At 68.3% G+C, this 57,492-nt stretch carries 49 protein-coding genes and 1 tRNA gene (1 of these 50 only partly in view); 31 read left to right on the plus strand and 19 right to left on the minus strand.

The window, feature by feature from the left end; all coding sequences use genetic code 11:
• Both WS91_RS04835 and WS91_RS04840 read left to right on the plus strand, forming a co-directional pair.
• Positions 1–77, plus strand: a tRNA-Asp gene (locus tag WS91_RS04835).
• Positions 78–236: 159 nt separating this feature from the next.
• On the plus strand, positions 237–707 hold the full coding sequence (locus WS91_RS04840) for a GNAT family N-acetyltransferase (protein WP_059669864.1): 471 nt from the start codon (positions 237–239) through the stop codon (positions 705–707).
• Positions 708–1,112: 405 nt separating this feature from the next.
• On the opposite strand, the gene WS91_RS04845 is transcribed toward WS91_RS04840, so the two are convergent.
• A complete protein-coding gene (locus WS91_RS04845) occupies positions 1,113–1,976 on the minus strand; it encodes an AraC family transcriptional regulator (protein ID WP_038753493.1) in 864 nt (287 codons plus the stop codon).
• A 129-nt stretch (positions 1,977–2,105) separates the two neighbouring features.
• Here WS91_RS04845 and rraA point away from each other — a divergent pair, with 129 nt between their 5' ends.
• Positions 2,106–2,603: a ribonuclease E activity regulator RraA gene (gene rraA / locus WS91_RS04850; protein ID WP_059574493.1), complete on the plus strand. Its 498-nt coding sequence runs from the start codon at positions 2,106–2,108 to the stop codon at positions 2,601–2,603.
• Positions 2,604–2,655: 52 nt separating this feature from the next.
• Positions 2,656–3,063, plus strand: coding sequence for a gamma-glutamylcyclotransferase family protein (locus WS91_RS04855; protein WP_038753487.1), 408 nt, complete (start codon positions 2,656–2,658; stop codon positions 3,061–3,063).
• Positions 3,064–3,610: 547 nt separating this feature from the next.
• Here WS91_RS04855 and aceB read toward each other — a convergent pair.
• Complete coding sequence (aceB, locus tag WS91_RS04865) at positions 3,611–5,203, minus strand: malate synthase A (RefSeq protein WP_059669865.1); 1,593 nt, start codon at positions 5,201–5,203, stop codon at positions 3,611–3,613.
• Between the two features lie 66 nt (positions 5,204–5,269).
• Entirely contained in the window at positions 5,270–6,049 is a 780-nt protein-coding gene (locus WS91_RS04870) for a haloacid dehalogenase type II (protein ID WP_197419408.1), read from the minus strand.
• 138 nt (positions 6,050–6,187) lie between these two features.
• On the opposite strand from WS91_RS04870, the gene WS91_RS04875 reads away from it, so the two are divergent.
• A complete protein-coding gene (locus WS91_RS04875; RefSeq protein ID WP_059669866.1) occupies positions 6,188–7,090 on the plus strand; it encodes a LysR family transcriptional regulator in 903 nt (300 codons plus the stop codon).
• A gap of 255 nt (positions 7,091–7,345) precedes the next feature.
• Positions 7,346–7,780 carry a universal stress protein gene (locus tag WS91_RS04880; protein WP_038745109.1) on the plus strand — a complete coding sequence of 145 codons (435 nt, stop codon included), beginning with the start codon at positions 7,346–7,348 and terminating at the stop codon, positions 7,778–7,780.
• 239 nt (positions 7,781–8,019) lie between these two features.
• On the opposite strand, the gene aceA is transcribed toward WS91_RS04880, so the two are convergent.
• From aceA to WS91_RS04895, 3 genes are all read right to left on the minus strand, one after another.
• A complete protein-coding gene (aceA, locus tag WS91_RS04885) occupies positions 8,020–9,327 on the minus strand; it encodes an isocitrate lyase (RefSeq protein ID WP_038744944.1) in 1,308 nt (435 codons plus the stop codon).
• Positions 9,328–9,726: 399 nt separating this feature from the next.
• Positions 9,727–11,259: a DEAD/DEAH box helicase gene (locus WS91_RS04890; RefSeq protein ID WP_059669867.1), complete on the minus strand. Its 1,533-nt coding sequence runs from the start codon at positions 11,257–11,259 to the stop codon at positions 9,727–9,729.
• A gap of 434 nt (positions 11,260–11,693) precedes the next feature.
• Positions 11,694–11,963 (minus strand): acyl-CoA-binding protein, encoded by a 270-nt coding sequence (locus WS91_RS04895; RefSeq protein WP_038744946.1) that lies wholly within the window; start codon positions 11,961–11,963, stop codon positions 11,694–11,696.
• A 167-nt stretch (positions 11,964–12,130) separates the two neighbouring features.
• Here WS91_RS04895 and tsaB point away from each other — a divergent pair, with 167 nt between their 5' ends.
• Genes tsaB through WS91_RS04915 form a run of 4 tightly spaced genes read left to right on the plus strand, consistent with a single transcriptional unit; the run spans position 12,131 to position 15,684 of the window.
• Positions 12,131–12,892, plus strand: coding sequence for a tRNA (adenosine(37)-N6)-threonylcarbamoyltransferase complex dimerization subunit type 1 TsaB (gene tsaB, locus WS91_RS04900; protein ID WP_226383108.1), 762 nt, complete (start codon positions 12,131–12,133; stop codon positions 12,890–12,892).
• Positions 12,889–13,386: a ribosomal protein S18-alanine N-acetyltransferase gene (rimI, locus tag WS91_RS04905; protein WP_038744948.1), complete on the plus strand. Its 498-nt coding sequence runs from the start codon at positions 12,889–12,891 to the stop codon at positions 13,384–13,386. The genes tsaB and rimI overlap by 4 nt, the downstream gene beginning before the upstream one ends.
• Positions 13,373–14,713: a uracil-DNA glycosylase gene (locus WS91_RS35515; RefSeq protein WP_059669868.1), complete on the plus strand. Its 1,341-nt coding sequence runs from the start codon at positions 13,373–13,375 to the stop codon at positions 14,711–14,713. The genes rimI and WS91_RS35515 overlap by 14 nt, the downstream gene beginning before the upstream one ends.
• Entirely contained in the window at positions 14,710–15,684 is a 975-nt protein-coding gene (locus WS91_RS04915) for a DUF1853 family protein (protein WP_038744950.1), read from the plus strand. The genes WS91_RS35515 and WS91_RS04915 overlap by 4 nt, the downstream gene beginning before the upstream one ends.
• Before the next feature lie 24 nt (positions 15,685–15,708).
• Here WS91_RS04915 and thiD read toward each other — a convergent pair whose 3' ends face one another.
• On the minus strand, positions 15,709–16,518 hold the full coding sequence (thiD, locus tag WS91_RS04920; protein WP_038744951.1) for a bifunctional hydroxymethylpyrimidine kinase/phosphomethylpyrimidine kinase: 810 nt from the start codon (positions 16,516–16,518) through the stop codon (positions 15,709–15,711).
• A 73-nt stretch (positions 16,519–16,591) separates the two neighbouring features.
• The gene (gene lplT / locus WS91_RS04925) at positions 16,592–17,899 is read right to left on the minus strand and encodes a lysophospholipid transporter LplT (protein WP_038744952.1); all 1,308 of its coding nucleotides are present in this window, start codon (positions 17,897–17,899) and stop codon (positions 16,592–16,594) included.
• 211 nt (positions 17,900–18,110) lie between these two features.
• Between lplT and alr the strand changes: the two genes are divergently transcribed.
• The 3 genes from alr to WS91_RS04940 all read left to right on the plus strand — a co-directional run bounded on the left by alr (position 18,111) and on the right by WS91_RS04940 (position 21,012).
• Positions 18,111–19,181, plus strand: a complete 1,071-nt coding sequence (gene alr, locus WS91_RS04930; protein WP_038744953.1) for an alanine racemase — start codon at positions 18,111–18,113, stop codon at positions 19,179–19,181.
• Between the two features lie 13 nt (positions 19,182–19,194).
• Complete coding sequence (gene radA / locus WS91_RS04935; protein WP_038744954.1) at positions 19,195–20,571, plus strand: DNA repair protein RadA; 1,377 nt, start codon at positions 19,195–19,197, stop codon at positions 20,569–20,571.
• A 174-nt stretch (positions 20,572–20,745) separates the two neighbouring features.
• Positions 20,746–21,012 (plus strand): DUF2866 domain-containing protein, encoded by a 267-nt coding sequence (locus WS91_RS04940; protein ID WP_038744955.1) that lies wholly within the window; start codon positions 20,746–20,748, stop codon positions 21,010–21,012.
• Positions 21,013–21,065: 53 nt separating this feature from the next.
• On the opposite strand, the gene WS91_RS04945 is transcribed toward WS91_RS04940, so the two are convergent.
• On the minus strand, positions 21,066–23,006 hold the full coding sequence (locus tag WS91_RS04945) for an ATP-binding cassette domain-containing protein (RefSeq protein ID WP_059669869.1): 1,941 nt from the start codon (positions 23,004–23,006) through the stop codon (positions 21,066–21,068).
• Positions 23,007–23,152: 146 nt separating this feature from the next.
• Between WS91_RS04945 and WS91_RS04950 the strand changes: the two genes are divergently transcribed.
• Entirely contained in the window at positions 23,153–23,632 is a 480-nt protein-coding gene (locus tag WS91_RS04950) for a glutathione peroxidase (protein ID WP_038744957.1), read from the plus strand.
• A gap of 403 nt (positions 23,633–24,035) precedes the next feature.
• Here WS91_RS04950 and WS91_RS04955 read toward each other — a convergent pair whose 3' ends face one another.
• The 7 genes from WS91_RS04955 to dapC form a co-directional block, all read right to left on the minus strand.
• A complete protein-coding gene (locus WS91_RS04955; RefSeq protein WP_038745110.1) occupies positions 24,036–24,302 on the minus strand; it encodes a YciI family protein in 267 nt (88 codons plus the stop codon).
• 116 nt (positions 24,303–24,418) lie between these two features.
• On the minus strand, positions 24,419–25,858 hold the full coding sequence (gene cls / locus WS91_RS04960) for a cardiolipin synthase (protein ID WP_038744958.1): 1,440 nt from the start codon (positions 25,856–25,858) through the stop codon (positions 24,419–24,421).
• 139 nt (positions 25,859–25,997) lie between these two features.
• Positions 25,998–26,921 (minus strand): 50S ribosomal protein L3 N(5)-glutamine methyltransferase, encoded by a 924-nt coding sequence (prmB, locus tag WS91_RS04965; RefSeq protein WP_038744960.1) that lies wholly within the window; start codon positions 26,919–26,921, stop codon positions 25,998–26,000.
• Positions 26,922–26,934: 13 nt separating this feature from the next.
• Positions 26,935–28,074, minus strand: a complete 1,140-nt coding sequence (dapE, locus tag WS91_RS04970; protein ID WP_038744961.1) for a succinyl-diaminopimelate desuccinylase — start codon at positions 28,072–28,074, stop codon at positions 26,935–26,937.
• Between the two features lie 73 nt (positions 28,075–28,147).
• The gene (locus WS91_RS04975) at positions 28,148–28,522 is read right to left on the minus strand and encodes an ArsC family reductase (RefSeq protein WP_059574513.1); all 375 of its coding nucleotides are present in this window, start codon (positions 28,520–28,522) and stop codon (positions 28,148–28,150) included.
• Positions 28,522–29,361 (minus strand): 2,3,4,5-tetrahydropyridine-2,6-dicarboxylate N-succinyltransferase, encoded by an 840-nt coding sequence (dapD, locus tag WS91_RS04980; protein WP_038744963.1) that lies wholly within the window; start codon positions 29,359–29,361, stop codon positions 28,522–28,524. Before dapD ends, WS91_RS04975 begins: the two co-directional genes overlap by 1 nt.
• Before the next feature lie 56 nt (positions 29,362–29,417).
• Entirely contained in the window at positions 29,418–30,635 is a 1,218-nt protein-coding gene (gene dapC, locus WS91_RS04985; protein ID WP_197422210.1) for a succinyldiaminopimelate transaminase, read from the minus strand.
• Positions 30,636–30,884: 249 nt separating this feature from the next.
• Here dapC and WS91_RS04990 point away from each other — a divergent pair, with 249 nt between their 5' ends.
• From WS91_RS04990 to def, 6 genes are all read left to right on the plus strand, one after another.
• Positions 30,885–31,832, plus strand: a complete 948-nt coding sequence (locus tag WS91_RS04990; protein ID WP_038745115.1) for a DMT family transporter — start codon at positions 30,885–30,887, stop codon at positions 31,830–31,832.
• 146 nt (positions 31,833–31,978) lie between these two features.
• Positions 31,979–35,491 (plus strand): chromosome segregation protein SMC, encoded by a 3,513-nt coding sequence (gene smc / locus WS91_RS04995; RefSeq protein ID WP_059669870.1) that lies wholly within the window; start codon positions 31,979–31,981, stop codon positions 35,489–35,491.
• Positions 35,492–35,572: 81 nt separating this feature from the next.
• A complete protein-coding gene (locus WS91_RS05000; RefSeq protein ID WP_059669871.1) occupies positions 35,573–36,844 on the plus strand; it encodes a cell division protein ZipA C-terminal FtsZ-binding domain-containing protein in 1,272 nt (423 codons plus the stop codon).
• A gap of 33 nt (positions 36,845–36,877) precedes the next feature.
• Entirely contained in the window at positions 36,878–37,084 is a 207-nt protein-coding gene (locus WS91_RS05005; protein WP_059669872.1) for a hypothetical protein, read from the plus strand.
• A 312-nt stretch (positions 37,085–37,396) separates the two neighbouring features.
• Positions 37,397–39,472 (plus strand): NAD-dependent DNA ligase LigA, encoded by a 2,076-nt coding sequence (ligA, locus tag WS91_RS05010; protein WP_059669873.1) that lies wholly within the window; start codon positions 37,397–37,399, stop codon positions 39,470–39,472.
• Positions 39,469–40,002 carry a peptide deformylase gene (gene def / locus WS91_RS05015; RefSeq protein WP_038744976.1) on the plus strand — a complete coding sequence of 178 codons (534 nt, stop codon included), beginning with the start codon at positions 39,469–39,471 and terminating at the stop codon, positions 40,000–40,002. The genes ligA and def overlap by 4 nt, the downstream gene beginning before the upstream one ends.
• A gap of 172 nt (positions 40,003–40,174) precedes the next feature.
• On the opposite strand, the gene WS91_RS35520 is transcribed toward def, so the two are convergent.
• The 3 genes from WS91_RS35520 to map form a co-directional block, all read right to left on the minus strand.
• Positions 40,175–41,854: a pseudouridine synthase gene (locus tag WS91_RS35520; RefSeq protein ID WP_156432291.1), complete on the minus strand. Its 1,680-nt coding sequence runs from the start codon at positions 41,852–41,854 to the stop codon at positions 40,175–40,177.
• A gap of 14 nt (positions 41,855–41,868) precedes the next feature.
• Positions 41,869–44,445, minus strand: coding sequence for a [protein-PII] uridylyltransferase (locus tag WS91_RS05025; protein WP_059669874.1), 2,577 nt, complete (start codon positions 44,443–44,445; stop codon positions 41,869–41,871).
• Positions 44,446–44,597: 152 nt separating this feature from the next.
• Positions 44,598–45,413: a type I methionyl aminopeptidase gene (gene map / locus WS91_RS05030; protein ID WP_038744986.1), complete on the minus strand. Its 816-nt coding sequence runs from the start codon at positions 45,411–45,413 to the stop codon at positions 44,598–44,600.
• Positions 45,414–45,869: 456 nt separating this feature from the next.
• Between map and rpsB the strand changes: the two genes are divergently transcribed.
• The 11 genes from rpsB to lpxD all read left to right on the plus strand — a co-directional run.
• Positions 45,870–46,613, plus strand: a complete 744-nt coding sequence (rpsB, locus tag WS91_RS05035) for a 30S ribosomal protein S2 (RefSeq protein WP_038744989.1) — start codon at positions 45,870–45,872, stop codon at positions 46,611–46,613.
• Between the two features lie 182 nt (positions 46,614–46,795).
• Positions 46,796–47,677: a translation elongation factor Ts gene (gene tsf / locus WS91_RS05040; RefSeq protein WP_038744992.1), complete on the plus strand. Its 882-nt coding sequence runs from the start codon at positions 46,796–46,798 to the stop codon at positions 47,675–47,677.
• A gap of 178 nt (positions 47,678–47,855) precedes the next feature.
• Positions 47,856–48,569, plus strand: coding sequence for a UMP kinase (gene pyrH, locus WS91_RS05045; RefSeq protein ID WP_004193606.1), 714 nt, complete (start codon positions 47,856–47,858; stop codon positions 48,567–48,569).
• Between the two features lie 90 nt (positions 48,570–48,659).
• Positions 48,660–49,220: a ribosome recycling factor gene (gene frr / locus WS91_RS05050; protein WP_038744994.1), complete on the plus strand. Its 561-nt coding sequence runs from the start codon at positions 48,660–48,662 to the stop codon at positions 49,218–49,220.
• Between the two features lie 47 nt (positions 49,221–49,267).
• Complete coding sequence (locus WS91_RS05055) at positions 49,268–50,050, plus strand: isoprenyl transferase (protein WP_038744996.1); 783 nt, start codon at positions 49,268–49,270, stop codon at positions 50,048–50,050.
• Complete coding sequence (locus WS91_RS05060; protein ID WP_038744998.1) at positions 50,044–50,865, plus strand: phosphatidate cytidylyltransferase; 822 nt, start codon at positions 50,044–50,046, stop codon at positions 50,863–50,865. Before WS91_RS05055 ends, WS91_RS05060 begins: the two co-directional genes overlap by 7 nt.
• A 14-nt stretch (positions 50,866–50,879) precedes the next feature.
• A complete protein-coding gene (locus WS91_RS05065) occupies positions 50,880–52,076 on the plus strand; it encodes a 1-deoxy-D-xylulose-5-phosphate reductoisomerase (RefSeq protein WP_059669875.1) in 1,197 nt (398 codons plus the stop codon).
• 17 nt (positions 52,077–52,093) lie between these two features.
• The gene (rseP, locus tag WS91_RS05070) at positions 52,094–53,485 is read left to right on the plus strand and encodes an RIP metalloprotease RseP (RefSeq protein ID WP_038745002.1); all 1,392 of its coding nucleotides are present in this window, start codon (positions 52,094–52,096) and stop codon (positions 53,483–53,485) included.
• A gap of 64 nt (positions 53,486–53,549) precedes the next feature.
• Positions 53,550–55,859, plus strand: coding sequence for an outer membrane protein assembly factor BamA (gene bamA / locus WS91_RS05075; protein ID WP_059669876.1), 2,310 nt, complete (start codon positions 53,550–53,552; stop codon positions 55,857–55,859).
• Between the two features lie 67 nt (positions 55,860–55,926).
• Positions 55,927–56,430, plus strand: a complete 504-nt coding sequence (locus tag WS91_RS05080) for an OmpH family outer membrane protein (protein WP_038745004.1) — start codon at positions 55,927–55,929, stop codon at positions 56,428–56,430.
• Between the two features lie 16 nt (positions 56,431–56,446).
• Positions 56,447–57,492: the 5' portion of a UDP-3-O-(3-hydroxymyristoyl)glucosamine N-acyltransferase gene (lpxD, locus tag WS91_RS05085; protein WP_059669877.1), read on the plus strand. The gene runs 40 nt beyond the window's last position; 1,046 of the gene's 1,086 nt are visible here — the first part of the coding sequence; its start codon is at positions 56,447–56,449; its stop codon lies off the right edge, out of view.

Genomic DNA, 57,492 nt, shown 5'->3' on the forward strand with positions numbered 1-57,492 from the left:
GGAGCGGTAGTTCAGTCGGTTAGAATACCGGCCTGTCACGCCGGGGGTCGCGGGTTCGAGTCCCGTCCGCTCCGCCAAATCGAAGCCCGTTCAGGAACGCCTGAACGGGCTTTTTGTTTTCCGTCCCGATTCCTGCCGGATTGTTCGGTGCATCGTGGCCGCATGCGTGCAAATCGGCATTGCAACGCGCGCCGGCTGCGCTATCGTGGCGATGACGCAGGTTTTGCGAACACGCCATGTCCGATTCCGCCGCCGCTCCTCTCGTCTATCTGCTGCGCTCCGCCGAGCCGGGCGACTTCGAATTCGCGGAAGCGCTCACGCACGGCAACATGAATGCGTACTACGAGCGCCACGGCCTCAAATGGCGCGCGGATCTCTTTTTCGCGAGCTGGCGCGACTCGGAGAACTTCATTCTCGAGCTCGACGGCTCGCCCATCGGTTTGTTGAGAATCACCGAGGAGGGCGATTCGCTGCACGTCCGCGACGTGCAGATCGCGCCGGGGCATCGGCAGCGCGGCGCGGGTACGTACCTGCTCGAGATGTCGCACCGCTTCGCGAAGGCGCGCGGCTTGCGGGAGACGCAGCTGCGCGTGTTCGTCGACAACCCGGCCGCGCGGCTCTATCTGCGGATGGGCTATCGGCTCGCGGGGCCGCGTCTTGCGCAGTTCGGGTCGATCCGCCATATGGTGCGGCTCGTGCCGCGGTGAGGCCGCATGCGCGGCGGAGCCTCGTCGGGCGAACGGGGAAACGGCGCGAACGAATCGAGCGAGGCGACGGGGCGGCGCGTGCGCGATCGAGTGCGCGCCGCGTACGTAGAGCGTTGGCCGACGCGGATTCGATAAATGGCTTGCGTGAGGCGCGCCGCGATGGGCAGAGCATCTAGCAGTCCGAACGGGCGCGCGAACCTGCCTCGGCTCGCGGGGGGAACGACCGAGATCGACGGCTTCGCCTTGAATGTGCCGCGCCGCGCCGCGTCGATTCGGGACGGCGACCGAGGTCGATTGATTCCGTCGTGTTCGTCCGGACGCGCCGCTCGCAAGCAGAGTCGTCGGTCACATCCCGAAGGCCGAGCGCTCCGCCGGCCCGGTCGATCCGACCGCACCTGCCCGCCGTCACAGCAGCGGTCCGGCGTCCCCGTCGTCGGCCTGCGCGAGTTCCGCCGCCGCATGCACGTCGCCGCGCTGAATGAACGCGCGAGGGCTCGCCCCGAACGCGCGCCGGAACATCGCGGAGAACGCGCTCTGGCTCTGGTAGCCGAGTTCGTGCGCGATGTGCGATAGCGGCCGCCCCTGGTTCAGGAGCGGAATCGCGCGCGCGAGCAGCGCCTGCTGACGCCATTGCGAAAAACTCACGCCGAGCTCCTGCTTGAAGAGCCGTGCGATCGTCCGCGTGCTCGCGCCGACGCACGCCGCCCAGTGCTCGAGCGATTCGCCCTGGGCTGGATGCGCGAGCACCGCTTCGCACAGCGCGCGCAGCCGCTTTTCGGCCGGCATCGGCACCGCGAGCGGCAGCGGCTCGGCACGCGTGAGTTCGTCGAGCACGAGCTCGGCCAGCAGCCGCTCGCGCGCCCGATTGAGCGCGCGCGCCTCGAGCGCGACGATCAGCTCGCGCAGCAGCCCCGACACCTCGACGACGCGGCACGCGTCGAGCCCGTCCGGCACCGCCGATTCGGCGACGTATAGCGTGCGCAGATACGCGTCCTCGACGATCACGACTTCATGCGGAATTCGCGGCGGCACCCAGATCGCGCGCGACGGCGGCACCATCCACGTCGAATCGGCCGTCGCGAGCCGCAGCACGCCGCGCGACGCGTACGCGAGCTGCGCCCACGCGTGCGAGTGCAGCGGCACGCGCGTGCCGGCGGCGGTCGCGCGGGCGCGCACGCGCATCGGGTGCGATGGGGTCGGCGCGAATTCGGACGGAACGTCGATCGTGGCGGCGGGCGGCTGCGCCGCAAGGGGAACGGACGGGCTCATCGGTGATCGAAGACAGGGGCGGGTGGTGCGTCCGGCTATTGTAGGGCGAGCCTTCTACCTGCCGCAGCGGGATTTTTCTTCGCCGATAATGCCGGATCGACACCACACGGCCCTCCAGGAGACTTCGACATGATGTTCGCCACCACCGACCTTTGCGACGCGAACGAAGGCCGCCTCGCGGACGGCACGCTGCGCGTGCTCGAGCCCGCGTTCCGCTCGTTCGGCGGCGTGCGGCGCTTCGCGGGACCGGCCGCGACGCTCAAGCTGTTCGAGGACAACACGCTCGTGCGCGCGGCGCTCGAGCAGGATGGCGCGGGGCGCGTGCTCGTCGTCGATGGCGGCGGCAGCCTGCGCTGCGCGCTCGTCGGCGGCAACCTCGGCGCGCTCGCGCAGAAGAACGGCTGGGCCGGGATCGTCGTGAACGGTTGCGTGCGCGACTCGGCCGAACTCGCCGAATGCAGCGTCGGCGTGCTCGCGCTCGCCGCGCATCCGCGCAAGAGCGACAAGCGCGGCGTCGGGGTGAGCGACGTGCCCGTCGACGTACGCGGCACGCGCATCGTGCCGGGCGACTGGATTTACGCGGACGCCGACGGTGTCCTCGTCAGCGACGGCGCGCTGCTCGAGTGACGCGGCGGCGTGCCGGCTCGATGGCACGACTGTAACAAGGAAGGGAAATGCGATGCGCTACGTATTCTGCTACGGGACCCTGAGAGCGGGCGAGATCAACGACATCGGCCGGGCGGCCGCGCGGCACGGCATCGCGGCGCCGACGCTGATCGGCGCCGTGGCGGTGGCGGGGCGGCTGTACGATTTCGGCAATTATCCGGGGATGGTCGCCGAGAGCGGCCGCGATCTCGTCTGGGGCGACGTCTACGCGATCGACGAGCAACTCGTGCCGGTGCTCGACGAGATCGAGGCGGTCTATCCGGGCATCGAGGGGCTGTTCGTGCAGCAGCAGGCGTTGGTCGAGCTCGGCGGGCGGCGGTACGATTGCCTGTACTATCCGGTCGTCGCGCATTCGATCGCGGACCGGCCGCGGATCGAGTCGGGCGATTGGGTGCAGTATCGCCGAGCGCGCGCCGCGTGACGCTGCGTCGCATGTGCGATCTGCGGCTGCGACGTGTGGCGGCGACCGTCGTGCGCGAGCGCGGCGGCGTGCGAAATCTGGCCGCGGACGTCGGATGCGCGACCGTCGATGGCCGACGACGGCCGGCTTCGAACGAGGAAGCGCGGCCGGCGAGCGCCGACGCCGCCTATGGCGCCCGATAGGGAACGCAAGGGCCGCCGTCGAGCCGGGAGTCCAAAGTTCTGGCGGCAAGAGGACGGGAACAAAAATCCAAACCGACGTCCAACGCTGAACGCTGAACGCTGAACGCTGAACGCTGAACGCTGAACGCTGAACGCTGAACGCTGAACGCTGAACGCTGAACGCTGAACGCTGAACGCTGAACGCTGAACGCTGAACGCTGAACGCTGAACGCTGAACGCTGAACGCTGAACGACAAAAGGCGCCCACAGGGCGCCTTTCGCATTTCCGGCTCAGGCGACGCGAGCATCCAGGTTCGTGAGTCGCGCCGCGAATCATGCGAGGCGCGGCGGCGCATCACATACGACGCGCGGCCGCCCCCGTTCGCTCAGATTTCTTCGTAGAGCGGCAGCGTCAGGAACTCGGTGAAGTTCTCCGACGTCGACATCTGCTCGAAGATCACCGCGGCGCGATCGTAAGGCGCCGTGTCGCCGCCGACCACTTGCTTCACGTTCTCGAGCTCGACCTTCGCGTACTCGCGCACGAGCTCGGCCGTAACCTTGCGGCCGTCGTCGAGCACGCCCTTCGGCGAGCGAATCCACTGCCAGACTTGCGAGCGCGAAATCTCGGCCGTCGCCGCGTCTTCCATCAGGTTGTGGATCGGCACGCAGCCGTTGCCCGCGAGCCACGAGCCGAGGTAGTGAATGCCGACGTTGACGTTGTTGCGCAGGCCCGCTTCGGTGATCGGCGCTTCCGGCTGGAAGTCGAGCAGGTTCTTGCCTTCGATCTGCACGTCGTCGCGCTGCTTGCCGATCTGGTTCGGCTTGTCGCCGAGCACCTTGACGAACTCTTCCATCGCGAGCGACACGAGGCCCGGGTGCGCGACCCAGCCGCCGTCGTAGCCGTCGGTCGCGTCGCGCTGCTTGTCAGCGCGCACGCCGCCCATCGCCTTGTCGTTCGCTTCCGGATCGTTCTTGATCGGGATCAGCGCGCTCATCCCGCCGATCGCCGGCGCGTTGCGCTTGTGGCAGGTCTTCAGCAGCAGCAGCGCGTAGGCGCGCATGAACGGCACCGTCATCGTGATCTTCGCGCGGTCCGCGAGGCAGAAATCGCGGTCGTTCTTGAACTTCTTGATCGCGGAGAAGATGTAGTCCCAGCGGCCGGCGTTCAGGCCCGAGCTGTGCTCGCGCAGTTCGTACAGGATCTCGTCCATCTCGAACGCGGCGAGGATCGTCTCGATCAGCACGGTCGCGCGGATCGTGCCGCGCGGGATGCCGACCTGTTCCTGCGCGGCGACGAAGATGTCGTTCCAGAGACGCGCCTCGAGATGGCTTTCCATCTTCGGCAGATAGAAATACGGGCCCGAGCCGCGCGCGATGAGTTCCTTCGCGTTGTGGAACAGGAACAGGGCGAAATCGAAGATGCCGCCCGACACGCGCTCGCCGTCGACCGTCACGTGCTTCTCGTCGAGGTGCCAGCCGCGCGGACGCACGATCAGCGTCGCGATCTTGTCGTTGAGCTTGTACGACTTGCCGTTCTGCTCGAGCGAGATCGTGCGGCGCACCGCGTCCTTCAGGTTGATCTGGCCGTCGATCTGGTTCGTCCAGCTCGGCGCGTTCGAATCCTCGAAGTCCGTCATGTACGAATCCGCGCCCGAGTTCAGCGCGTTGATGATCATCTTGCGCTCGACGGGGCCCGTGATCTCGACGCGGCGGCACTGCAAGTCCGCCGGCAGCGGCGCGACCTTCCAGTCGCCTTCGCGGATCGCTTGCGTCTCGGCGAGGAAGTCGGGGCGCTCGCCGGCGTCGAGGCGCTTCGTGCGTTCGACGCGCGCGGCCAGCAGCTCGCGGCGGCGCGGCGCGAACTGGCGGTGCAGCTTCGCGACGAGCTCGAGCGCGTCGGGCGCGAGAATCGCTTCGTAACCGGGCTTGATCTCGCCCGTGATCGCCATGCCTTGCGGCAGCTTCAGCGTCGTGGTCATCGGTTTTCTCCTTGGTCGGTCAGTTACGCAGTGGTGCAATTGCATGAAATGGGGCCGCGCGACGCGTCAGGCGGCGGGCGTCGGGCGCGCGCGGCCGGCCGTTTTCGCGGCGGCGGGCGGCGCATCCAGAAAGGCGAGCAGGTCGGCCATGCCGGCGCCCGTGCCCGCGGGCGGCGAGTCGAGTTCCTCGAACGGCGCGCCCGTGCGGTTCAGCCAGAAGGTCCGGTAGCCGAACCAGCCGGCGCCCGCGACGTCCCAGCCGTTCGACGACACGAACGCGATGTCGGCGGGCGCCGCGTCGAACGCCGTCGCGCCGAGTGCGTACGCGGCGGGCGACGGCTTGTACGCGCGCGCCGTGTCGACCGACAACACGCGGTCGAACAGGCCGCTCATCCCGGCGCTCTTGATCGCGATGTCGAGCATCTGCGGATTGCCGTTCGACAGGATCGCGAGCTTCGGCGGCGTCTTGCGCGCACGCAGCGCGCGCAGCGTCGGCACCGTGTCGGGATACGTCGACAGGCACGCATATTCGTCCATCAGCCGCTTCTCGGCGGCCGCAGGCAGCGCGAGGCCGAGCGCGCGCGCGGCGAAGCGCAGCGCGTCGAGCGTCAGGTCCCAGAACGGCCGGTAGCGCGCGCCCGCCGGATCGGCGAGCGTGCGCAACTGCGAGTATTCGATCTGCTTGCGCCGCCAGAGCTGCGACAGCGGCTCGCCGCGCCCCGGAAACATCTGTTCCGCCGCGGCGACGACCGCGTGCACGTCGAACAGCGTGCCGTACGCGTCGAAGAGGATCGCCTTCGGGAAGGCGGGCGGGATGCCGGGCATGACGTTGCGCTCCACGATCAGAGGTCGAAATCGATTCTATTAGTGATGGCTTGAACTAAAAAAGACAGTAATCATCACTTGATCTTTTACTTTTTGATATCTAATCTGGAGCGATTTCATGTTCAACGGAGCGGACGGCTCGCGCCGCCCGCGCACGGGATGGATCGCTTCAAACAGATCGAAACGTTCGCCGCGGTCGCCGCGAAGGGCAGCCTGTCGGCGGCCGCGCACGCTGAAGGGGTCGCGCCCGCGATCATCGGCCGCCGGCTCGACGCGCTCGAGGAGCGGCTCGGCGTGAAGCTGCTCGTACGCACGACGCGCAAGCTCACGTTGACGTTCGAAGGCTCCGCGTTCCTCGAGGATTGCCAGCGGATCATCAACGACATGCAGAACGCCGAGGCGAGCGTGTCCGCGGGCGGCGTGAAGGCGAGCGGGCACCTGCGCGTGTCGGCGCCCGCGGGCTTCGGCCGGCGGCACGTCGCGCCGCTCGTGCCGGCGTTCACCGATGCGCATCCGGACGTATCGGTCACGCTCGATCTGTCCGACCGAATGGTCGACCTCGTCAACGAGGGCTTCGATTGCGCGGTACGCCTGGGCGAGCTGCCCGATTCGTCGCTCGTGTCGCTCAAGCTCGGCGAGAACCGCCGCGTGTGCGTCGCGTCGCCCGCGTATCTCGCGCGCGCGGGCATGCCGGCGACGCTCGCCGATCTCGCGCGCCACCGCTGCCTCGCGCTCGCGGCGAACGCGAACCAGCAGCGCGGCTGGACGTTCGTCGACGAAGGCAAGATCGTGTCGATCCGCGTGTCGGGCCCGATGGAGTGCTCGGACGGCGCGGTGCTGCACGAATGGTGCCTCGACGGGCACGGCCTCGCGTGGCGCTCGTGGTGGGAGGTCGGCGCCGACATCGCGGCGGGCCGGCTGGTGAGCGTGCTCGACGCGTTCGCCGCGCCGCCGATCGGCATTCACGCGGTGTTCCCGCAGCGCCGGCATCTGCCGCTCAGGGTCCGGCTCTTTCTCGATTTCCTGAAGCACACGTACGAGCGGCCCGGCTACTGGGGGTGACGCCGGTGCGGCGGCGCGGGCCTTCGCCGCGCGCGCGGGGCGTTCGCGCGCCACTTCGGCATGCGCTGCGCACGCACAATTCGCGCCCGGCTGCGCGCGTTTCCGATATGAGGGCGAACCCTCTAGCGCGTGCGGCGGCGCGATTTCGCGCACTACAATCGAATCACGCAGCGTCCGCACGGGCCGCCCGGCATCGGCCGGCCGTCGCGGGTACGCCCGCGCCCGGACGCGCCGCAGTTGCCGACGGAGCTCGCCATGTTCAAGCACATCCTGGTTCCGACCGACGGGTCCGATCTGTCGAAGAAAGCGATCGACGGCGCGATCGATCTCGCGCAGGCGGTCGGCGCGCGGGTGACGGCCTACGCGTGCCTGCCGCAGTATCCGTACTCGCCGTTTTCCGAAGTCGTGATCGAACCGCCCGCCGATTTCCGCGAGCGCAGCGAGCGCGAGGCGCGCGCGCATCTGGCCGACGTCGAGGCCGCCGCGCGGCGCGCGGGGGTCGCGTGCGAATCGGCGACGAGCGTGCATCCGTCGCCGTATCTCGGCATCATCGAAGCCGCCGAGCGGGGCGGCTGCGACGTGATTTTCATGGCGTCGCACGGCAGGCGCGGGCTCGGCAGCCTGCTGATCGGCAGCGAGACGCAGCGCGTGCTGACCCATACGAAGATTCCCGTGATCGTCTATCGATAGCGTGCCGCGCGTAGCCCGACGAACGGCCGCGACGCGCCAGCCGAGAAAAAAATACGCGCGCCGGGCAGGGACCGGCGCGCTTCAATGTCGGCGACGTCGCGAGACGCCGCGCACCCTCGGGCAGGCATGGCGCAACCATGCGCGCGGCGGGTGAGTTCTCCCTGATATGGTCTTGGTCTTGCCGGATGCGCGCCGCGGCGGCTCGTGGCCGCGCGCGGCGCGCCTGCGCCCGTCGGAGCTCAGGCGACTTTCTGGCCGTCGAAGAACTGTTCGTCTTCCGTCGAGCCATGCAGCGCGGTCGTCGACGCTTCGCGCTCGACCGTCTGCGTCACTGCGTCGAAGTAGCCGGTGCCCACTTCGCGCTGGTGCTTGACCGCGGTGAAGCCCTTGTCGGCCGCCGCGAACTCGGCTTGCTGCAGTTCGACGAACGCGCTCATCTGCGTGCGGGCATAGCCGTGCGCGAGGTTGAACATCGAGTAGTTCAGCGCGTGGAAGCCGGCGAGCGTGATGAACTGGAACTTGTAGCCCATCGCGCCGAGCTCCTTCTGGAACTTCGCGATCGTCGCGTCGTCGAGGTTCTTCTTCCAGTTGAACGACGGCGAGCAGTTGTACGACAGCATCTTGCCCGGGAACTGCTTGTGAATCGCTTCCGCGAACTTCTTCGCGTACTCGAGATCCGGCTTGCCCGTTTCGCACCAGATCAGATCGGCGTACGGCGCGTACGCGAGACCGCGCGAGATCGCCTGCTCGAGGCCCGGCTTCGTGCGGAAGAAGCCTTCGACCGTGCGTTCGCCCGTCAGGAACGGCTTGTCGTTGTCGTCGACGTCGGACGTGATGAGGTCGGCCGCTTCGGCGTCGGTGCGGGCAACCAGCACGGTCGGCGTGCCCATCACGTCGGCCGCGAGACGTGCCGCCGACAGCTTCGCGACCGCTTCGCGGGTCGGCACGAGCACCTTGCCGCCCATGTGGCCGCACTTCTTCACCGAGGCGAGCTGGTCTTCGAAGTGAACGCCCGACGCGCCCGCCTCGATCATCGCCTTCATCAGTTCGAACGCGTTCAGCACGCCGCCGAAGCCGGCTTCCGCGTCAGCGACGATCGGCGCGAAGAAGTCGACGTAGCCTTCGTCGCCCGGGTTCTTGCCTTCCGACCACTGGATCTGGTCGGCGCGCGTGAGCGTATTGTTGATGCGCTTGACGACGAGCGGCACCGAGTTCGCCGGATACAGCGATTGGTCCGGGTACATTTCGCCCGCGACGTTCGCGTCGCCCGCGACTTGCCAGCCCGACAGGTAGATGGCCTTGAGGCCGGCCTTCACCTGCTGCATCGCCTGGTTGCCCGTCAGCGCGCCGAGCGCGTTGACGAACGGTTCGTTGTTGATGAGGGTCCAGAGCTTTTCCGCGCCGCGCTTCGCGAGCGTGTGCTCCTGCTGGATCGAGCCGCGCAGGCGCACGACGTCTTCAGCCGTGAATGCGCGCTTGATGCCCTTCCAGCGCGGATCGGTTTCCCATTGCTTTTGCAGTTCCTGAGCCTGTTGTTGACGCGACATGATGCGTGCTCCTTGAGTGGTCGTTGCCTGAAGAGAAGAAATCGGCGATTCGCGAAACGAGCGGTGCGGTGCGGTTCGAATTCGGCGCTTCGGTTCGTGAAGTCTTGTATAAGAGTCTAGGCAAATCGACTGCGTCGAAACAGGGGCTTTTTCACGAAGCTGTAAAAAATTTATTCTATAAAAATCAGTTGCTTATCTGTTTAATTTCTTATTGCGGAATGCGGTTTCCCATGCTGCAATGGCTTCGGTTGTGCCACGCAACATGATTTTTTACGACGCAAAAGATTTTTTCGTATCGTGAAATCTCGGGCGCAAACAAAAACCGGCGCGAATGCGCCGGTTTTCGAGGGGGAGGGGCGCGGACACGTTCGCGTCGCGAACGCGCCCGCAGGCAGCCGCTTATGCCGCCGAATTGCCGCGCCGCGGGCCGCCGCGCTGGCCATCGCCGCGGCGTGCGCCGTAGCCGTCGCGATTGCCGCCCGGCTTGCCGCTCCAGCCGCCGGAGCCCGAGCGGCCGTTGCCTTGGCCTGGCTTGCCGCCGAACCGGCGGCCGCCGGTTCCGCCCGGACGGCCGCGGCCGTTACCGCGGTCGTTGCGCGGCGGCGGCGCCTTGCGCGGCTCGAAGCCTTCGATCACGTTCACCGGCAGCGGCGCGCGCACGAAGCGCTCGATGCGCTTCAACGCGCCTTGCTCGGCGTGATGCACGAGGCTCACCGCGATGCCCGAGCGGCCCGCGCGGCCCGTGCGGCCGATCCGGTGCACGTAGTCCTCGGCGAACTTCGGCAGGTCGTAGTTGAACACGTGCGTGATGCCGGGAATGTCGATCCCGCGCGCGGCGACGTCGGTCGCCACGAGCACGCGCACGCGGCGCTCGCGCAGCGCGCGGATCGTGCGGTTGCGCGCGCCCTGCGGCAGATCGCCGTGCAGCGCGGCCGACTGGAAGCCGGCGTCGGCGAGGCGGCCGGCCAGCTGGTCGGCGTCGATCTTCGTCGCGGTGAAGATGATCGCCTGGTCGAGCGCGACGTCGCGCAGCAGGTGGTCGAGCAGGCGATCCTTGTGATCGCGGTCGTCGACGTAGTGCACGGTCTGCGCGATGTTCGAGCTCGATTCGATCTTCTGCGTGATCTCGATACGTTCCGGGTCCTTCAGCAGGCGGTTCGTGAGCGAGCCGATCTTGCCGTCGAGCGTCGCCGAGAACAGCATCGTCTGGCGCGACTCGGGCGTTGCGGCGACGATCGTGTCGATGTCGTCGATGAAGCCCATGTCGAGCATGCGGTCGGCCTCGTCGAGCACGAGCATCTTCAGTTCGGACAAATCGATGCGGCCGCGCTCGAGGTGGTCGAGGAGGCGCCCCGGCGTCGCGACGAGGATCTCGGGGTTCTTCGCGAGCAGCATCAGTTGCTGGCCGTACGCGACGCCGCCGAGGATGCTGACCGTGCGCAGACGGCGCAGGTGCTTGCCGTACGTCGACGCGGCCGTGGTCACCTGCATCGCGAGCTCGCGCGTCGGCGTGAGGACGAGCAGGCCGGGGCGCGCGACGGGCTGCGGGCGGCGGCTGCGGCGCTCGCCCGGCTGCCCTTCGCGCGGCGCGCGCGGCTGCTGCGCCTGCGCCTTTTGCAACTGCGCGAAGCGCTCGATCGCGGGCAGCATGAACGCCGCCGTCTTGCCCGAGCCAGTCGGGCTCGACACGAGGAGGTCGCGGCCTGCGATGCCGGCCGGAATCGCGCGCTGCTGCACGGGCGTCGGCTTCACGTAGCCGGCCGCCTGCAGCGCGGAGACGATTTCCGGCGACAGGCCGAGCGACGCGAACGTCGGTTCGTCCGAAGCCGCCTCGCTGCGGTCGCCGTCGGCCGTCTGCGGCGCGGCGGCGGGAAGGCTGAGCGCCTGATCGGCGATCGCGTTGAGCGGGCTGAGGGGGTTGCTCGAAGTCATGTCAATCCTTGAAACACAGTGGGTCGAACGCCGCGCCAATCGCGCATACCCAAGTCGACGGATTCATCGAGCAAATCGGGAAACGTGGCGATTGTCCGCATGTCGTGGACGTGCGGACAACAATTTCGTTAGAAGCTGTTTTTGGGTGCGGCGCGTATCGGATACGCATGCCGCCAGCCTGAGACTTGACAGCCCGCAAGGGGCTACGCAGGAAGGGACAGGTTCTAAACTGGATTGGAGCGAAACGCTATGGAACGCTGGCGATGAGGGCTGCTGGCATCGGGCTGGCAAAGCCGCTCGTCGCGACGCGCAGTGCGCATTGTACAGTGATTTGCTGCGCTGCGCCACCGTCGATTGCGCCCAGGGCGGGCGCGGCGGGCAGCGCCGATGACGGTTTGCGCGGCCGGCGCGAACCGGCCGCGCGGCGTGCGCGCTCAGGACGCGGTGCCGTTCTTCAGCGACTCGACGAGTTCGATGTACTGCTTCTTGGCATCGTCCTGCGCCGTGCCCTTCAGCGCTTCCCACGCGTCGTACTTGTACTTGCCGACGATGTCGGTGAAGCCCGGCTTGTCGCCGTGCGCGTCGCCGTCGGTCGCCTGCTTGAAGAGCGCGTAGAGGCGCAGCAGCGTCAGGTTGCCGGGACGCTCGGTCAGCTGCTTCACGTCGATCTGCGCTTGCTCGAATTGGGCGGTGATGTCGCTCATGGGTGTCTCCGTAAGGTTCCAGGCTGGCTTTTCCAGGCCGACGATCTTAGCAAGCGAGGGCGGGCGGCGGGTCGAGCGTTCCTTCCAAACCGATTCGCGCACGGCAAGCGCGTGCGAATCGGACGGGATCGCCCGTGCGGGCGGGGCGCCGCATTACAATGTCGGCCATGACGCAAACAGTGCTCCTCGCCATCGACACGTCGACCGAGTTTTGCTCGGTCGCGCTCCTCGTCGCGGCCGGCCAGACCGCCGATGCCGCTTCCATCCGAACCTGGGTTCGCCACGAGCGCACGGGCGCCGTGTCGAGCACGCGCGTGCTGCCCGCCGTGCGCGAAGTGCTCGACGAAGCGGGTCTCGCGTTCGCCGATTGCAACGCGATCGCGTTCGGCGCGGGACCCGGCTCGTTCACCGGGCTGCGCACCGCCACCGGCGTCGCGCAGGGGCTCGCGTTCGGCCGCGCGCTGCCCGTCGTGCCGGTCGGCACGCTCGTCGCGTGCGCGCAGGCCGCGCGCCTGAACGCAGGCGACGCCGCGGGCCGCGTGACGCGCGTGCTCGCCGCGCTCGACGCGCGAATGGACGAAGTCTATTGGGCCGATTACGCGTGGGACGACGCGGCGGGCGATTGGCGCGAAGTCGCGCCGGCGACGCTCGCGGCGCCCGCCGACGTGCGCGTGCCCGACGCGCCGTTCGTGCTCGCCGGCAACGCGGCGCAGGCGTTCGGCGATCGCCTGCCCGCCTGCGCGCGCGCGCAGGCGATCGATCCGGATGCGCTGCCGCACGCGCTGCCGATCGCGCACGTCGCGCTGCGCGCGTACCGCGCGGGACGTGTCGTGCCCGCCGATCGCGCGGCGCCCGAGTACGTGCGCGACAAGGTCGCGCAGACCACCGCCGAGCGGCTCGCGGCGCGCGCGGACGGAGGCGGCCGATGAGCGGCGTGCTGATGACCGACCGCTATCTATCGCCGATGACGGATGCGGATCTCGACGAAGTCGTCGAGATCGAGCGCGCCGCGTACGAATTTCCGTGGTCGCGCGGCAACTTCGAGGATTCGCTGCGCAACGGCTATTTCGGCGTCTGCATGCGGCACGTGACGGGCGCGCTCGTCGGCTATTGCGTGCTGATGCCCGTCGTCGACGAAATGCATCTGCTGAATCTGTGCGTCGCGCCCGCCGCGCAGCGCTCGGGCGCCGGCCTCGCGCTGCTGCGCGAGGCGGTGCGGATCGCGTGCGCCGAGCGGCTCGACGGCGTGCTGCTGGAAGTGCGGCCGTCGAATCCGCGCGCGATTCATCTGTATGAGCGCTTCGGTTTCGTGTCGGTCGGGCGGCGCAGGAACTACTATCCGGCGAAGCACCGGAGCCGGGAGGACGCGATTGTGATGCGTCTTGCATTGACGAAGGAGGGAGGCGCGCATGGCGTTGGCTGAAGCGGCGCTCGAAGAGCTGGGGCTCGCGCCCGCATGGGTGCGGCGCGAAATCGCGCGCGCCGAGGGCGCGCAGCAGGATGTGGCGGGCGCGGCGCGGGAAACCGCTGGCGCGGCGGCCGCGGAGGGAGCGCGGGCCGTGTCGCCGGATGCGGCGCGCGAGCCCGCGCGTCGCATCGCGCGCGTCAGCGCGACGGAAGGCGAAGGTGTGCGCGGCGAAGCGGAATCGGCAGTGGCGGCGGTGGCGGCGAACGAGGCGGCGCATGCGGCGGAGCGTGCCGAAGACGCCGAGTCGATCGAGCCCGCTGCGATTGCGCACGGCGGTGCAACGCATGCGCCGCGAGCAGCCGATGTGCGCGCGCAAGCGCGGCGGACGGCGGCCGAATCCGGCATGCCGGCGGCGAATGCGCCGTCCGGGACGCGCGCGCGGGACGTGCAAGGCGAGCAAGGCTCGACGATCGCGAGCGCGGCGCCGTCGGCCGAGCCGCCCGTCGCGGGCGGCGAGCGTCGCGTGGCGAAGAGCGACGGCGCCGCGGATGCCGCGGCATTCGCGCGCGCCGCAGGCGCATCGCGCGACGCGGCAGATCCGGCGCGCGCGTCGACCGCGCCGGCCGCACGAACCGGTGACGACGTCGACGCAGCCGGACCCGACGACGACATGTCGTGGTTCGATCTCGAGCCGGTGCTCGAGCCCGCGCTGCCGGACGCCGTCGTCGCCGCTGCCGGGCTCGCCGTCGCGGCGACGTCGGTCGCCGAGCTCGGCTGGGACGCGCTGCGCGCGCGGGTCGCCGACTGCCAGCGCTGCCGCCTCTGCGAGAAGCGCACGAACACGGTGTTCGGCGTCGGCGACGAGAGCGCCGACTGGATGCTCGTCGGCGAAGCGCCCGGCGAGAACGAGGACAAGCAGGGCGAGCCGTTCGTCGGCCAGGCGGGCAAGCTGCTCGACAACATGCTGCGCGCGCTCGAGCTCAAGCGCGGCGAGAACGTCTACATCGCGAACGTGATCAAGTGCCGCCCGCCCGGCAACCGCAATCCGGAGCCGGACGAGGTCGCGCGCTGCGAGCCGTATCTTCAGCGGCAGGTCGCGCTCGTGAAGCCGAGGCTGATCGTCGCGCTCGGCCGCTTCGCCGCGCAGACGCTTCTCAAGACCGACGCGAGCATCGCCTCGATGCGCGGGCGCGTGCACCAGTACGAAGGCGTGCCCGTGATCGTCACGTACCATCCGGCGTATCTGCTGCGCAGCCTGCAGGACAAGGCGAAGGCCTGGTCCGATCTGTGTCTCGCGCACGATACCTACCGGAACGCCGCGCCCGCCGCCGATCCGCAATGAACGCCGCGGCGTCGCCCGTGCCGCTCGGCGCGCTGCGCGACGCCGCCGTGCGCGACCTCGCGTGGCTGCTGTCGAGCGCGAGTCTGCTCGCGCCGTCGGCGGGCGCGCCGCTTGCCCGGCCGTGGGCGAGCGTCGCGGATGCGGCGCAGACGGCCGCGTGGCTCGTCGCGCTCGATGCGCAGCCCGCGCCGCTGCACGACACGCTCGCGCACGCGCGGCCCGTTCGTCTCGGCCGCTATGCCGAATGCCTGCTCGGCTTTTTTGTCGAGCATGCGCCTTCGCTCGTTCTCGTCGCCGCGAATCTGCCGCTGCGCCGCAACGGCCGCACGCTCGGCGAGTGCGACTTCCTGATCGAAACCGCGCGTGGCGAGCGCCTGCACTGGGAGCTCGCGGTCAAGTGCTATCTGTGCGTCGCGGAGGCGGGCGCCGCGTCGCTCGCCGAGTTCGTCGGACCGAATCTCGCCGACCGCTTCGATCTGAAACGCGCGCGGCTCGTCGATCATCAATTGCGGCTGACGGCGCGCGACGAGTTCGCGTCGCTCGGCTACGCGGGGCCGTGGCTCGCGCAGATGCTCGTGAAAGGGTGGCTCTTCTATCGCGCAGGCGGCGGGCACGACGGCGGCGCGATCGTCGATCCGCCTGAGGTCGACGCCGACCATCCGCGCGGGTTCTGGGTCACGCGCGACGCGTGGCCGGCGTTCGCCGATGCGCAGCGGCAGGGTGCCGCGTGGATGGCGCTGCCGCGTCTCGCGTGGCTTGCGCCGCGCACGATCGACGATGCGGCGGCGAGGCGAGGGCCCGGCGCGCTCGTTTCGGCCGATGCGGTTTTCGCCGAGGTTGCCGGGCAGCCGGGGCCGTCGCTCGTCGCTGCGCTCACGCGCGGCGACGACGGGACGTGGCACGAAACTGCGCGCGGCTTCATCGTGCCCGACGATTGGCCGCAGCGGGCGGCGGCGTTTGCCGCGAGTTGACGCGCGGCGCGGCTTTTCGCCGGCTCACCACCACCGATGGAAATGATGCACGGGCCCGACGCCGTGCCCGACGTCGAGTCGCCCGCTCGCGCCGATCGCGCCCGTCAGATAGACCTTCGCGTCGGCGATTGCGTCCGCGAGCGTCGGGCGTTGCGGCAGCAGCGCGGCGATCGCCGCCGACAGCGTGCACCCCGTGCCGTGCGTGTTCGCGACCGGCAGCCGCTCGCCGGCGAAGCGTTGCGCGCCGCCCGCGTGAATCAGCCAATCCGGGCTTTCGTGCAAGGCGCCGAGGTGGCCGCCCTTCATCAGCACCGCCTTCGCGCCGCGCGCGACGAGCGCCTCGCCCTGGCGCACCATCTCGTCCTCGGTCGTCGCGGCCGCGACGCCGAGCAGCTCGGCCGCCTCCGGCAGGTTCGGCGTGACGAGGCCGGCGAGCGGCAGCAATTCGTCGCGCAGCGCGGCGACCGCGTCGGGCGCGAGCAGCGCGTGCGAACTCTTCGAGATCATCACCGTGTCGAGCACGACGTGGCGCGGCGCGTAGCGCGCGAGCGCCGCGGCGACCGCGCGCACGATCGACGCGTTCGCGAGCATGCCGATCTTCACCGCGTCGATGCGGATGTCGTCGAACACGGCGTCGAGCTGCGCGGCGACGAAGCTCGCGTCGGGCGCATGCACGCCCGTCACGCCGCGCGTGTTCTGCGCGGTGAGCGCGGTGATCACGCTCGCGCCGTACGCGCCGAGCGCGGAGAACGTCTTCAGATCGGCCTGGATGCCTGCGCCGCCGCCGGAGTCGGAGCCGGCGATCGTGAGCGCGTTGGGAATCGGTCGGGTCATGGGCGGGAGGCGTCGATGAAAAACGCGGGCGGATGGCGCGGGCGGCGCGACGAGGGCGCGCCGGCGCCGCGCCTCAGTGTTTCGATTCGCCGATGAGGGCGACCGAATCGAAGCGGCGCTGGTTCGCGAGGTGCAGCCGCATCACGAGCCACATCGTCAGGCACACGAACGTGCCGAACAGCACGATCACGATGCCGACCGGCACGTCGAGCCACACGAGCGCCGCGTACAAGCAGAGCATCACGAGCACGGACAGGTTCTCGTTGAAGTTCTGCACCGCGATCGAATGGCCGGCCGACAGCAGCACGTGGCCGCGATGCTGAAGCAGCGCGTTCATCGGGACGACGAAGAATCCCGACAGCGCGCCGACGAACATCAGGAACACGTATGCGACGAGCAGATAGACGGGCAAGTGCATGCGCCCGATGGCCAGCGCCCAGTGCGCGGGGAACAGGTCGCGCGTGTAGAACGCCATCAGCATCACCGCGATGCCCATCACGATGCCGACGGGCAGCACGGTCAGCGACTTGCGCAGCGGAATCCGGCTCGCCGCGATCATCGCGCCCGCCGCGACGCCGAGCGCGACGACCGCCTGCAGGATCGCGCCTTCGGACAGCGACATGCCGAGCGATACCTCCGCCCACTTGAGGACGATGAACTGCAGCGTCGCGCCCGCGCCCCAGAACAGCGTCGTGACGGCGAGCGAGATCTGGCCGAGCTTGTCGTGCCAGAGCGTCATGAAACAATCGGCGAAATCGGTGACGAGCTTGAGCGGGCCGTGCTGCTGCTTCGGATAGCGTGCGCCCGTGTCGGGAATGCGCAGGTTGAAGAGCGCCGCCGTCACGTAGATCGCCATGATGACGAGCATCGCCGCCTCGGCGGGCGTGTTGATCGAAGGGGGCGTGTGCGCGATCACGTGCGACGCGATCTTCGGGCTGATGAGCGCGCCGCCCAGCACCGTGCCGAGGATGATCGAGCCGACCGTCGTGCCCTCGATCCAGCCGTTCGCGGCGACGAGCCGCTCGGGCGGCAGGAGCTCGGTCAGAATGCCGTACTTCGCGGGCGAATAGGCGGCCGCGCCGAAGCCGACGATCCCGTATGCGACGAGCGGATGCGCGCCGAACAGCATGATGAGGCAGCCGACGACCTTGATCGAATTGGTGATGAACATCACGTGCCCTTTCGGGCGCGAGTCGGCGAACGCGCCGACGAAGGCGGCGAGCACCACGTACGACAGGACGAAGAACAGCTTCAGGAGCGGTATCATCCAGTTCGGCGCGTGGAGGTCTTTCAGCAGAGCGATTGCGGCGATGAGAAGAGCGCTGTCGGCCAACGACGAGAAAAACTGCGCGGCCATGATGGAGTAAAAACCTTTTTTCATCTGAAGCGATGCTTTCCTCGCGGCGGCTCGGCCGCGCGGGCCGTGCAATCGGACTTATTCCGTTCGAAATGGGTTGTGCGCACGGCTTTATATCACGAAAATACGTCAATTCGGACTTGCCAGATTCCCCGATCGTTCCGCGCATTCCCGGCGTCGCGCCCAAAAGGCGCGATAAGCTGATGATTCGCAAGCGTCTTTACTGATATTTCCTATGCCGCGCCCGATTTCCGCCACGATCCACACCGCCGCTTTGGCGAACAATCTCACTGTCGTGCGTCGCCACGCCGCCAAGTCGAAGGTCTGGGCGATCGTCAAGGCGAACGCGTACGGGCACGGCCTCGCGCGGGTCTTTCCCGGGCTGCGCGGCACCGACGGCTTCGGCCTTCTCGATCTCGACGAGGCCGTGAAGCTGCGCGAGCTCGGCTGGGCGGGCCCGATCCTGTTGCTCGAGGGCTTCTTCCGATCGACCGACATCGACGTGATCGACCGCTACAGCCTGACGACCGCGGTGCACAACGACGAGCAGATGCGCATGCTCGAGACGGCGCGGCTGTCGAAGCCCGTCAACGTGCAACTGAAGATGAACAGCGGGATGAACCGCCTCGGCTACACGCCGGAGAAGTTCCGCGCCGCGTGGGAGCGCGCCCGCGCGTGCCCCGGCATCGGCCAGATCACGTTAATGACCCATTTTTCCGACGCCGACGGCGCACGCGGCGTCGCCGACCAGGTGGCTACGTTCGAGCGCGGCGCGGAAGGCATCGCCGGCACGCGCAGCCTCGCGAACTCGGCCGCCGTGCTCTGGCACCCGTCGACGCACTTCGACTGGGTGCGGCCCGGCATCATGCTGTACGGCGCGTCGCCGTCCGGGCGCTCGGCGGACCTCGCCGACAAGGGCCTGAAGCCGACGATGACGCTCGCGTCCGAGCTGATCGCCGTGCAGACGCTCGCGAAAGGGCAAACGGTCGGCTACGGCTCCGTGTTCGCCGCCGAGGGCACGCTGCGGATCGGCGTCGTCGCGTGCGGCTATGCGGACGGCTATCCGCGGATCGCGCCGGAGGGCACGCCCGTCGTCGTCGACGGCGTGCGCACGCGGATCGTCGGCCGCGTGTCGATGGATATGCTGACCGTCGATCTCACCCCGGTGCCGCAGGCGGGCGTCGGCTCGCGCGTCGAGCTCTGGGGCGAGACGCTGCCGATCGACGACGTCGCCGCGCAATGCGGGACGGTCGGCTACGAGCTGATGTGCGCGGTCGCGCCGCGCGTGCCGGTGCGTGCCGAATAAGGGCGGCGCGCGCATGGCCAAGCAGAAAACGGTATTCGTCTGCACCGAGTGCGGCGGGCAGGCGCCGAAGTGGCAGGGGCAATGCCCGTCGTGCCACGCGTGGAACACGCTCGTCGAATCGGTCGAGAGCTCGCCGTCCGCGCACCGTTTCCAGTCGCTCGCGAAACAGGCGCCGGTGCAGCGGCTCGCGGACATCGAGGCGGCCGACGTGCCGCGCTTCTCGACCGGGATCGGCGAATTCGACCGTGTGCTGGGCGGCGGGCTCGTCGCGGGCGGCGTCGTGCTGATCGGCGGCGATCCGGGGATCGGCAAGTCGACGCTGCTGCTGCAGTCGCTCGCGCAGATCGCGAGCGAGCGGCCGGCGCTCTATATCAGCGGCGAGGAATCGGGCGCGCAGATCGCGCTGCGCGCGCAGCGGCTCGCGCTTCTCGACGGCGGCGCGAGCGCGGCCGATCTGAAGCTGCTCGCCGAGATCCAGCTCGAGAAGATTCAGGCGACGATCGACGCCGAGCGGCCCGACGTGGCCGTTATCGATTCGATTCAGACGATCTATTCGGAGGCGCTTACGTCCGCGCCCGGCTCGGTCGCGCAGGTGCGCGAATGCGCGGCGCAATTGACGCGCATCGCGAAACAATCGGGCACCGCGATCATCATGGTCGGGCACGTGACGAAGGAGGGCAACCTCGCGGGCCCGCGCGTGCTCGAGCACATCGTCGACACCGTGCTGTACTTCGAGGGCGACACGCATTCGTCGTTCCGGCTCGTGCGCGCGTTCAAGAACCGCTTCGGCGCGGTCAACGAGCTCGGCGTGTTCGCGATGACCGAGCGCGGGCTGCGCGGCGTCGCGAATCCGTCGGCGCTGTTCCTGTCGCAGCACACGGAGGTCGTGCCGGGCTCGTGCGTGCTCGTCACGCAAGAGGGCACACGGCCGCTCCTCGTCGAGGTGCAGGCGCTCGTCGACACCGCGAACGTGCCCAATCCGCGCCGGCTCGCGGTCGGCCTCGAGCAGAACCGGCTCGCGATGCTGCTCGCCGTGCTGCACCGGCATGCGGGCATCGGGTGTTTCGACCAGGACGTGTTCCTCAACGCGGTCGGCGGCGTCAAGATCACCGAGCCGGCCGCCGATCTCGCGGTGCTGCTCGCGATTCATTCGTCGATGCGTAACAAACCGTTGCCAAAGGGTCTGATCGTATTCGGCGAAGTGGGGCTCGCGGGCGAGATCCGGCCGTCGCCGCGCGGGCAGGAACGCCTGCGCGAGGCAGCGAAGCTCGGCTTCACGACCGCGCTGATTCCGAAGGCGAACGCGCCGAAACAGCCGATCGACGGGCTTCGCGTGCATGCGGTCGAGCGCATCGAGCAGGCGATCGATCAGATCCGCGTGCTCGAATGAGCGCGGCGATCGGCTCGCGCTTCGCTCGCGCGTTGCGGCGCCGCGCCTTTCGCGAGCCGATCAGGGGCGTAAAACCATGTAACGTTTTGGTACGCTGATGTAACCCTTTTGCAGCCTGTTTTTTTCTATGCTTGCCCGGGTTGTCTGCCGCATGACGCGGAAAAGGGAAGCGTGTTGAAACGATCTCATCAAACCAGTGCGCAAAAGCGCACGTACAACGTGCGGGGTTGCCGCGTGTCCGAGCCGATCGGCGCGCCGTGGGGCGGCGGTTGCCGGATCGTCGAATGGATCGGCGGGGACGGGCGGATCGCCCGCCGTGTCGCCGCCGTCAACGTGACCGAGGCGGAAGTCTACGCGATGATCCGCCGGCCGCTCGAAGGCCGCCGCCATCTGATGGGCGACGACGAGCAGATGCCGCGCGACACGCTGCCGCGGCGCTGATTTCAGAATGCGGGGCGGCGGCGCGATCCGATATCGGCGCGCCGCCGCTCGCGTTACCCGATCTTCTCGAGTTCGTCATGCGCGCCGAGCCAGTCGGCTTCGAGCGCGTCGAGGCGACCGTTGACGTCGCCGAGCTTGCGGATCGCGTCGGTGAGACGCGTTTTCCGATCGGCCTCGTAGCTCGCCGGATCGGCGACGAACGCGTCGAGCGCCGACTTCTCGGCCTGCAACTGCTCCATTTCCTTTTCGATCTTCGCGATGCGCGTTTGCAGCGGCCTCTTCAAGTGCGAAAGCCGCTGGCGCGCTTCGGCTTCCTGCCGTTTCTGATCCCTGCGGTTTGCCGCGGATGCGCCGCCGTTGCCGTCGCTCGCCGGGCCGGATTCGCCCTTCGCCGCCGCGCGCTGGTCCGCCGCGTGCTGCAGCAGCCAGTCGCGGTAATCGTCGAGATCGCCGTCGAACGGCTGAAGCCGGTGCTTCGCGACGAGCATGAACTGGTCGGTCGTTGCGCGCAGCAGGTGGCGGTCGTGCGACACGAGGATCAGCGTGCCTTCGAATTGCGCGAGCGCCATCGTGAGCGCGTGGCGCGTCTCGAGATCGAGGTGGTTCGTCGGCTCGTCGAGGAGCAGCAGGTTCGGCTTTTGCCAGATGATGAGCGCGAGCGCGAGCCGGGCTTTCTCGCCGCCCGAGAACGGCTCGATCGGAGCGGTCGCCATGTCGCCCGAGAAATTGAAGCCGCCGAGGAAATCGCGCAGTTCCTGCTCGCGCGAGTCGGGCGCGAGACGCGCGAGATGCGCGAGCGCGGAATCGTCCGGGCGCAGCGTCTCGAGCTGATGCTGCGCGAAATAGCCGATCGTGAGGCCCTTGCCGGTGCGCACGTCGCCCGACAGCGGCGCGAGCGTGCCCGCGAGCGTCTTGATGAGCGTCGACTTGCCCTGGCCGTTCGCGCCGAGCAGGCCGATCCGCTGGCCGTTCTGGATCGACAGCGCGACGCGCTCGACGATCGGAATCTCGCCGTCGTCGTCCGCGCGATAGCCGCAGCGCACGCCTTCCATCACGAGCATCGGGTTCGGCGCGGAGTCGGGCGTGCGGAACTCGAACGTGAACGGCGACGCGACGTGCGCGGGCGCGATCAGCTCCATCTTCTCGAGCGCCTTCATCCGGCTTTGCGCCTGCTTGGCTTTCGTCGCCTTCGCCTTGAAGCGGTTGATGAAGCTCTGCAGGTGTTCGATCGTCTTCTGCTGCTTCTCGTAGGCGCTTTGCTGCAAGTCGAGCTGCTGCGCGCGCAGCACTTCGAATTGTGAATAATTGCCGCCGTAGCGCTTCACCTGGCGATTCTCCAGATGCAGCGTCACGTTGCAGACTGAATCGAGGAACTCGCGGTCGTGCGAGATGACGACGAGCGTGCCCGGATAGCGATGCAGCCAGTCCTCGAGCCAGACGATCGCGTCGAGATCCAGGTGGTTCGTCGGTTCGTCGAGGAGCAGCAGATCCGAGCGGCACATCAGCGCCTGCGCGAGATTGAGGCGCATCCGCCAGCCGCCCGAGAAGCTCGCGACGGGCTCGCGCGTTTGCGCGAGCGTGAAGCCCAGCCCGAGCAGCAGCGCTTGCGCGCGCGCGGGCGCGGTGTAGCCGTCGGCGTCGGCAAACGCCGCGTGCGCGTCGGCTTCGGCCGCGCCGTCATGCGCGGCGGACGCCTGCGCGATGCGCGCCTCGATCGCGCGCAGCGCGGCGTCGCCGTCGAGCGTGTAGTCGAGCGCGCTGCGATCGACGGCGGGCGTTTCCTGCGATACGTGCGCGATGCGCCACGACGGCGGCATCGCGAAGTCGCCCGCATCCGCGTGCAGCTCGTCGCGCAGCACCGCGAAGAGCGTCGATTTGCCGGCGCCGTTCGCGCCGACGAGGCCCGCCTTCTCGCCGGGATTCAGCGTGAACGAGGTCGCGTCGAAGAGCGGCTTCGTGCCGCGGGCGAGGTTGAACTGATTGAAACGGATCACGGCGAAAAATACTGGGGAAAAGCGCTATTCTAGACTGCGCGCCGCGCAGGGGGGATCGTCCGGACGGCAGAGTGTGCGCACGGCGCCGAATTCGCCTAGACTTTCGCGGACGGCACAGCCATATCAAAACAGGGAGGAACGAGCCAATGTCGGAACTTTATTCATTCAGCGCGCAGGCGCTTTCGGGCGGAGACGTGTCGCTCGAGCAATACCGGGGCAAGGTGCTCCTCATCGTCAACACGGCGAGCGAATGCGGATTCACGCCGCAGTACGCGGGGCTGCAGCAGCTGTACGACCGCTTTCGCGAGCGCGGGCTTGTCGTGCTCGGCTTTCCGTGCAACCAGTTCGGCAAGCAGGAGCCGGGCGACGCGTCGCAGATCGGCGCGTTTTGCGAGAAGAATTTCGGCGTCACGTTCCCGATGTTCGCGAAAATCGACGTGAATGGCGCGAGCGCGCATCCGCTGTACCGCTACCTGACCGAGGAAGCGCCCGGCATTCTGGGCCTGAAGGCGATCAAGTGGAATTTCACGAAGTTTCTCGTGAATCGCGAAGGCGAAATCGTGAAGCGTTATGCGCCGTCGACGAAGCCCGACGATATCGCCGAGGACGTCGAGAAGCAGCTCTGAGCGAAGCGGTATTGCGGCGCGTGCCCGAATCGGGCGCGCGCGGCCGATCCGGCGGGCGATTCCGGACCGGCTGCGCTCTTCGGGCGGCGGCGTGAAATGCGCGGCGTTCGGGCGGCGCGCGGGACACGCGTATTTTCCGTTGCCGCGTCGGGCGCACCGTGCAACGTCCCGTCACGCCGCGTTCGATCGTGTCGTATTCGTCCGCCGCGATGTGGCGGAGCGGGGTAACGTTCCTGCGACGAAACATACGTTTGGCCGTTGCGGATCGAACGGCCGCAGGTGCGGCGCGACGCAGGCGCATTGCCGCAGACGCACTGACCGTATGCCACCGGCGCACGCATGCCGGCGGATACGAACGAACCGCCGTACACGCGCCGACACCCATTCGTCGCGCGCCGAACGGCTAGGCCAGCACTTCCTTCCATTCCTGAAGCGTCCAGCCGCTCACGACGCCGCCCGTCACGAAGGGATCGCCGCTCACGAATTCCTCGGCGGCGTCGCGGCTCGTGAAGATGCCGAGCGCGCCTTGCGCGGGATCGGCGAACGGCCCGGCCATCAGCAGCACGCCGCGCGCGTGGAATTCGCGTAGCCGCGCGACGTGCGCGGGGCCGAGCTCGGCGGCTTTCGCGAGGCCGTCCGGCGCCGTCTGATAGAACATCACGCATTTCATCGGCAAGTCTCCGTCTTCGTTCGAACGGACGCGCTTCGATGCCTTCGGCACCTTCGGCGCCCACGGCGCGCGGCGTTCGCGTGCGCGCCTTGCCTTGCCGCGCGCCCTGCGCCCAGTCAGAGGATCGGCGCGAACAGCCGAGCGACATGCATCGCGACGCGCCGCCACGCGGGCGAGCGCCGATACTCGCTCAGATCCACTTCGAACGCGTTGCCGAAGTCGCGCTCGAGCATCGTTTCGACTTCGGCCGCAAAGCCTTCGTCGACCGTCAGCACCATGATCTCGAAATTCAGCCGGAATGACCGGTTGTCGAGGTTCGCGCTGCCGACGGCCGCCGCCGCGCGGTCGATCAGCACGACCTTCTGATGCAGGAAGCCGGGCCGGTAGCGGAAGATCCGCACGCCCGCGTCGACGAGATCGCGCGCATAGAGCTTCGACGCCTCGAACACGACATAGTGATCGCGCCGGCTCGGGATCAGCACCCGCACGTCGACGCCGCGCATCACCGCGAGCTTGAGCGCCGAGATCACCGCCTCGTCGGGCACGAGGTAGGGCGTCGTGATCCACACGCGCTCGCGCGCCGCGTTGATCGCCTCCGCGAAGAAGAGCGAGCCCGTCTCCTGCTTGTCGGCGGGGCCCATCGGCACGACGAGGCAGTGCATGTCGGCGTCGGCGACGGGCGCGGGCGGCGGCGCCTGCGGCGGCAGCGACTGCGTCGCCCAGTGCCAGTCCTCGGCGAACACATACTGGATGTTCGCGACCGCGGGGCCGCGCACTTCGATGTGCGTGTCGCGCCACGGCGACAGGCGCGGATTGCCGCCGAGATATTCGACGCCGACGTTGTGCCCGCCGACGAACGCGCGCTCGCCGTCGACGACGACGATCTTCCGATGATTGCGAAAGTTGAGCTGAAAGCGGTTGACGAACTGCTTGTTGGTTGCGAAAGGATGCACCTCGACGCCGCCCTCGCGCAGCGCGTGCACGTAGCTCGACGGCAGATCGAAGCTGCCGATGCTGTCGTACAGCAGATAGCAGCGCACGCCCGCCTGCGCGCGCGCGATCAGCGTATCGCGCAGCATCGCGCCGAGCGCGTCGTCGCGAACGATGAAAAACTGGACGATCACGTAGCTGCGCGCGGCGTCGATCGCCGCGAGGATCGCGGAGAACGTCGCGTCGCCGTTGACGAGCGTGCGCACCGCGTTGCCGGCGAGGAACGGCATGCCGACGAGGCGCGTGAGCGCGCGCACGCGCGCGAGGCCGAGCGCGTCCTTCGGCGCGCCGAGCGTCGAGCCCTCGGCGCTCCACGGCGCCGGATGCGCGCGTGTGCGCAGCGCCTCGGTCTCGTGGCGGCGCGCGTCGACATAGCCGGAGAACTTGCTGCGGCCGAGGAACAGATACGGGATCAGCGTCAGATACGGCATCGCGGTCAACGACACCGCCCATGCGATCGCGCCTTGCGACGTGCGCGTGTTCAGGATCGCATGGCAGGCCGCGATCACGCCGAGCACGTGCGCGAGGCCGATGAAGGTGCCGAGATGAAGCCAGTCGAGGGTCATGAGCGCGTTGGATTCCTGAGGAAGGCCACGCGGCGCGCCGCGACCGGCTGCCGCTTACGCGCATCTTACCGAAGCGTGCGCGGCAACGGCCACTCCCTTGCGAGCCGGGGCACGGCCGGCTGCCAGGGAGGGCGCGAGATCAGCCGGCGACGGCGGGCAGGGCGCTCGCGTGGATCAGGAACACGCAGTCGTCGCCCGCGCTCGTCGGCAGCCAGACGAGATCGAGGCCGCCGAACGCCGCCTCGACGTTCTCGCGCTCGTTGCCGATCTCGACGACGAGCACGCCGTCGTCCTTCAGCCAGCGGCGCGCTTCGCCGATGATGCGGCGCACGATGTCCATTCCGTCCGCGCCGCCCGCGAGCGCCATTTCCGGCTCGTGCCGGTACTCGGCGGGCAGCTCGGACATCGACGCCGCGTTCACGTACGGCGGATTCGTGATGATCGCGTCGTAGCGCTGCTCGGGATCGATCCATTTGAACTGCGGCAGCGGCGCGTAGAGATCGCCGTGGTAGAGCGTGATCCGCTCGTCGAGCCCGTAGTCGCCGCGATTGATCTTCGCCACTTCGAGCGCGTCGGCCGACAGGTCGACCGCGTCGACGCTCGCGTTCGGAAACGCGAGCGCGGCGAGGATCGCGAGGCAGCCGGAGCCCGTGCACAGCTCGAGCACCGAGCCGACGAACTCGGGGTCCTCGATGTACGGCTGCAGGCCGTCGTCGAGCAGCTCGCCGATGAACGAGCGCGGCACGATCGTGCGCTCGTCGACGTAGAAGCGATGGCCGTGCATCCACGCTTCGCGCGTGAGGTATGCGGCAGGCACGCGCTCGGCCGCGCGGCGCTCGATCACGGCGAGCACCGCGTCGATCTCGTCGGGCGCGAGGCGCGCGTCGAAGAACGGCTCGAGCGTGTCGAGCGGCAGGTGCAGCGTGTGCAGCACGAGATAGACGGCTTCGTCGTATGCGTTGTCCGAGCCGTGGCCGAACGCGAGCTTCGCCTTCGAAAAGCGCGACACCGCGTAGCGCACGAGGTCGCGGACGGTCCGGAACGGGGAGGGGGAGGTCGTCATCGGGCGCCTTTCGTCAAGCGATCAGTTGTTCGAGCACGCGGCGGTACACGTTCTTCAGCGGATCGACGAAGCGCACTTCGATGTGCTCGTCGATCTTGTGGATGCTCGCGTTCGGCGGCCCGAATTCGATCACCTGCGGGCAGATGCGAGCGATGAAGCGGCCGTCCGACGTGCCGCCCGTCGTCGACAGCTCGGGCGAGATGCCGGTCTCCGCGCGGATCGCCGCATCGAGCGCGTCCGACAGCTCGCCGCGCGGCGTGAGGAACGGCAGGCCGCTCACGGACCAGTTCAGCGCATAGTCGAGCTGGTGCTTGTCGAGGATCGCGTGCACGCGCGCCTGCAAGCCTTCGACGGTGCTCGCCGTCGAGAAGCGGAAGTTGAACAGCAGATCCGCGTGGCCCGGGATCACGTTCGTCGCGCCGGTGCCCGCGCGCAGGTTCGACACCTGCCAGGTGGTCGGCGGGAAATACTCGTTGCCTTCGTCCCATTGCTCGGCCGCGAGCTCGGCGAGCGCCGGCGCGAGCAGGTGGATCGGATTCTTCGCGAGATGCGGATACGCGATGTGGCCTTGCACGCCCTTGACGACGAGCTCGCCCGACATCGAGCCGCGCCGGCCGTTCTTCACGGCGTCGCCGAGCGTTGCCGTCGACGTCGGCTCGCCGACGATGCAGTAATCGAGCCGCTCGCCGCGCGCCTGGAGCGCTTCGACGACCTTCACGGTGCCGTCCGTCGCCGGGCCTTCCTCGTCGCTCGTGATCAGGAAGCCGATCGAGCCGCGATGCTGCGGATGCGCGGCGACGAACTCCTCCGCCGCGACGACGAAGCCCGCCAGCGAGGTCTTCATGTCGGCCGCGCCGCGGCCGTACAGCTTGCCGTCGCGATGCGTCGGCACGAAGGGCGGCGAGCTCCACTGCTCGAGCGGGCCGGTCGGCACGACGTCGGTATGGCCCGCGAACGCGAGCAGCTTGCCTTCGCGGCCGGCCGCGCCGCGCTTGACGGCCCAGAAATTCGTCACGCCGTGCGACGCGATCGTTTCGCACTCGAAGCCGAGCGCGGCGAGGCGCTCGATCATCAGATGCTGGCAATGTTGATCGTCGGGCGTGACGGACGCGCGCGCGATCAGTTGTTCGGTGAGGGCAAGGGTGGCGGACATGATTCGGACCACTTTCGATAAAAAATGCCGGCGCGCAGGCCGGCAGCATGTTGGGGGCGGCGGCGCGCGCGGCTCAGGCGAACAGCTCCGCGTATTCGTCGGCCGAGAAACCGAGCGCCTTCACGCGGCCGTCGACGACGACGACGGGCCGCTTGATCACGGAAGGCTTGTCGATCATCAGCGCGATCGCGCCCGCTTCCGATTCGGCCGCGGCCTTCTGCTCGTCGGTGAGCGCGCGCCACGTCGTGCCGCGCCGGTTGACGAGCGCGTCGAGCGGCACGTCCTTCAGCCAGCGCTCGACGAGCGGCGCGCTCACGCCCGCTTTCTTGAAATCGTGGAACGCGAACGCGACGCCGCGCGATTCGAGCCACGTGCGGGCCTTCTTCACGGTATCGCAGTTCGGGATTCCGTAGACGACGGTGCCGGCGGTGCCGTTTGCGCCCGCCATCAGTCGCCTCGCAGCAGTTCGTTCAGGCCGACCTTCGCGCGCGTCTTCGCATCGACCTTCTTCACGATCACCGCGCAGTAGAGGCTGTGCGTGCCGTCCTTCGACGGCAGGTTGCCCGCGACGACGACCGAGCCGGCCGGAATGCGGCCGTACGTCACTTCGCCCGTTTCGCGGTCGTAGATCTTCGTGCTTTGGCCGAGGTACACGCCCATCGAGATCACCGAATTCTCCTCGACGATCACGCCTTCGACGACTTCCGAGCGCGCGCCGATGAAGCAGTTGTCCTCGATGATGACGGGGTTCGCCTGCAGCGGCTCGAGCACGCCGCCGATGCCGACGCCGCCCGACAGGTGCACGTTCTTGCCGATCTGCGCGCACGAGCCGACCGTCGCCCAAGTGTCGACCATCGTGCCTTCGTCGACATATGCGCCGATGTTCGTGTACGACGGCATCAGCACGACGTTCTTCGCGATGAACGAGCCGCGGCGCGCGATCGCCGGCGGCACGACGCGGAAGCCGCCCGCGGCGAAGTCTTCGGCCGTGTAGTTCGCGAACTTCGACGGCACCTTGTCGTAGAACTGCGTGTAGATGGCACCTGCGCCGCCCGCCGGCATCGGCGCGTTGTCCTCGAGGCGGAACGACAGCAGCACGGCCTTCTTCAGCCACTGGTGCACGGTCCATTCGCCGTCGATCTTCTCGGCGACGCGCAGCGCGCCGCGGTCGAGCTGCTCGATCGCGTGCGCGACGGCTTCGCGGATCTCCGCGGACGCGGCCTTCGGCGAGAGCTCGGCGCGGTTTTCCCAGGCGTTATCGATGATTTGCTGAAGTTGTTGCGACATGTTCGTGGCTATGCTGGACGTGAATGATGGATGAATCGGGGGCGCTCGGCGCGCGTTCAGCGGGCGAGGCCGCGGCAGAAATCGACGATGCGCCGTGCGCCCTCGACGCATTCGGCCGTGCCGGCGACGAGCGCGATCCGGACGAAGTCGCGGCCGGGATTCGCGCCGTGCGCGTCGCGGGCGAGATACGAGCCGGGCAGGACCGTCACATTATAGTCGGCGTAGAGGCGCCGGGCGAACTCGGTATCCGACAGGCCGGTTCGCGCGACGTTCGCCCACAGGTAGAACGCGGCGTCGGGCAGGCGCACGTCGACGACGTCGGCGAGCATCGGCGTGACGGTCGCGAATTTCTGCGCGTAGAGCGCGCGGTTCTCGCGCACGTGCGCCTCGTCGCTCCAGGCGGCGACGCTCGCCTTCTGCCACACGGGCGACAGCGCCGCGCCGTGGTACGTGCGGTACAGCAGGAAGCGCTTGAGAATCGCCGCATCGCCCGCGACGAAGCCCGAGCGCATGCCCGGCACGTTCGAGCGCTTCGACAGGCTCGACAGCATCACGAGGCGCTCGAACCCGCGGCCGAGCTTGTGCGCCGCCTCGAGGCCGCCCAGCGGCGGCTTCGCCTCGTCGAAGTAGATTTCCGAATAGCATTCGTCCGATGCGATCACGAAGCCGTGCTCGTCCGACAGCGCGAATAGTTCGCGCCAGTCGTCGAGCGTGAGCACGGCGCCCGTGGGATTGCCGGGCGAGCACACGTAGACGAGCTGCGTGCGCGCCCACACGTCGGCCGGCACGGCCGAATAGTCGGGCGCGAAGTTGCGCGCCGGATCGCTGTTGACGAAGTACGGCTCGGCGCCCGCGAGAAGCGTCGCGCCTTCGTAGATTTGATAGAAAGGATTCGGACAGAGTACGATCGGCCTTTCGCCGTTTTGGCGCGGACTCGGATCGATGACCGCCTGCGCGAGCGAGAAGAGCGCCTCGCGCGAGCCCGATGCGGCGAGCACCTGCGTCGCGGCGTCGATCGCGGGCAGCCCGTAGCGCCGCGCGAGCCACTGCGCGACCGCCTCGCGCAGCGCGTCGGTGCCCGCCGTCGCCGGATACGACGCGAGGCCGTCGAGCGCGGCCGCGGCGGCGTCGCGGATCAGCGCGGGCGTCGCGTGCTTCGGCTCGCCGATGCCGAAGCTGATCGGCGGCAGATGCGCGCTCGGCGTCACGCCGGCAAAGAGCGCGCGGAGCTTTTCGAACGGATAGGGCTGGAGCGTGTCGAGACGAGGATTCACGGGCGTGGGGCTCACGGAGCCGGTAGGTGGCCGATCGGACGGGCCGGTTTAAGCGAAACGGGCGCGAAACTGGGGCGCGGCTGGCGCAGCCGGGCGCGGGCGAAGCAGGGCGCGGCGGGTCGCGGCGCGAGATGCCGGCGTGCCGGCCTGTTGGGCGCGGCGACGGCGCACGATTATAGCGTGACATCGGACGGCGGAACGCGCGGCGCGCGCCGCGGCGCCGTCCCGGGAAGGAACGAGAGGTTCGGTTTGCAAATGAATGGACGAGGGGGCGCCGCCTGGCCGACGCTCGCAATTCTGGTCGGCGCGTCGGTATGGGGCCTGATCTGGTATCCGCTGCGCCTGCTGGCGGCGCTCGGCGTGACGGGCACGGCGGCGAGCGCGGCGACGAGCGTCGTCGCCTGCGCGTTCGTGCTCGTCGTGCGGCGCAAGTCGATCGCGACGCTCCGCCGGCACTGGCTGCTGCCCGCGCTCGGCGCGGCCGCGGGCGTGACGAATCTCGGCTTCGTCTGGGGCACGATCCACGGCGAGGTGCTGCGCGTGATGCTGCTTTTCTATCTGACGCCCGCGTGGACCGCGATCTACGCGCACTTCATCCTGCGCGAGCGCCTGACGGTGGCGGGCGCGGCGCTCGCCGCGCTGTCGCTCGCGGGCGCGATGCTGATGCTGTGGTCGCCGCGGCTCGGCGTGCCGCTGCCGGCGAATCCGGCCGAATGGGCGGGGCTCGCGGCCGGGATGAGCTTCGCGATGAGCAACGTGCTCGTCGTCAAGGCGAGCCGCGAGCTGCCGCGGATGAAGCCCGAGATGCGCACGGCGACGCTTTTCGGCGGCGCGGCGGCGATGGGCGTCGTCGCGTCGTTCGTCGAGGGGCTGCCGCCGCTGCCCGCGGGCGGCGATCTCGGCTTCGCGGCGCTCCTCGTCGTCGGGATCGGCGTGACGGTCGCGGCGAACAACATGCTTGTTCAGCACGGCCTCGCGCGCGTGCCGGCGAACCGCGCGTCGATCATCATGCTGTTCGAGATCGTCGTCACCGCGCTGTCGGCGTGGCTTTTTGCCAACGAAGTGCCCACCGCGCGCGAATGGGCGGGCGGCCTTTGCATCGTCGTCGCGACCTTGCTGTCGAGCCGCGTGCACCGTGCCCGCCCGGCTGACGACGAACCGCGCGAGCCGCGGGACGGCGCGCGCGCGATGGTATGATTGGCCCCATTCGCGGGGCCGACTGCTTGACAGCACGGCCCCGTTTTTCGAATCTTGGGCATGCGGCGCGCGTGGGCCTTTAGGCCGAATCGCAACGCGCAACGCAGGCTCCGAACCGTTTCACACTCTTTACCACCGATACCGCCGTGCGTCTGAGCTCGATCAAACTCGCTGGCTTCAAATCTTTCGTCGATCCCACGCACTTCCAGGTCCCAGGTCAACTGGTCGGCGTGGTGGGCCCGAACGGGTGCGGCAAATCCAACATCATCGACGCCGTGCGCTGGGTGCTCGGCGAATCGCGCGCGTCCGAGCTGCGCGGCGAATCGATGCAGGACGTGATCTTCAACGGCTCGACCACCCGCAAGCCCGGCAGCCGGGCGAGCGTCGAGCTGATCTTCGACAACTCCGACGGCCGCGCGGCCGGCCAGTGGGGCCAGTACGGCGAGATCGCCGTGAAGCGCGTGCTCACGCGCGACGGCACGTCGAGCTACTACATCAACAACCTGCCCGCGCGCCGCCGCGACATTCAGGACATCTTCCTCGGCACGGGCCTGGGGCCGCGCGCGTACGCGATCATCGGCCAGGGGATGATCGCGCGGATCATCGAGGCGAAGCCCGAGGAACTGCGCGTGTTCCTCGAAGAGGCGGCGGGCGTGTCGAAGTACAAGGAGCGCCGCCGCGAGACCGAGAACCGGCTGCACGACACGCGCGAGAACCTGACGCGCGTCGAGGACATCATCCGCGAGCTCGGCGCGAATCTCGAGAAGCTCGAGGCGCAGGCGGTCGTCGCGACCAAGTACAAGGAACTCGTCGCCGACGGCGAGGAGAAGCAGCGCCTCTTGTGGCTGCTGCGCAAGAACGAGGCGGCGGCCGAGCAGGACAAGCAGCGTCGCGCGATCGGCGAAGCGCAGATCGAGCTCGACGCGCAGACCGCGAAGCTGCGCGAAGTCGAGGCGCAGCTCGAGACGCTGCGCGTCGCGCACTACTCGGCGAGCGACGCGATGCAGGGCGCGCAGGGCGCGCTCTACGAGGCGAACGCCGAGGTGAGCCGGCTCGAGGCCGAGATCAAGTTCATCGTCGAATCGCGCAACCGCGTGCAGGCGCAGATCGCGGCGCTCGTCGCGCAGCAGGAGCAATGGCGCGCGCAGGCCGACAAGGCGCAGGGCGACATCGAGCAAGCGGAAGAGGCGCGCGCGATCGCCGAGGAAAAGGCGGCGCTCGCCGAGGACGACGCGGCCGCGAAGCACGACGCGCTGCCCGCGCTCGAGGCGCGCTGGCGCGACGCGCAGACGGGCCTGAACGACGAGCGCGGCCGCATCGCGCAGACCGAGCAGGCGCTCAAGCTCGAGGCCGCACACCAGCGCAACGCCGATCAGCAGCTGCAGCAGCTGCAGCAGCGCCACGAACGCCTGAAGGCGGAGGCGGGCGGTCTCGACGCGCCGGACGAGGCGCAGCTCGAGGAACTACGCATGCAGCTCGCCGAGCACGAGGAGATTCTTGCCGAAGCGCAGGCGCGCTTGGCCGACGCGCAGGAGACGCTGCCGCGCCTCGACGCGGAGCGCCGCGCGGCGCACGAGCGCGTGCAGGCCGAAAGCGCGCAGATCCATCAGCTCGAAGCGCGGCTCGCCGCGCTCAAGCAGCTGCAGGAAAACGTGCAGACGGAAGGCAAGATTCAACCTTGGCTCGACAAGCACGAGCTCGGCGCGCTGCCGCGTCTGTGGAAGAAGCTGCACGTCGAGGCCGGCTGGGAAACCGCGCTCGAGGCGGTGCTGCGCGAGCGGCTCGCGGCGCTCGAGGTGTCGAATCTGGACTGGGTGAAGGCGTTCGCGACCGACGCGCCGCCCGCGAAGCTCGCGTTCTACGCGCCGCCCGCCGCGGGCGAGCCGCTCGCCGCCGCGGGCGCGTTGCGGCCGCTCCTGTCGTTCGTGCGGATCGACGACGCGGGCCTGCGCGCGGTGCTCAACGACTGGCTCGGCGCGGTGTTCGTCGCCGACGATCTCACGCAGGCGCTCGCCGCGCGCGCGCAGTTGCCGCAGGGCGGCGCGTTCGTCGTGAAGGCGGGCCACGTCGTCACGCGCTCGGGCGTGCAGCTGTATGCGGCCGATTCCGAGCAGGCGGGGATGCTTGCGCGCGCGCAGGAAATCGAGAACCTGGCGCGTCAGGTGCGCGCGCAGGCGCTCCTGTCCGACGAAGCGAAGGCGGCGGCGATCCGTGCGGAAGCGGCGCACACGCAGGCGTCGCAGGCGCTGACCGAAGTTCGCGCGCAGGCCGAGCGCGCGACGCAGCGCGTGCATGCGCTGCAGATGGACGTGCTGAAGCTCGCGCAGGCGCACGAGCGCTACACGCAGCGCAGCACGCAGATTCGCGAGGAGCTCGAGGAGATCGGCGCGCAGATCGAAGAGCAGCGCTCGCTGCGCGCGGAGTCGGAGGCGAACTTCGAGCGCCACGACGCCGAGCTCGCCGAGCTGCAGGCGCGCTTCGAGGACAACCAGCTCGCGTTCGAGTCGCTCGACGAGACGCTGACGAACGCACGCCAGGAAGCGCGCGAGCTCGAGCGCGCGGCCACCGACGCGCGCTTCGCCGCGCGCCAGTCGGCGAACCGGATCGACGAGCTCAAGCGCACGATCCAGGTCGCGCACGACCAGAGCGAGCGCGTCGCCGCATCGCTCGAGGACGCGCGCGCGGAGCTCGAGACGATCAACGAGCAGACCGCGCACACCGGCCTGCAGGACGCGCTCGAAGTGCGCGCGGCGAAGGAGCAGGCGCTCGGCGCCGCGCGCGCGGAGCTCGATGACCTGACCGCGAAGCTGCGCGCGGCCGACGAGACGCGTCTCGCCGCCGAGCGCTCGCTGCAGCCGCTGCGCGAGCGCATCACCGAGCTGCAACTGAAGGAGCAGGCGGCGCGGATGACGGGCGAGCAGTTCGCCGAGCAGCTCGCGGCGGCCGAGGTCGACGAGGCCGCGCTCAAGGAGAAGCTCGCGCCGGACATGAAGCCGTCGTACCTGCAGGGCGAGGTCACGCGGATCAACAACGCGGTCAGCGCGCTCGGCCCCGTCAACATGGCGGCGCTCGAGGAGCTCGCGGCGGCGAGCGAGCGCAAGGTGTTCCTCGACGCGCAATCGGCCGACCTGACGAACGCGATCGAGACGCTCGAGGACGCGATCCGCAAGATCGACCAGGAAACCCGCACGCTGCTGCAGGCGACCTTCGACGAAGTGAACCGTCATTTCAGCGATCTGTTCCCGCGCCTGTTCGGCGGCGGCCAGGCGAAGCTCATCATGACGGGCGACGAGATCCTCGACGCCGGCGTGCAGGTGATGGCGCAGCCGCCCGGCAAGAAGAACGCGACGATTCACCTGCTGTCGGGCGGCGAGAAGGCGCTGACGGCGACCGCGCTCGTGTTCGCGATGTTCCAGTTGAATCCGGCGCCGTTCTGTCTGCTCGACGAGGTCGACGCGCCGCTCGACGACGCCAATACCGAGCGCTTCGCGAACCTCGTGCGCGCGATGTCGAGCAAGACGCAGTTCCTCTTCATCTCGCACAACAAGATCGCGATGGAGATGGCGCAGCAGCTGATCGGCGTGACGATGCAGGAGCAGGGCGTGTCGCGGATCGTCGCGGTGGACATGGAAACCGCCGCGGGTTTTGCCCAGAATTGACGTTTGACGAATGGCTCGCGGGCGCGCGGCGCAAGGGCGCCCGCCCGCGAGCCCAATGAAAAAGAATTGGATGGAGCTTGCATGGACGAGTTGACACTCGGGTTGATCGGCGCGGGCGCCGTCGTGGTGGGCGGCGTCGTGGTCTACAACGCGTGGCAGGGGGCGAAGGTGCGCCGCAGGATGCCGCGCCCGATGCCGTCCGAGGCGGCCGAGGCCGCCTCGCGGCACGAGCGCGACGACGACGCGCCCTTCATCGAGCCGGTGCGGCAGCCGGCGCGCCGCGATGCCGCGGCGGGCGGCGCGGCGGGCGCGCAAAGCGACGGCGCGGCACGCGTCGAGCCGACGTTCGGCGGCGTGGCGCCCGCCGACACGCCGGCCGACCTGCAGGCCGAGGCGACCGTCGCGAACGGTGCGGTCGAGCCCGCCGTCGAGACGACGGGCGGCGGCGAGGCCGTCGAGGCCGCGTCGGCGCTCGCGCACGACGAGCCGGTCGAGCCGGTGCTGCCCGCCGCGACGACGATCTCCGCGGCGCCGCCCGCGGTCGTCGATCGCCGGATCGACTGCATCGTGCCGATCCGCCTCGCGGGCCCGCTCGCGGGCGACAAGATCCTGCCCGCCGCGCAGCGGCTGCGCCGCGCGGGCAGCAAGCCGGTGCATATCGAAGGCAAGCCGGAGGGCGGCGACGCGTGGGAACTGCTGCAAAACGGCGTGCGCTACGAAGAGCTGCGCGCGGCCGCGCAGCTCGCGAACCGCAGCGGCCCGCTCAACGAGCTCGAGTTCTCCGAATTCGTGACGGGCGTTCAGCAGTTCGCGGACGCGATCGACGGCGCGCCCGAATTCCCGGACATGATGGAAACGGTGTCGATGGCGCGTGAGCTCGACGGCTTCGCCGCGCAGTGCGATGCGCAACTGTCGATCAACGTGATGTCGGACGGCGCGCCGTGGTCGGCGAACTACGTGCAGGCGGTCGCGTCGCAGGACGGGCTGCTGCTGTCGCGCGACGGCACGCGCTTCGTGAAGCTCGACGCGAAGCAGAACCCCGTCTTCATGCTCCAGTTCGGCGACACGAACTTCCTGCGCGACGATCTCACGTACAAGGGCGGCAACCTGATCACGCTCGTGCTCGACGTGCCCGTCGCCGACGAGGACATCCTGCCGTTCCGGCTGATGTGCGATTACGCGAAGTCGCTCTCCGAGCGGATCGGCGCGCGCGTCGTCGATGACCAGCGCCGGCCGCTGCCCGAATCGACGCTGCTCGCGATCGAGCAGCAACTGATGAAGCTGTACGCGCGGCTCGAAGAGGCGGGGATTCCGGCCGGCTCGCCCGTCACGCGGCGGCTGTTCAGCCAGTAAGCGCGGCGCGCCGGTTTCGTTTCGGCGCGGTTCTTGCACGCTCGCGATGCGCTGCTGCTGCTGCTGCTGCTGCTGCTGCTGCTGCTGCTGCGCTCGCGAGCGCGGTTTGCGGGCGTGGCGTCGCGCTGGTTGTGTTGCGCCATTCGCATCGGCCGCGCGCCATTCGGTCGATTCTTGCGAAGTCTGTTGATTGACGCGCCGCCGCCCGCCCGAGCCGGCTTGTGCAGCGCGATGCGATAGTGGTGCCGCGGGGCTTTCGATCGCCGCCGCGATGCGGAGGTCGGGGCGGCGGCCCGTCCCGGCATCGTGCGCGGTCGAGCCGATCGAACGGCGTCCCGCCTGCTTCGCCCGCTCGTCATAAGGCATCGAAGCGTTCTCGTCCGCAACCAAGGGATTGGAACCCCGATTCTCTCGATCCCCTCGATCCCCTCGATTTTCCCCGATCCCCCGATTCCCGATCCCCGCCTCCTATCGGTCATTCAGCCGATGCCGAAAAGGGCTCGAACTGAGATAATCGTCGCTTGATGATTCTCACGAGAAAGTGCCGCCAGCATGGCCCGATCCCCAGTTGAACCGCCCGCCGGCCAGCCGGCGAAGCGCGCCGCGTGGCTGCGCGCCGAGCTCGAGCGGGCGAACTACGCCTATTACGTGCTCGACCAGCCGGAGCTGCCCGACGCCGAGTACGATCGGCTCTTCGTCGAGCTTCAGCAAATCGAGGCCGAACACCCTGATCTCGTCACGCCCGATTCGCCGACCCAGCGCGTCGGCGGCGAAGTCGCGAGCGGCTTCACGCCGGTCGTGCACGACACGCCGATGCTGTCGCTCAACAACGGCTTTGCCGACGACGACGTCGTCGCGTTCGACAAGCGCGTGGCCGACGGCCTCGACAAGGCGACCGACCTCGCCGGCACCGTGACCGAGCCTGTCGAATACGCGTGCGAGCTGAAGTTCGACGGCCTCGCGATCTCGCTGCGCTACGAGGACGGCCGTTTCGTGCAGGCGTCGACGCGCGGCGACGGCACGACGGGCGAGGACGTCACCAAGAACATCCGCACGGTTCGCTCGATTCCGCTCAGGTTGAAGGGCAAGCATCTGCCGCGCGTGCTCGACGTGCGCGGCGAGGTGCTGATGTTCAAGCGCGATTTCGCGCGCCTGAACGAACGTCAACGCGCGGCGGGCCAGCGCGAATTCGCGAATCCGCGCAACGCGGCGGCGGGAAGCCTGCGGCAGCTCGATTCGAAGATCACCGCGTCGCGCCCGCTGTCGTTCTTTGCGTATGGGGTCGGCGTGCTCGACGGGCTTGAGATGCCGGGCACGCACAGCGGCCTGCTCGACTGGTACGAGACGCTCGGGCTGCCGGTGAACCGCGAGCGCGCCGTCGTGCGCGGCGCCGACGGCCTGCTCGGCTTCTTCCGCGCGGTCGGCGAGAAGCGCGAGTCGCTGCCGTACGACATCGACGGCGTCGTCTACAAGGTGAACCGCCGCGACGAGCAGGACCGGCTCGGCTTCGTGTCGCGCGCGCCGCGTTTCGCGCTCGCGCACAAGTTCCCCGCGCAGGAGGCGCTGACGAAGCTCGTCGCGATCGACGTGCAGGTCGGGCGCACGGGGGCGATCACGCCGGTCGCGCGGCTCGAGCCCGTGTTCGTCGGCGGCGCGACCGTCACGAACGCGACGCTGCACAACGAAGACGAGGTGCGCCGCAAGGACATCCGGATCGGCGATACGGTCGTCGTGCGACGCGCGGGCGACGTGATTCCGGAGGTGGTGTCGGCCGTGCTCGAGCGGCGTCCCGCCGACGCGCGCGAGTTCGTGATGCCGACCGAATGCCCCGAATGCGGATCGCGGATCGAGCGATTGCCGGACGAGGCGATCGCGCGCTGCACGGGCGGGCTCTTCTGCCCCGCGCAGCGCAAGCAGGCGCTGTGGCATTTCGCGCAGCGCCGCGCGCTCGACATCGACGGCCTCGGCGAGAAGATCATCGATCAGCTCGTCGAGCAGAACATCGTGCGCACGCCCGCCGATCTGTTCCATCTCGGCTTCTCGACGCTCGTCGAGCTCGACCGCTTCGCGGAGAAGTCCGCGCAGAACCTGATCGAATCGCTCGAGAAGGCGAAGCATACGACGCTCGCGCGCTTCATTTATGCGCTCGGCATTCGCCATGTCGGCGAATCGACGGCGAAGGATCTGGCGAAGCACTTCGGTTCGCTCGATCCGATCATGGACGCGTCGATCGACGCATTGCTCGAAGTCAACGATGTCGGCCCGGTCGTCGCCGAATCGATTCACCAGTTCTTTGCCGAGGAGCACAATCGCACGGTGATCGAGCAGTTGCGCGCGCCGGGCAAGGTGACGTGGCCCGAAGGGCCGCCCGCGCCGCGCGCGCCGCAAGGCGTGCTCGCGGGCAAGACCGTCGTGCTGACGGGCACGCTGCCCACGCTCACGCGCGATGCGGCGAAGGAATTGCTGGAGGCGGCGGGCGCGAAGGTGGCGGGCTCGGTGTCGAAGAAGACCGATTACGTCGTCGCGGGCGCCGACGCGGGCAGCAAGCTCGCGAAGGCCGAGGAACTCGGCATTCCGGTGCTGGACGAAGAGGGCATGCACAAACTCCTGGAGGGCCACGCGCGATGATTCGCGAGATTCTGAAGATGGGCGATCCGCGTCTGCTCGAAGTCGCAAGACCGGTCGAAGCATTCAACACGCCCGAACTGCACGCGCTCGTGGCGGACATGTTCGAGACGATGCATCACGCGAACGGCGCCGGGCTCGCCGCGCCGCAGATCGGCGTCGGGCTGCAGGTGATCATCTTCGGCTTCGGCAGCAGCGAGCGCTATCCGGAGGCGCCGCCCGTGCCGGAGACGGTGCTCGTCAATCCGACCGTCGAATATTTGCCGCCCGACATGGAAGAGGGCTGGGAGGGCTGCCTGTCGGTGCCGGGGTTGCGCGGCGTCGTGAGCCGCTACCGGCGCGTGCGCTACAGCGGCTTCGACCAGTTCGGCGCGAAGCTCGAGCGGATCGCGGAGGGGTTTCACGCCCGGGTCGTCCAGCACGAATACGACCACCTGATCGGCAAGCTCTATCCGATGCGAATCACCGATTTCTCGAAATTCGGCTTCACCGACGTGCTGTTCCCGGGGCTCGACGCGCAATCGGACGACTGACTGACGCGGCGCGCCGCGGCGGCGCGGTTTGCCGCGCTGCGCAAACGCGGCCGGGAGCGAAACAGAAAGCGAAAACGCCCGCGGCCGCGGGCGTTTTCATTTGAAGCCTGCCGGCGCGAGCCGGGCGGTCAATGCGCGGCCTGCGGCCTCCGAGCGGGCGGCCGCGCGTCGATCAGAACGCTTCGTCCGGCCCGAGATAGCGCCATTGCCCTTGAGGCAGCGCGCCCAGCATCACGCGGCCCATCCGCACGCGCTTCAGGCCGATCACCTCGAGGCCGACGAGTTCGCACATCCGGCGAATCTGGCGCTTCTTGCCTTCGCGCAGCACGAAGCGCAACTGCTCGCCGTTCTGCCAGCTGACCATCGCGGGCTTGAGCGGCGCGCCGTCGAGCTCGAGGCCATGGCGCAGCTTCGCGAGCGACTCGGCGGGGAAGTGATGCTCGATGTCGGTCAGGCGCTCGCCGAATCGCACGCGCACGAGGTATTCCTTGTCGATGTCGGATTGCTCGCCGATCAGCTGCTTTGCGATGCGGCCGTTTTGCGTCAGCACCAGAAGGCCCGTCGAATCGATGTCGAGCCGGCCCGCGGGCGCGAGCGCGCGCAGTTGCTGCGGGGAGAAGCGCAGCGGCGAGCGGTCGCCGCTCCAGTGGTTTTCGCGCGTGACGAGCGTCGCGGCGGGCGCGTAGCCGTCCTCCGCCTGGCCCGACACATAGCCGACCGGCTTGTGCAGCAGGATCGTCACTTGCGCGGCCTGCGCGGCGCGCGCGTTCGAATCGATTTCGATGCGCTGGTCGGCGCGCACCTTCGTGCCGAGCGTGTCGATGCGCTCGCCGTCGACGAGCACCCAGCCTTTCTCGATCCATTCGTCCGCTTCGCGGCGCGAGCAAAGGCCGAGTTCCGACATGCGCTTCGACAGGCGCACGAGGCCCGTTTCGTCACCTCGGTCACCTCGGTCGCCGCGCTCGACGTGTGCGGCGCGTTCGCCGGGTTCGGCAATGCGGCGCTTGATCGGTTGCGCGGCCTTCAGGCGCGAGCCCGTCGTCGCGCGGACGGCAGGGCGGCGATTGTCGGATGCGTTCGCGCGGGGCGCAGCGCGTTCGCCGGTGCGCGCAGTGCGCTCGGTGCGCTTGGTGCGCTCGGCGCGCGACGGCGTGCGTTTCGCGGATGCGCCGTAGCGATCGTCGGTGCGCTGCGGCGCGCGTTTGTCGCTCGCCGTGGTTTTGCCCGCGAACGGCGCCGCCGCCGAATCGCGCGCGGTGCGGCCGTGCGGGCGCGGTGCGCGCTCGTCCGGCTGGCGCGTCGCGGTTCTGGATGCGCCGCTCGACTTGGCGCCTGCCGGGCCGCGTGCGCCGGCGGGTTTCGCGCCTTCGCGCGTCGCGCGGCCCTGGCCGCGCGCGGCAGGATCGAACGAGCGCGCATCCGGGTTGCGCGCCGCCCGCGCGTCGCGCGTCGCGGCACGATCGGCGGTGCGGCGCTCGGGCTTCGCATCGGTGCGGCGGTCGCGCGCCCCGGCAGCGGCGCCGGGAGCGCCGGCACGCTTGGCCGCGCCACGTTCGCCGCCCGGACGGGCGGCATCATGCGCGGTGCGCGGCTTCGCGACGCGCTTGCCTTCGGACGCCGCCGCAGAGCGCGCGGGCGTGCCCGCGCGCTTTTGCGGGGCGGCCGGCGCGCCGCGCGGCGCCGACGGCTTCGCCGCGGCCGACTTGGTCGCGGGCTTCGCCGCCGCCGGTTTCGCGCCCTCCGCTTTCGCGTCGGGCCGCGCGACCTTGCGCGCGGTGAGGCTGCCGGAACGGACGGGGGCGCGGCCGGGCGTCGCCGGTCGCGGATTCTTGACGGTCAATTTTGTGCGCATAAACGCTGAAATACTCACACTGCGATCGCGCGCAGCAACTCGGTTTCGACTTGGATCTGCAGACGGCTGTCGGACAAGTCGGTGCCGTCGAGCATGAAGACGTCCTCGACGCGTTCGCCGAGCGTATTGATCCGCGCCGCGTGGACGCCGACCCGGTGCTCGGCCAGCACGCGCGCGATCGAATAAAGAAGGCCCGGCCGGTCGTTGGCCGACACGGACAGAATGTAGTACTGACCGCGCTCGTCGGCCCGCAGGTCGACGCGCGGCGTGATCGGGAACGTGCGCGACAGCCGCGACAGCCGCCCCTTCGACGGCTCGGGCAGCGGCGCGGATTCGGCGAGGCGAGCGGCGAGCTGCTGCTCGACGAGATTCGCGATGTCGCGGTACTGCACGTCGCGCTCGGTTTGCGTGACGATGAAGTTGTCGAGCGCATAGCCGTGGCGCGTCGTGTTCACGCGCGCGTCGAGCACCGACAGCCCGTTGCGGTCGAAGTACGCGCAGATGCCGGCGAACAGGTCCGAGCGGTCCTTCACGTAGACGAGCACCTGCAGCGCGTCGCCGACGGGCGACGGCCGCGCGCGGACGATCGCCGTGTCGGCCTCGACGTGCCGGTACAGCATGCGGGTCTGCCACGCGATGTCGGCCGCGTCGTGGCGCAGGAAGTAACCGACGTCGAGCTGATCCCACAGCGCGCGGTGCGCGTCGGGCGGCACGGTCTCGAGACGCAGCAGCGCGAGCGCCTCTTCCTGCCGCGTCTTCAGCTCCGAATGCGCGTCAGGCTGCGCGCCGCCCAGCACGGCGAGCGCCGCGCGATAGAGATCCTCGAGCAGCTTGCCTTTCCACGTGTTCCACACTTTCGGGCTCGTGCCGCGGATGTCGGCGACGGTGAGCAGGTAGAGCGCCGTGAGCCGCCTCTCGCTGCCGACGAGATCCGCGAAGCGCTTGATCACCTCCGGATCGCTCGTGTCCTGCTTTTGCGCGACCTGGCTCATCGTCAGGTGATGCTGGACGAGCCAGACCACGAGTGCCGCGTCGTCGCCCTCGATGCCGTGCTCGCGGCAGAAGCGCCGCGCGTCGGCCATCCCGAGCGTCGAGTGGTCGCCGCCGCGGCCCTTCGCGATGTCGTGGAAGAGGGCGGCGACGTACAGCACCCACGGCCGCTCGAAGTTGACGATGAGCTGGCTGCAGAACGGGTATTCGTGCGCGTGCTCGGCGACCGCGAAGCGGCGGATGTTGCGCAGCACCATCAGGATGTGCTGGTCGACCGTGTACACGTGGTACAGGTCGTGCTGCATCTGGCCGACGATTCGCCGGAAGTTCAGCAGATAGCGGCCGAGCACGCTCGTCTGGTTCATCAGCCGGAACGCGTGCGTGATGCCCTCCGGCTGTTGCAGGATCTGCATGAACGCGCGCCGGTTGCGCGGATCGCGCCGCCACGCGTTGTTCATCACGTCGCGCGAGTTGTAGAGCGCGCGCAGCGTGCGCGCGGACAGCCCCTTCACGCCGCGCGTCGCCTCGTACAGCAGGAACGCTTCGAGGATCGCGTCCGGGTGGCGCTCGAACACGTCGTCCGCGGCGATCTCGAGCATCCCCTGCTTCTCGACGAAGCGCCCCGGCGACAGCACGCGCGTGACGCCGCTCGTCGCCGGGAAGAGCTGCGCCTCGATGTTCTGGATCAGGATCGTCGCGAGCTGCGTGACCGCCTTCGCGGCCCAGTAGTAGCGCCGCATCAACTGCTCGCTCGCGCGCTTCGCGGGCGTCGGCTCGTAGCCGAAGCTCTCGGCCGCCTGCGTCTGCAGATCGAACACGAGGATGTCCTGCCGCCGCCCGGCGATCACGTGCAGCCGCGCGCGCAGCGTCTTCAGGAAATTTTCGTTGCGGCGCAGCTCGCGCGCCTCGCGATCGGTGATGAGCCCGCGCGTGTCGAGTTCGCGCCAGCTGCTGCCGAAGCCCGCCGCGCGCGCGATCCAGAGAATCGTCTGCAGATCGCGCAGGCCGCCCGGGCTTTCCTTCACGTTCGGCTCGAGGCTGTACGGCGTGTCCTGGAACTTCGCATGGCGCTGGCGCATCTCGAGCACCTTCGCCTGGAAGAACGCGCGCGCGTCGAGCGCCTCGCGGTAGTGCAGCATGAAGCGCTCGAAGAGCGCCGTGCTGCCGACGATGCGGCGGGCCTCGAGCAGCGACGTCTGCACGGTGACGTCCTGCGAGGCCTCCTCGATGCATTGGCCGACCGTGCGCACGCTGCTGCCGATCTCGAGCCCGAGATCCCATGCCATCCCGATGAAGCGCTCGATCCGCTCGTCGAGCTCGCTCGCGTGCGAGTCGGGCAAGAGGACGAGGATGTCGACGTCCGAATGCGGCGACAGCTCGCCGCGCCCGTAGCCGCCGACCGCGACGAGCGCGAGCGTCGCGGGCAGCCCGCATTCGTGCCACAGGCGGCGCAGCGCGTCGTCGGTCGCGCGCGACAGCGCGTGCATCAGCGGCGTGACGTTGGCCGCGGTCTTGAAGCGCGCGAGCAGTTCGGCTTTCGCGGCCTTGAATTCGGCTTTGCGCGACAGCGCGGAGGGCGGCGCGGCGACGGATGCGCTCATGGGCGGCAATCGGATTGGGCGGTTGAACGGCCGCGCGCGACGACGCGAGCGGCTACCTGGCTAAACGGGCAAACAAACGAGCGAAACAAGCGAAACGGGCAAAGCGAACGGCAACGCGAACGGCAACGCGGATGAGGCGCGCGGCAACGCGCTCAGGCCGCCGTCGCCGGCGCGGCGAACGTCGGGCGCGCCGGCGTGCCGGCCGATACCGTGAGCACCTCGTGGCCCGTTTCCGTGACGAGGATCGTGTGCTCCCACTGCGCGGACAGGCTGCGGTCGCGGGTCTTGACGGTCCACTGGTCGGGCATCGTGCGGATGTCGCGCTTGCCGGCGTTGATCATCGGCTCGATCGTGAAGATCATGCCGGGCTTCAGCTCGATGCCGGTGCCGGGCCGCCCGTAGTGGACGACCTGCGGGTCCTCGTGGAACACCGTGCCGATGCCGTGGCCGCAGTATTCGCGCACGACGCTGTAGCCCTGCGCTTCCGCGTGCTTCTGGATCGCGTTGCCGATGTCGCCGAGATGCGCGCCGGGCTTCACCTGGTCGATGCCGAGCCACATGCATTCGTAGGTGGTTTGCACGAGGCGCTTCGCGAGAATCGAGCCTTCGCCGAGGATGAACATCCGGCTCGTGTCGCCGAAATAGCCGTTCTTGATGACGGTGATGTCGATGTTGAGCGCGTCGCCGTTCTTGAGCGTCTTGTCGCCCGGAATGCCGTGGCAGATCACGTCGTTGACCGAGGTGCAGATCGCCTTCGGGAACGGCGGGTAGCCGGGCGGCTGGTAGTTGAGCGGCGCGGGCACGGTGCCCTGCACGTTGACCATGTACTCGTGGCAAAGGCGATCGAGTTCGCCCGTCGTCACGCCCGCGACGACGAACGGCGTGATGTAGTCGAGCACTTCGCTCGCGAGACGGCAGGCGATGCGCATCTGCGCGATGTCGTGTTCGTTTTTGAGCGTAATGGCCATGGGTCGATGCCTGAAATGCGGTGAATTGCGCAATTATCGCACCTTATTCCCGCCGTCGCAGCCTTTCGCGGGCGGCCGCGGCGCGAAACCGGGCGCGTTCGCGAGTCGCGCGCGGGCCGTCCGGCGGAGGCGCTCGCATGAAGCCGGCGCGGCGAAAGCGGAGGGCGACTTGAGAGCCGTCGCGCTCGCGTGCTATACTTATTGGCTAAGTCGATGCTGGAATCGCTATTTTTGCCTTGCTCGGGAACGTTCGAGTTTTCCGTTCGGGCGCGGCGGTGGCGGCGAAGGCTGGGCGCGAAGCTTTCGAACGGTTTTCAAGGTGGGTTTTCGAAGAGCGCGCGCCGAATCGCAAGCCGGCGCACCCAGGGTGTCGCGGCGCGAGGAGCGGAGCAGTGTCCGTCGTCGCGCCATGATACGGCAGCCGGCTTAAGACCCAAACCCTCGTGGAGAATTTACATGGCAGTTACGATGCGCCAAATGCTGGAGGCGGGTGTCCATTTCGGTCACCAAACGCGCTTCTGGAACCCGAAGATGGCTCCCTTCATTTTCGGTCACCGCAACAAGATTCACATCATCAACCTCGAAAAGACGCTGCCGATGTTCTCGGATGCACAGAAGTACGTGCGTCAGCTGGCGGCGAATCGGGGCACGATCCTCTTCGTCGGCACGAAGCGCCAGTCGCGCGACACGATCGCCCAGGAAGCGCAGCGCGCCGGCATGCCGTACGTGAACGCACGCTGGCTCGGCGGCATGATGACCAACTTCAAGACGCTGAAGGTGTCGATCAAGCGCCTGAAGGACATGGAGGCGGCGGTCGAGGCGGGCGAGCTCGAAAAGATGAGCAAGAAGGAAGCGCTGCTGTTCGAACGTGAAATCGCGAAGCTGCAGAAGTCGATCGGCGGCGTGAAGGACATGGGCGGCATTCCGGACGCGATCTTCGTCGTCGACGTCGGCTACCACAAGATCGCCGTCACCGAAGCGAACAAGCTGGGCGTGCCGGTCATCGCCGTGGTCGACACGAACCACTCGCCGGAAGGCGTGGACTACGTGATCCCGGGCAACGACGACTCGAGCAAGGCAGTCGCGCTGTACGCGGAAGGCGTGGCTGACGCGATCCTGGAAGGCCGTGCGAATGCGGTCAACGAAGTGGTCCAGGCGGTGCGCGGCGGCGACGACGAGTACGTCGAGGAAAACGCGTAACCGGCCCCGAGCCGGCGCAAAAAGGGGGCTCTCAACAGGCCCCCTTTTTTTAAGCCGCTTTTTTTCGGGCGGCCGATCCGGGGCGATGCACCGCAAAAAATGCGCGGATGCCCGGAAACGAATGCCTGCCGCTTGCGTCGAAGCGCGGGCGGCGTTGTGAATACAGACTCAAGGAGCGAATGATGGCGGCAATTACCGCAAGCATGGTGGCAGAACTGCGCGCGAAGACCGACGCACCGATGATGGAGTGCAAGAAGGCGCTGACGGAAGCCGACGGCGACATGGCCAAGGCCGAAGAGCTGCTGCGCGTGAAGCTCGGCAACAAGGCGAGCAAGGCGGCGTCGCGCGTGACGGCGGAAGGTGTCGTCGCATCGTTCGTCGGCGGCAACGCGGGCGCGCTCGTCGAGCTGAACTGCGAAACCGACTTCGTCGCGAAGAACGACGACTTCCTCGCGTTCTCGAAGCAGGTCGCGGAACTCGTCGCGACGCAGAACCCGGCCGACGTCGCCGCGCTGTCGGCGCTGGCGCTCGACGGCAAGACGGTCGACGAAGTGCGACTCGCGCTCGTCGGCAAGATCGGCGAGAACATCTCGATCCGCCGTTTCGTCCGTTTCGAGACGTCGAACAAGCTCGCGACGTACCTGCACGGCAGCCGCATCGGCGTGATCGTCGAGTACACGGGCGCCGAAGAGCAGGTCGGCAAGGACGTCGCGATGCACGTCGCGGCGATGAAGCCGGTCTCGCTGTCGGCGGACGAAGTGCCGGCGGACCTGATCGAGAAGGAGCGCCGCGTCGCCGAGCAGAAGGCCGCGGAATCGGGCAAGCCGGCCGAAATCGTCGCGAAGATGGTCGACGGCAGCGTCCAGAAGTTCCTGAAGGAAGTGTCGCTCTTGAACCAGCCGTTCGTGAAGAACGACAAGCAGACGATCGAACAGATGCTCAAGGCCGCGAGCGCGGCGGTGCAGAAGTTCGCCCTGTTCGTCGTCGGCGAAGGCATCGAGAAGCGTCAGGACGACTTCGCGGCGGAAGTGGCCGCGCAGGTCGCCGCCGCGAAGCAGCAGTAACCAGTCGTAAAAGCGGTAACCAGCAGTACGCTTGACCCGCGGCGGACGACCGTTCCGCCGCGGCCGGCAGCGGCGCCGGACGGGGCTTTCAGCCAGCCCGGCCCGGCGGCGCTTGCTCGAATCAGCATTTCGCCCCTACAGTTCGTGCTTGTCATCCTCTCGTCGCTCGGAAGTCCCTATGCCCAATGCCTATAAACGCGTCCTCCTCAAACTTTCCGGCGAAGCTCTGATGGGCGACGATGCCTTCGGCATCAATCGCGCGACGATCGAGCGGATGGTTGCCGACATCGCGGAAGTCGTGCGTCTCGGCACGCAGCTCGCGGTCGTGATCGGCGGCGGCAACATCTTCCGCGGCGTCGCGGGAGGCGCGGCCGGCATGGACCGCGCGACGGCCGACTACATGGGGATGCTCGCGACGATGATGAACGCGCTCGCGTTGCAGGATGCGATGCGCCACGCGGGCATCGAGGCGCGCGTGCAGTCGGCGCTGCGGATGGACCAGGTGGTCGAGCCGTACATCCGCCCGCGCGCGATCCGTCAGCTCGAGGAGGGCAAGGTGGTGATCTTCGCGGCGGGCACGGGCAACCCGTTCTTCACGACGGACACCGCGGCCGCGCTGCGCGGCTCGGAAGTCGGCGCCGAAGTGGTGCTGAAGGCGACGAAGGTCGACGGCGTTTATTCGGCCGATCCGAAGAAGGACCCGTCCGCCACGCGCTACTCGTCGATCAGTTTCGACGAGGCGATCGGCCGCAACCTGCAGGTGATGGACGCGACGGCGTTCGCGCTTTGCCGCGACCAGAAGCTGCCGATCCGCGTGTTTTCGATCAACAAGCCGGGTGCGCTCAAACGTATCGTGCAAGGTGAGGACGAGGGCACGCTCGTCCACGTGTAAACTCTCGCCGATGCGGGAGGCGGCGGCGCCGTGCGCCGCCTATGGCCATTGCCCGCATCGTTTTGAAGTTCGGAAGGTTCGGAGGTTGAAATGAGTGTCGCTGATATCAAGAAGGGCGTCGAGCAGAAGATGCAGCGCTCGATCGAAGCGTTCAAGAACGATCTGGCGAAGATCCGCACGGGCCGTGCGCACACCGGTCTGCTGGATCACGTGCAGGTCGACTACTACGGTTCGATGGTGCCGATCTCGCAGGTCGCGAACCTGACGCTCGTCGACGCGCGCACGATCGGCGTGCAGCCGTGGGAAAAGAACATGGTCGCGAAGGTCGAGAAGGCGATCCGCGAGGCCGATCTGGGCCTGAACCCGGCGACGGCGGGCGACTTGATCCGCGTGCCGATGCCGGCGCTCACCGAAGAGCGCCGCCGCGAACTGACGAAGGTCGTCAAGAGCGAGGGCGAAACGGCGAAGGTGGCCGTGCGCAACCTGCGCCGCGACGCGAACGAGCAGTTGAAGAAACTCGTCAAGGACAAGGAAATCTCCGAGGACGACGAGCGCCGCGCGAGCGACGACGTGCAGAAGCTGACCGACAAGCACGTCGCGGAGATCGACAAGCTCGTCCAAAGCAAGGAAGCGGAGATCATGACGGTCTGACGCCACGTTGCGTCGCACTTTTTCCCGCAGCTACAGTCTCAGCGGCCATGACTTATACCAGCTCTACCGTTCGCGTGCCTGACGTCGCCGCCGTGCCGCGTCACATCGCGATCATCATGGACGGCAACGGCCGGTGGGCGACCGAGCGCCGCCTGCCGCGCGTCGCGGGACACACGCGCGGCGTCGACGCGGTGCGCTCCGTCGTCGAGGGATGCGCGCGCATGGGCGTCGAATACCTGACGCTCTTCGCGTTCAGCTCGGAGAACTGGCGCCGGCCGAACGACGAGGTGTCGTTCCTGATGCGCCTGTTCATCACCGCGCTCGAGCGCGAGGTCGGCAAGCTGCACGCGAACGGCATCCGGCTGCGCGTCGTCGGCGACCTGACGAAGTTCGAGCCGCGCATCCAGGCGCTCATCCGCCGCGCGGAAACGAAAACCGCCCGCAACACGCGCCTCACGCTCACGATCGCCGCGAACTACGGCGGACGTTGGGACATCCTGCAGGCGACGCAGAAGCTCGTCGACGAGGCGGCGCGCGAAGGGCGCGCGGTCGAGATCGACGAGGACGCGTTCGCCCGCCATCTGGCGATGTCCTACGCGCCGGAGCCCGATCTCTTCATCCGCACGGGCGGCGAGCAGCGGATCAGCAATTTCCTGCTCTGGCAGCTCGCGTACACCGAGTTCTACTTCACCGACAAATTCTGGCCGGATTTCGACGCGGACGCGCTTACCGAGGCGCTCGCGTCGTACACGCACCGCGAACGCCGCTTCGGCCGCACGAGCGCGCAGCTCGAACCCCAGGCTCAGGACGCCGACTCCCTTTCATGCTGAAGACCCGTGTCATCACGGCGGTCGTGCTGCTGGCAGTGCTGCTGCCCGTGACGCTGTTCGCGCCGCTTTCCGCGTTCGGCGCGCTGATCGCGCTCGTGCTCGTGTTCGCCGCGTGGGAATGGGGGCGGCTACTGAGGCTGGGCGGCGTCGGTCCCGTTGCCTACGCGGCCGTCGCGGCGCTCGCGCTCGCTGCGAGCACGCGGCTCGGCATCGGCGCGCAGGCCGCGCGGCCGCTCTTCGAGGCGGCGGGCGTGTTCTGGCTGCTGGCCGGCCCGTACGCGCTCTGGCGCAAGCCGGCGCTCGCCGGGCGCGCGTGGAAGCCGTTTCTGCTCGCGGCGGGCCTCGTCGTCTTTGCCGCGTGCTGGCATGCGCTCGTCGCGGCGCGCGCACAAGGCGTACCCTTCGTATTGTCGCTGTTGCTGGTGGTGTGGCTCGCCGATATCGGCGCATACTTTGCCGGCAAGAGATTCGGCAAGCGCAAGCTCGCGCCGTCCGTGAGCCCGGGCAAGACCTGGGAAGGCGCGGCGGGCGGGTGGCTCGCGGTGATGGCGGTCGCCGGTGCGGCCGTCGCGGCGCACGCGTTCGAGCCGACCCTTTATTCGGCGTTCGTCGCGCATTACGGCGCGGCGGGTGGGTTCGCGGCGTTGACGGTTCTCGTCGCGTTCAGCATCGTCGGCGACCTGTTCGAGTCGCTCCTGAAGCGCCAGGCGGGCGTGAAGGATTCAAGCGGGCTGCTGCCGGGCCACGGCGGCGTGCTCGACCGCGTCGACGCGCTGCTGCCCGTGCTGCCGCTCGCCATGCTGCTGCTCGGTTAAAACTAGACTCTACTATGCATAAACGTCTGACATTGCTCGGTTCGACGGGCTCGATCGGAGACAGCACGCTCGACGTCGTCGCGCGTCATCCGGAGCGCTTCGCGGTTCACGCGCTCACTGCCCACCGCAACGGAGACAAGCTCGTCGCCCAGTGCCTGCGCTTTTCGCCCGACGTCGCGGTGGTCGGCGACGCCGAAACCGCCGCGCGGGTCGACGCGCAATTGCGCGCCGCGGGCAGCAAGACTCAGGTCGCGCACGGCCCGCAGGCGCTCGTCGACGTGTCGAAGAGCGACGGCTGCGACACCGTCGTCGCGGCGATCGTCGGCGCGGCGGGGCTCGCGCCGAGCCTCGCCGCCGCGCGCGCGGGCAAGCGCGTGCTGCTCGCGAACAAGGAATCGCTCGTGATGTCGGGCGCGATCTTCATGGACGCGGTGCGCGACCATGGCGCGATCCTCTTGCCCGTCGACAGCGAGCACAACGCGATCTTCCAGTGCATGCCGCGCGACGCGGCCGAGCGCGGCGGGATCGCGAAGATCATCATGACCGCGTCGGGCGGCCCGTTCCGCACGCGCGAGCCCGCGACGCTCGCCGACGTGACGCCCGACGAGGCGTGCAAGCACCCGAACTGGGTGATGGGCCGCAAGATCTCGGTCGACTCGGCGACGATGATGAACAAGGGCCTCGAGGTGATCGAGGCGCATTGGCTGTTCGGCCTGCAGAGCGAGCGGATCGACGTGCTGATCCATCCGCAGAGCGTGATCCATTCGCTCGTGTCGTATCGCGACGGCTCGGTGCTCGCGCAGCTCGGCAATCCCGACATGCGCACGCCGATCGCGCACGCGCTCGCGTTTCCCGAGCGCGTCGACGCGGGCGTCGCGCCGCTCGATCTCGCGCAGATCGCGACGCTCACGTTCGAGAAGCCCGACTACGCGCGCTTCCCGTGCCTCGCGCTGTCGATCCAGGCGCTCGAGGCGGGCGGCATTGCGAGCACGGCGCTCAATGCGGCGAACGAGATCGCGGTCGACGCGTTTTTGTCGCGGCGCATTCGCTTCACCGCGATCGCGCAGACGGTCGAGGCGGTGCTGAACGGGCTTGCCAACCGCACGCCGAGCGGCCTCGACGACGTGATCGGCGCCGACGCCGACGCGCGTCGCGCGGCGGCCGCGTTCATCGACAAACTGCCCGCGCCCGGCGTCGAGCGGGCCGCCTGAATGGAGTCGATACGCTCATGAACGTGCTGGTCGAACTGATCGCGTTTGCGGTGGCGATCGGCGTGCTGGTCGTCGTGCATGAGTACGGGCATTACCGCGTCGCTCGCTGGTGCGGCGTCAAGGTGCTGCGCTTCTCGATCGGCTTCGGCGCGCCGGTCGCGCGCTGGGTCAGCAAGACGACGGGCACCGAATGGACGCTGTCCGCGCTGCCGCTCGGCGGCTACGTGAAGATGCTCGACGAGCGCGATCCGGGCGAAGGCATCCGCGCGGACGAATTGCCGCGCGCGTTCAACCGGCAGCCGGTCGGCAAGCGCATCGCGATCGTCGCGGCCGGCCCGATCGCGAATTTCCTGCTTGCGATTGCGCTCTTTTCGTTCGTGTTCGCGACGGGCGTGACCGAGCCCGCGGCGATCGTCGCACCGCCCGCGGCCGGCACGCCCGCCGCGGTTGCAGGCTTCGACGGCGGCGAGACGATCGTGTCGATTCGCGACGCGCGCGCGGGCGACGCGCGGGGCGGCGAGGCCGAGCCGGTGCGCTCGTGGTCCGACCTGCGCTGGAAGCTGCTTGGCGCGGCGTTCGACCGCAAGGACGTCGTGCTCGGCGCGCGCAATCGCGCCGACGGCACGACGTACGATTTCCGAGTCGATCTGCACGGCGTCACCGAGCGCGACGTCGACGACGAATTCATGACGCGTCTCGGCTTCGAGCCGGGCGGCGGGTCGCTGACGGTGACGTCGGTGCTGCCGGGCGGCGCGGCGCAGCAGGCGGGGCTCGGGCCGGGCGACAAGCTCGTCGCGCTCGACGGCGCGCGCATCGGCGGCTCGACGCGTTTCATCGACGACGTGAAGGCGCACGCGGGCCGTAAGCTCTCGTTGAGAATCGAGCGCGCGGGCGTCGAGCGCACGGTGTCGATCGTGCCGCAGGCGCAGCGCGACGACGAGACGGGCAAGGAAGTGGGCCGCATCGGCGCCGCGCTCGCGCTGCAGACGCCGTCCGTCGACGTGCGCTACGGCGCGCTCGAGAGCATCGAGCTCGGCGTGCGGCGCACGTGGGACATCTCGGTTTATTCGCTGAAGATGTTCGGCAGGATGCTGACGGGCGAGGCGTCGCTGAAGAATCTGTCCGGGCCCGTGACGATCGCGGACTATGCGGGCAAGAGCGCGCGGCTCGGATGGTCGGCGTTCCTATCGTTCCTCGCCCTTGTCAGCATTAGCCTCGGCGTGCTGAACTTGCTGCCGATTCCCGTTTTGGACGGGGGGCATCTGTTATATTATCTGGTTGAAGCCGCGACCGGCAAGGCTGTATCGGAGCGCTGGCAACTGATTCTGCAAAGAGCGGGATTGATCTGCATCGTCGCGCTGTCGGCGATCGCGCTGTTCAACGATCTGGCTCGGTTGATCCATTTTTGACGCGTCGGGCGGTAGCCGCAAGGGCGGCCGCCTGATCTGATGCAAGCTTAAACACTGGGGATGCATGTTGTTCAAACCTCATCGCTTCGTACCTAAGACGGTTGCTGCCGCGGCGCTCGCCGCGCATGGTCTCGCGGCGCACGCAACGGCGCCCTTCGTGGTGCAGGACATCAAGATCGAAGGCTTGCAGCGCGTCGAGGCGGGTTCCGTGTTCGCGTACCTGCCGATCAAGCAGGGCGACACGTTCACCGACGACAAGGCATCCGAAGCGATTCGCGCGCTGTACGCGACGGGTTTCTTCAACGACGTGCGGATCGCGACGCAGGGCAACGTCGTGATCGTCCAGGTGCAGGAGCGTCCGGCGATCGCATCGATCGATTTCACCGGCATCAAGGAATTCGACAAGGACAACCTGAACAAGGCGCTGAAGGCGGTTGGCCTGTCGCAGGGCCGCTATTACGACAAGTCGCTCGTCGACAAGGCCGAGCAGGAGCTCAAGCGCCAGTACCTGACGCGCGGCTTCTACGCGGCGGAAGTGTCGACGACGGTCACGCCCGTCGACGCGAACCGCGTGTCGATCCTGTTCTCGGTCGCCGAGGGCCCGAGCGCGAAGATCCGCCAGATCAATTTCATCGGCAACAAGACGTTCAGCACGGGCACGCTGCGCGACGAGATGCAGCTGTCGACCCCGAACTGGTTCTCGTGGTACACGAAGAACGACCTGTACTCGAAGGAAAAGCTGACGGGCGACCTCGAGAACGTGCGCTCGTACTACCTGAACCGCGGGTATCTCGAGTTCAACATCGAGTCGACCCAGGTGTCGATCTCGCCCGACAAGAAGGACATGTACCTGACGGTGACGCTGCACGAAGGCGAGCCGTACACGGTATCGAGCGTGAAGCTCGCGGGCAATCTGCTGGATCGCCAGGCGGAGCTCGAGAAGCTGGTCAAGATCAAGCCGGGCGACCGCTTCTCGGCCGAGAAGCTGCAGCAGACGACGAAGGCGATCGTCGACAAGCTCGGCCAGTACGGCTATGCGTTCGCGACGGTGAACGCGCAGCCCGAGATCGACCAGGCGTCGCACAAGGTCGGCCTCACGCTCGTCGTCGATCCGAGCCGCCGCGTGTACGTGCGGCGGATCAACATCGTCGGCAACACGCGCACGCGCGACGAAGTGGTGCGCCGCGAAATGCGCCAGCTCGAGAGCTCGTGGTTCGATTCGAGCCGCCTCGCGTTGTCGAAGGACCGGGTCAACCGTCTCGGCTACTTCACCGACGTCGACGTGACGACGGTTCCCGTCGAGGGCACGAACGACCAGGTCGACGTGAACGTGAAGGTCGCCGAAAAGCCGACGGGCGCGATCACGCTGGGCGCGGGCTTCTCGTCGACGGACAAGGTCGTGCTGTCGGCGGGCATCTCGCAGGACAACGTGTTCGGCTCGGGCACGAGCCTTGCGGTGAACGTGAACACCGCGAAGAGCTACCGTACGCTGACCGTCACGCAGGTCGATCCGTACTTCACCGTCGACGGCATCAAGCGGATCACCGACGTGTTCTACCGCACGTACCAGCCGCTCTATTACTCGACGAACTCGAGCTTCCGGATCATCACGGCGGGCGGCAACCTGAAGTTCGGCATCCCGTTCTCGGAAACCGATACGGTTTATTTCGGCGCGGGCTTCGAGCAGAACCGCCTCGATGTCGATACGAATACGCCGCAGTCGTATCAGGACTACGTGCAGCAATTCGGTCGCGTGTCGAACACGGTGCCGCTGACGGTCGCTTGGTCGCGCGACGCGCGCGACAGCGCGTTGATCCCGAGCCGCGGCTACTTCACGCAGGCGAACATCGAATACGGCGTGCCGGTCGGCAAGATCCAGTACTACAAGGCGGACGTGCAGGCGCAGTACTACTACTCGTTCGCGCGCGGCTTCATCCTGGGCCTGAACCTGCAAGGCGGCTACGGCAACGGCATCGGCAACCCGTATCCGATCTTCAAGAACTACTACGCGGGCGGTATCGGCTCCGTGCGCGGCTACGAGCCGAGTTCGCTCGGCCCGCGGGACACGAAGACGAACGATCCGATCGGCGGCTCGAAGATGATCGTCGGCAACATCGAGCTGACGTTCCCGCTGCCGGGCACGGGCTACGACCGCACGCTGCGCGTGTTCACGTTCCTCGACGGCGGCAACGTGTGGGGCAACGCGCCGGGCGGCACGAGCACGGGCGCGAACGGCCTGCGCTACGGCTACGGTATCGGTCTTGCGTGGATCTCGCCGATCGGGCCGCTCAAGCTGAGCTTGGGCTTCCCGCTGCAGAAGCACGAAGGCGATCAGTATCAGAAATTCCAGTTCCAGATCGGAACGGCGTTCTGATCGATCAGGCACTGACTACAGCATCGAGAGGGTAATCTTGCTAACCGGTAAGTTTTCGAAACGAGTGATGTGCGCGCTGGCGCTTGCCGCCGCGCTCGGCGCGACGCTCGCGCACGCGCAGGACGTCGCGCGGATCGCGGCCGTCAATTCGGATCGGATCCTGCGCGAGTCGGCGCCCGCCAAGGCCGCGCAAACGAAACTCGAAGCCGAGTTCGCGAAGCGCGACAAGGATCTGCAGGACATGGCCGCGCGCCTGAAGTCGATGTCCGACGCGCTCGACAAGAACGGTCCGACGTTGTCGGCCAACGAGCGTGCGCAGAAGCAGCGCGACCTCGCGCAGCTCGACACCGATTTCCAGCGCAAGCAGCGCGAGTTTCGCGAGGATCTGAACCAGCGTCGCAACGAAGAGCTCGCGGCGGTGCTCGACAAGGCGAACAAGGTGATCAAGCAGATCGCCGAGCAGCAGAACTACGATCTGATCGTGCAGGAAGCGGTGTACGTGAGTCCGCGCATCGACATCACCGACAAGGTGCTGAAGGCGCTCTCGTCGCCTTCGAGCCTGTCGAACTGAACGGAGCGAACGTCGAATGGCATTGACGCTTGAGGCGCTCGTCGCGCGATTCGGCGGCGAGATCGTCGGCGACGGCGGGCGCGAGGTCGGCGGTCTCGCGCCGCTCGATCAGGCGGGCCCGCAGCAGCTCGCGTTCCTCGCGAATCCGAAATATCTCGCGCAAGTCGAGACGACGGGCGCCGCCGCGGTGCTGATCGCGCCGAGCGATCTCGAGAAGCTCGGCGCGGCCGCGAACGGCCGCAACTTCATCGTCACGCCGAATCCGTACGCGTACTTCGCGCGCGTCGCGCAGATGTTCATCGATCTCGCTGCACCGCAGCGCGCCGCGGGCGTGCATCCGAGCGCGACGATCGATCCCGCCGCGCAGGTCGCCGCGAGCGCCGTGATCGGCCCGCACGTGACGGTCGAGGCGGGCGCCGTGATCGGCGAGCGCGTGCAGCTCGATGCGAGCGTGTTCGTCGGCCGCGGCACGCGGATCGGCGACGACTCGCACCTGTATCCGAACGTCGCGATTTATCACGGCTGCACGCTCGGGCCGCGCGCGATCGTCCATTCGGGCGCCGTGATTGGCTCCGACGGATTCGGCTTCGCGCCGGATTTCGTCGGCGAAGGCGATGCGCGCACGGGCGCCTGGGTCAAGATTCCGCAGGTCGGCGGCGTGAAGGTCGGCCCCGACGTCGAGATCGGCGCGAACACGACGATCGACCGCGGCGCGATGGCGGACACCGTCATCGAAGAATGCGTGAAGATCGACAACCTCGTGCAGATCGGCCACAACTGCCGGATCGGCGCGTACACGGTGATCGCCGGCTGCGCGGGCATCGCGGGCAGCACGACGATCGGCAGGCATTGCATGATCGGCGGCGCGGTGGGCATCGCGGGCCACGTGACGCTCGGCGATGGCGTGATCGTTACCGCGAAGTCCGGCGTATCGAAGTCGCTGCCGAAGGCGGGCATCTATACGAGCGCGTTTCCGGCCGTCGAGCACGGCGACTGGAACAAGAGCGCGGCGCTCGTGCGCAACCTGGACAAATTGCGCGACCGGATCAAGGCGCTCGAGAC

Source organism: Burkholderia sp. MSMB1498 (assembly GCF_001526245.1).
Taxonomy (GTDB): Bacteria; Pseudomonadota; Gammaproteobacteria; order Burkholderiales; family Burkholderiaceae; genus Burkholderia; species Burkholderia savannae.

Coding starts and splice junctions, on each gene's coding strand:
- WS91_RS35520 (WP_156432291.1), bottom strand. CDS start 41,854: ATGCGCACAAAATTGACCGTCAAGAATCCGCGACCGGCGACGCCCGGC.
- tsf (WP_038744992.1), top strand. CDS start 46,796: ATGGCGGCAATTACCGCAAGCATGGTGGCAGAACTGCGCGCGAAGACC.
- alr (WP_038744953.1), top strand. CDS start 18,111: ATGCCGCGCCCGATTTCCGCCACGATCCACACCGCCGCTTTGGCGAAC.
- WS91_RS04845 (WP_038753493.1), bottom strand. CDS start 1,976: ATGAGCCCGTCCGTTCCCCTTGCGGCGCAGCCGCCCGCCGCCACGATC.
- cls (WP_038744958.1), bottom strand. CDS start 25,858: ATGACCCTCGACTGGCTTCATCTCGGCACCTTCATCGGCCTCGCGCAC.
- WS91_RS04975 (WP_059574513.1), bottom strand. CDS start 28,522: ATGGCGGGCGCAAACGGCACCGCCGGCACCGTCGTCTACGGAATCCCG.
- WS91_RS05055 (WP_038744996.1), top strand. CDS start 49,268: ATGACTTATACCAGCTCTACCGTTCGCGTGCCTGACGTCGCCGCCGTG.
- prmB (WP_038744960.1), bottom strand. CDS start 26,921: ATGACGACCTCCCCCTCCCCGTTCCGGACCGTCCGCGACCTCGTGCGC.
- WS91_RS05025 (WP_059669874.1), bottom strand. CDS start 44,445: ATGAGCGCATCCGTCGCCGCGCCGCCCTCCGCGCTGTCGCGCAAAGCC.
- dapD (WP_038744963.1), bottom strand. CDS start 29,361: ATGTCGCAACAACTTCAGCAAATCATCGATAACGCCTGGGAAAACCGC.
- WS91_RS04855 (WP_038753487.1), top strand. CDS start 2,656: ATGCGCTACGTATTCTGCTACGGGACCCTGAGAGCGGGCGAGATCAAC.
- WS91_RS05060 (WP_038744998.1), top strand. CDS start 50,044: ATGCTGAAGACCCGTGTCATCACGGCGGTCGTGCTGCTGGCAGTGCTG.
- def (WP_038744976.1), top strand. CDS start 39,469: ATGATTCGCGAGATTCTGAAGATGGGCGATCCGCGTCTGCTCGAAGTC.
- tsaB (WP_226383108.1), top strand. CDS start 12,131: ATGACGCAAACAGTGCTCCTCGCCATCGACACGTCGACCGAGTTTTGC.
- frr (WP_038744994.1), top strand. CDS start 48,660: ATGAGTGTCGCTGATATCAAGAAGGGCGTCGAGCAGAAGATGCAGCGC.
- WS91_RS05080 (WP_038745004.1), top strand. CDS start 55,927: ATGTGCGCGCTGGCGCTTGCCGCCGCGCTCGGCGCGACGCTCGCGCAC.
- ligA (WP_059669873.1), top strand. CDS start 37,397: ATGGCCCGATCCCCAGTTGAACCGCCCGCCGGCCAGCCGGCGAAGCGC.
- WS91_RS04950 (WP_038744957.1), top strand. CDS start 23,153: ATGTCGGAACTTTATTCATTCAGCGCGCAGGCGCTTTCGGGCGGAGAC.
- rraA (WP_059574493.1), top strand. CDS start 2,106: ATGATGTTCGCCACCACCGACCTTTGCGACGCGAACGAAGGCCGCCTC.
- radA (WP_038744954.1), top strand. CDS start 19,195: ATGGCCAAGCAGAAAACGGTATTCGTCTGCACCGAGTGCGGCGGGCAG.
- bamA (WP_059669876.1), top strand. CDS start 53,550: ATGTTGTTCAAACCTCATCGCTTCGTACCTAAGACGGTTGCTGCCGCG.
- WS91_RS04875 (WP_059669866.1), top strand. CDS start 6,188: ATGGATCGCTTCAAACAGATCGAAACGTTCGCCGCGGTCGCCGCGAAG.
- WS91_RS04880 (WP_038745109.1), top strand. CDS start 7,346: ATGTTCAAGCACATCCTGGTTCCGACCGACGGGTCCGATCTGTCGAAG.
- aceB (WP_059669865.1), bottom strand. CDS start 5,203: ATGACCACGACGCTGAAGCTGCCGCAAGGCATGGCGATCACGGGCGAG.
- rpsB (WP_038744989.1), top strand. CDS start 45,870: ATGGCAGTTACGATGCGCCAAATGCTGGAGGCGGGTGTCCATTTCGGT.
- rimI (WP_038744948.1), top strand. CDS start 12,889: ATGAGCGGCGTGCTGATGACCGACCGCTATCTATCGCCGATGACGGAT.
- rseP (WP_038745002.1), top strand. CDS start 52,094: ATGAACGTGCTGGTCGAACTGATCGCGTTTGCGGTGGCGATCGGCGTG.
- WS91_RS04895 (WP_038744946.1), bottom strand. CDS start 11,963: ATGAGCGACATCACCGCCCAATTCGAGCAAGCGCAGATCGACGTGAAG.
- WS91_RS04915 (WP_038744950.1), top strand. CDS start 14,710: ATGAACGCCGCGGCGTCGCCCGTGCCGCTCGGCGCGCTGCGCGACGCC.
- lplT (WP_038744952.1), bottom strand. CDS start 17,899: ATGAAAAAAGGTTTTTACTCCATCATGGCCGCGCAGTTTTTCTCGTCG.
- pyrH (WP_004193606.1), top strand. CDS start 47,856: ATGCCCAATGCCTATAAACGCGTCCTCCTCAAACTTTCCGGCGAAGCT.
- aceA (WP_038744944.1), bottom strand. CDS start 9,327: ATGTCGCGTCAACAACAGGCTCAGGAACTGCAAAAGCAATGGGAAACC.
- thiD (WP_038744951.1), bottom strand. CDS start 16,518: ATGACCCGACCGATTCCCAACGCGCTCACGATCGCCGGCTCCGACTCC.
- WS91_RS04840 (WP_059669864.1), top strand. CDS start 237: ATGTCCGATTCCGCCGCCGCTCCTCTCGTCTATCTGCTGCGCTCCGCC.
- WS91_RS05065 (WP_059669875.1), top strand. CDS start 50,880: ATGCATAAACGTCTGACATTGCTCGGTTCGACGGGCTCGATCGGAGAC.
- WS91_RS04890 (WP_059669867.1), bottom strand. CDS start 11,259: ATGACTTCGAGCAACCCCCTCAGCCCGCTCAACGCGATCGCCGATCAG.
- WS91_RS05000 (WP_059669871.1), top strand. CDS start 35,573: ATGGACGAGTTGACACTCGGGTTGATCGGCGCGGGCGCCGTCGTGGTG.
- WS91_RS04955 (WP_038745110.1), bottom strand. CDS start 24,302: ATGAAATGCGTGATGTTCTATCAGACGGCGCCGGACGGCCTCGCGAAA.
- dapE (WP_038744961.1), bottom strand. CDS start 28,074: ATGTCCGCCACCCTTGCCCTCACCGAACAACTGATCGCGCGCGCGTCC.
- WS91_RS35515 (WP_059669868.1), top strand. CDS start 13,373: ATGGCGTTGGCTGAAGCGGCGCTCGAAGAGCTGGGGCTCGCGCCCGCA.
- map (WP_038744986.1), bottom strand. CDS start 45,413: ATGGCCATTACGCTCAAAAACGAACACGACATCGCGCAGATGCGCATC.